The organism is Mesorhizobium sp. CNPSo 4684 (genome assembly GCF_057784315.1).
The window spans coordinates 1-55543 of the sequence record NZ_JBWLUX010000040.1; the positions used below are offsets into that span (position 1 = coordinate 1).

Annotated in this window: 57 protein-coding genes (1 of these 57 cut by a window edge); 29 read left to right on the plus strand and 28 right to left on the minus strand. The window is 63.4% G+C overall.

The features are described 5' to 3' along the window. Positions 1 to 319: 319 nt before the first annotated feature. Together AC04SG_RS28280 and AC04SG_RS28285 are read right to left on the minus strand one after the other, a co-directional pair. A complete protein-coding gene (locus tag AC04SG_RS28280; RefSeq protein ID WP_488553732.1) occupies positions 320 to 784 on the minus strand; it encodes a cupin domain-containing protein in 465 nt (154 codons plus the stop codon). Between the two features lie 363 nt (positions 785 to 1147). After that, entirely contained in the window at positions 1148 to 1885 is a 738-nt protein-coding gene (locus tag AC04SG_RS28285) for a DUF899 family protein (RefSeq protein ID WP_488553733.1), read from the minus strand. A 160-nt stretch (positions 1886 to 2045) separates the two neighbouring features. Between AC04SG_RS28285 and AC04SG_RS28290 the strand changes: the two genes are divergently transcribed. Continuing rightward, the gene (locus tag AC04SG_RS28290; RefSeq protein WP_488553734.1) at positions 2046 to 2390 is read left to right on the plus strand and encodes a hypothetical protein; all 345 of its coding nucleotides are present in this window, start codon (positions 2046 to 2048) and stop codon (positions 2388 to 2390) included. Between the two features lie 213 nt (positions 2391 to 2603). Here AC04SG_RS28290 and AC04SG_RS28295 read toward each other — a convergent pair whose 3' ends face one another. Both AC04SG_RS28295 and AC04SG_RS28300 read right to left on the minus strand, forming a co-directional pair. Beyond that, on the minus strand, positions 2604 to 3092 hold the full coding sequence (locus tag AC04SG_RS28295) for a GNAT family N-acetyltransferase (protein WP_352556480.1): 489 nt from the start codon (positions 3090 to 3092) through the stop codon (positions 2604 to 2606). A 5-nt stretch (positions 3093 to 3097) separates the two neighbouring features. Next, positions 3098 to 4027 (minus strand): transglycosylase SLT domain-containing protein, encoded by a 930-nt coding sequence (locus AC04SG_RS28300; protein ID WP_488553735.1) that lies wholly within the window; start codon positions 4025 to 4027, stop codon positions 3098 to 3100. Between the two features lie 178 nt (positions 4028 to 4205). On the opposite strand from AC04SG_RS28300, the gene AC04SG_RS28305 reads away from it, so the two are divergent. Then, on the plus strand, positions 4206 to 4775 hold the full coding sequence (locus tag AC04SG_RS28305) for a methylated-DNA--[protein]-cysteine S-methyltransferase (RefSeq protein ID WP_488553736.1): 570 nt from the start codon (positions 4206 to 4208) through the stop codon (positions 4773 to 4775). A 20-nt stretch (positions 4776 to 4795) separates the two neighbouring features. Here AC04SG_RS28305 and AC04SG_RS28310 read toward each other — a convergent pair whose 3' ends face one another. Next, the gene (locus AC04SG_RS28310) at positions 4796 to 5122 is read right to left on the minus strand and encodes a hypothetical protein (protein ID WP_488553776.1); all 327 of its coding nucleotides are present in this window, start codon (positions 5120 to 5122) and stop codon (positions 4796 to 4798) included. Positions 5123 to 5420: 298 nt separating this feature from the next. On the opposite strand from AC04SG_RS28310, the gene AC04SG_RS28315 reads away from it, so the two are divergent. From AC04SG_RS28315 to AC04SG_RS28325, 3 genes are all read left to right on the plus strand, one after another. Then, complete coding sequence (locus AC04SG_RS28315; RefSeq protein ID WP_015316174.1) at positions 5421 to 5633, plus strand: cold-shock protein; 213 nt, start codon at positions 5421 to 5423, stop codon at positions 5631 to 5633. Positions 5634 to 5905: 272 nt separating this feature from the next. Then, the gene (locus AC04SG_RS28320) at positions 5906 to 6106 is read left to right on the plus strand and encodes a hypothetical protein (protein WP_488553737.1); all 201 of its coding nucleotides are present in this window, start codon (positions 5906 to 5908) and stop codon (positions 6104 to 6106) included. Next, a complete protein-coding gene (locus AC04SG_RS28325) occupies positions 6103 to 6357 on the plus strand; it encodes a ParE family toxin-like protein (protein ID WP_488553738.1) in 255 nt (84 codons plus the stop codon). The genes AC04SG_RS28320 and AC04SG_RS28325 overlap by 4 nt, the downstream gene beginning before the upstream one ends. A 112-nt stretch (positions 6358 to 6469) precedes the next feature. Here the strand turns inward: AC04SG_RS28325 and AC04SG_RS28330 are convergent, their stop codons facing one another. After that, entirely contained in the window at positions 6470 to 7330 is an 861-nt protein-coding gene (locus tag AC04SG_RS28330; protein WP_488553739.1) for an EAL domain-containing protein, read from the minus strand. Beyond that, positions 7327 to 8220 carry an EAL domain-containing protein gene (locus AC04SG_RS28335; protein ID WP_488553740.1) on the minus strand — a complete coding sequence of 298 codons (894 nt, stop codon included), beginning with the start codon at positions 8218 to 8220 and terminating at the stop codon, positions 7327 to 7329. The genes AC04SG_RS28330 and AC04SG_RS28335 overlap by 4 nt, the downstream gene beginning before the upstream one ends. 275 nt (positions 8221 to 8495) lie before the next feature. On the opposite strand from AC04SG_RS28335, the gene AC04SG_RS28340 reads away from it, so the two are divergent. Further along, positions 8496 to 9698, plus strand: a complete 1203-nt coding sequence (locus AC04SG_RS28340) for a pyridoxal phosphate-dependent aminotransferase (protein WP_488553741.1) — start codon at positions 8496 to 8498, stop codon at positions 9696 to 9698. A 122-nt stretch (positions 9699 to 9820) separates the two neighbouring features. Here AC04SG_RS28340 and AC04SG_RS28345 read toward each other — a convergent pair whose 3' ends face one another. Further along, complete coding sequence (locus AC04SG_RS28345; RefSeq protein ID WP_488553742.1) at positions 9821 to 10216, minus strand: (R)-mandelonitrile lyase; 396 nt, start codon at positions 10214 to 10216, stop codon at positions 9821 to 9823. A 36-nt stretch (positions 10217 to 10252) separates the two neighbouring features. Next, a complete protein-coding gene (locus AC04SG_RS28350) occupies positions 10253 to 10804 on the minus strand; it encodes a methyltransferase family protein (protein WP_488553743.1) in 552 nt (183 codons plus the stop codon). A gap of 147 nt (positions 10805 to 10951) precedes the next feature. On the opposite strand from AC04SG_RS28350, the gene AC04SG_RS28355 reads away from it, so the two are divergent. The 3 genes from AC04SG_RS28355 (at position 10952) to AC04SG_RS28365 (ending at position 15339) form a co-directional block, all read left to right on the plus strand. Continuing rightward, positions 10952 to 11809 (plus strand): alpha/beta fold hydrolase, encoded by an 858-nt coding sequence (locus AC04SG_RS28355; RefSeq protein WP_488553744.1) that lies wholly within the window; start codon positions 10952 to 10954, stop codon positions 11807 to 11809. A 252-nt stretch (positions 11810 to 12061) separates the two neighbouring features. Then, positions 12062 to 14113: an elongation factor G gene (locus tag AC04SG_RS28360; RefSeq protein ID WP_488553745.1), complete on the plus strand. Its 2052-nt coding sequence runs from the start codon at positions 12062 to 12064 to the stop codon at positions 14111 to 14113. A gap of 728 nt (positions 14114 to 14841) precedes the next feature. Continuing rightward, positions 14842 to 15339, plus strand: coding sequence for a methyltransferase family protein (locus AC04SG_RS28365; RefSeq protein WP_488553746.1), 498 nt, complete (start codon positions 14842 to 14844; stop codon positions 15337 to 15339). Positions 15340 to 15546: 207 nt separating this feature from the next. Here AC04SG_RS28365 and AC04SG_RS28370 read toward each other — a convergent pair whose 3' ends face one another. Together AC04SG_RS28370 and trxB are read right to left on the minus strand one after the other, a co-directional pair. After that, positions 15547 to 16443 carry a LysR family transcriptional regulator gene (locus AC04SG_RS28370; protein ID WP_181058731.1) on the minus strand — a complete coding sequence of 299 codons (897 nt, stop codon included), beginning with the start codon at positions 16441 to 16443 and terminating at the stop codon, positions 15547 to 15549. Positions 16444 to 16523: 80 nt separating this feature from the next. Beyond that, entirely contained in the window at positions 16524 to 17498 is a 975-nt protein-coding gene (gene trxB, locus AC04SG_RS28375; RefSeq protein WP_192257874.1) for a thioredoxin-disulfide reductase, read from the minus strand. A gap of 256 nt (positions 17499 to 17754) precedes the next feature. Between trxB and AC04SG_RS28380 the strand changes: the two genes are divergently transcribed. Further along, complete coding sequence (locus tag AC04SG_RS28380) at positions 17755 to 18231, plus strand: Lrp/AsnC family transcriptional regulator (RefSeq protein ID WP_488553747.1); 477 nt, start codon at positions 17755 to 17757, stop codon at positions 18229 to 18231. A gap of 69 nt (positions 18232 to 18300) precedes the next feature. Here AC04SG_RS28380 and AC04SG_RS28385 read toward each other — a convergent pair whose 3' ends face one another. The 4 genes from AC04SG_RS28385 to AC04SG_RS28400 form a co-directional block, all read right to left on the minus strand. Then, positions 18301 to 18945, minus strand: coding sequence for a D-glycero-alpha-D-manno-heptose-1,7-bisphosphate 7-phosphatase (locus AC04SG_RS28385; RefSeq protein WP_488553748.1), 645 nt, complete (start codon positions 18943 to 18945; stop codon positions 18301 to 18303). Beyond that, on the minus strand, positions 18938 to 19510 hold the full coding sequence (locus AC04SG_RS28390; protein ID WP_488553749.1) for a D-sedoheptulose-7-phosphate isomerase: 573 nt from the start codon (positions 19508 to 19510) through the stop codon (positions 18938 to 18940). Before AC04SG_RS28390 ends, AC04SG_RS28385 begins: the two co-directional genes overlap by 8 nt. An 8-nt stretch (positions 19511 to 19518) precedes the next feature. Then, the gene (gene rfaE1, locus AC04SG_RS28395) at positions 19519 to 21012 is read right to left on the minus strand and encodes a D-glycero-beta-D-manno-heptose-7-phosphate kinase (protein WP_488553750.1); all 1494 of its coding nucleotides are present in this window, start codon (positions 21010 to 21012) and stop codon (positions 19519 to 19521) included. 126 nt (positions 21013 to 21138) lie between these two features. Beyond that, the gene (locus tag AC04SG_RS28400) at positions 21139 to 21771 is read right to left on the minus strand and encodes a LysE family translocator (RefSeq protein ID WP_488553751.1); all 633 of its coding nucleotides are present in this window, start codon (positions 21769 to 21771) and stop codon (positions 21139 to 21141) included. Positions 21772 to 21903: 132 nt separating this feature from the next. Between AC04SG_RS28400 and rfaD the strand changes: the two genes are divergently transcribed. Genes rfaD through waaC form a run of 3 tightly spaced genes read left to right on the plus strand, consistent with a single transcriptional unit; the run spans position 21904 to position 24805 of the window. Further along, entirely contained in the window at positions 21904 to 22854 is a 951-nt protein-coding gene (rfaD, locus tag AC04SG_RS28405; RefSeq protein WP_488553752.1) for an ADP-glyceromanno-heptose 6-epimerase, read from the plus strand. Next, a complete protein-coding gene (gene waaF / locus AC04SG_RS28410; protein ID WP_488553753.1) occupies positions 22827 to 23834 on the plus strand; it encodes a lipopolysaccharide heptosyltransferase II in 1008 nt (335 codons plus the stop codon). The genes rfaD and waaF overlap by 28 nt, the downstream gene beginning before the upstream one ends. Continuing rightward, a complete protein-coding gene (waaC, locus tag AC04SG_RS28415) occupies positions 23831 to 24805 on the plus strand; it encodes a lipopolysaccharide heptosyltransferase I (RefSeq protein ID WP_488553754.1) in 975 nt (324 codons plus the stop codon). The genes waaF and waaC overlap by 4 nt, the downstream gene beginning before the upstream one ends. Before the next feature lie 31 nt (positions 24806 to 24836). Here the strand turns inward: waaC and greA are convergent, their stop codons facing one another. Together greA and AC04SG_RS28425 are read right to left on the minus strand one after the other, a co-directional pair. Next, the gene (greA, locus tag AC04SG_RS28420; RefSeq protein ID WP_181058741.1) at positions 24837 to 25310 is read right to left on the minus strand and encodes a transcription elongation factor GreA; all 474 of its coding nucleotides are present in this window, start codon (positions 25308 to 25310) and stop codon (positions 24837 to 24839) included. A gap of 286 nt (positions 25311 to 25596) precedes the next feature. Then, positions 25597 to 26133: a tetratricopeptide repeat protein gene (locus AC04SG_RS28425; RefSeq protein ID WP_112561001.1), complete on the minus strand. Its 537-nt coding sequence runs from the start codon at positions 26131 to 26133 to the stop codon at positions 25597 to 25599. A 217-nt stretch (positions 26134 to 26350) separates the two neighbouring features. Between AC04SG_RS28425 and AC04SG_RS28430 the strand changes: the two genes are divergently transcribed. The 4 genes from AC04SG_RS28430 to AC04SG_RS28445 all read left to right on the plus strand — a co-directional run bounded on the left by AC04SG_RS28430 (position 26351) and on the right by AC04SG_RS28445 (position 29700). Further along, on the plus strand, positions 26351 to 26776 hold the full coding sequence (locus AC04SG_RS28430; protein WP_488553755.1) for a DUF3775 domain-containing protein: 426 nt from the start codon (positions 26351 to 26353) through the stop codon (positions 26774 to 26776). A 700-nt stretch (positions 26777 to 27476) separates the two neighbouring features. Next, positions 27477 to 28022, plus strand: coding sequence for an extensin-like domain-containing protein (locus AC04SG_RS28435; RefSeq protein WP_488553756.1), 546 nt, complete (start codon positions 27477 to 27479; stop codon positions 28020 to 28022). A gap of 105 nt (positions 28023 to 28127) precedes the next feature. Beyond that, positions 28128 to 28928, plus strand: a complete 801-nt coding sequence (locus AC04SG_RS28440; RefSeq protein ID WP_488553757.1) for an extensin-like domain-containing protein — start codon at positions 28128 to 28130, stop codon at positions 28926 to 28928. A gap of 64 nt (positions 28929 to 28992) precedes the next feature. After that, positions 28993 to 29700 carry an LssY C-terminal domain-containing protein gene (locus tag AC04SG_RS28445; RefSeq protein ID WP_488553758.1) on the plus strand — a complete coding sequence of 236 codons (708 nt, stop codon included), beginning with the start codon at positions 28993 to 28995 and terminating at the stop codon, positions 29698 to 29700. Positions 29701 to 29718: 18 nt separating this feature from the next. On the opposite strand, the gene AC04SG_RS28450 is transcribed toward AC04SG_RS28445, so the two are convergent. Then, entirely contained in the window at positions 29719 to 30741 is a 1023-nt protein-coding gene (locus tag AC04SG_RS28450; protein WP_488553759.1) for a zinc-dependent alcohol dehydrogenase family protein, read from the minus strand. 129 nt (positions 30742 to 30870) lie between these two features. Here AC04SG_RS28450 and AC04SG_RS28455 point away from each other — a divergent pair, with 129 nt between their 5' ends. Together AC04SG_RS28455 and AC04SG_RS28460 are read left to right on the plus strand one after the other, a co-directional pair. Continuing rightward, positions 30871 to 31785: a LysR family transcriptional regulator gene (locus AC04SG_RS28455; protein WP_488553760.1), complete on the plus strand. Its 915-nt coding sequence runs from the start codon at positions 30871 to 30873 to the stop codon at positions 31783 to 31785. 69 nt (positions 31786 to 31854) lie between these two features. Beyond that, positions 31855 to 33165, plus strand: coding sequence for a hemolysin family protein (locus AC04SG_RS28460; protein ID WP_488553761.1), 1311 nt, complete (start codon positions 31855 to 31857; stop codon positions 33163 to 33165). Positions 33166 to 33178: 13 nt separating this feature from the next. Here AC04SG_RS28460 and AC04SG_RS28465 read toward each other — a convergent pair whose 3' ends face one another. The 4 genes from AC04SG_RS28465 to AC04SG_RS28480 form a co-directional block, all read right to left on the minus strand. After that, the gene (locus AC04SG_RS28465) at positions 33179 to 34057 is read right to left on the minus strand and encodes a DMT family transporter (RefSeq protein ID WP_488553777.1); all 879 of its coding nucleotides are present in this window, start codon (positions 34055 to 34057) and stop codon (positions 33179 to 33181) included. 135 nt (positions 34058 to 34192) lie between these two features. Further along, a complete protein-coding gene (locus AC04SG_RS28470) occupies positions 34193 to 35749 on the minus strand; it encodes a DHA2 family efflux MFS transporter permease subunit (RefSeq protein ID WP_488553762.1) in 1557 nt (518 codons plus the stop codon). Between the two features lie 7 nt (positions 35750 to 35756). Then, positions 35757 to 36860 (minus strand): HlyD family secretion protein, encoded by a 1104-nt coding sequence (locus AC04SG_RS28475; RefSeq protein WP_488553763.1) that lies wholly within the window; start codon positions 36858 to 36860, stop codon positions 35757 to 35759. Next, complete coding sequence (locus AC04SG_RS28480; protein ID WP_488553778.1) at positions 36857 to 37411, minus strand: winged helix-turn-helix transcriptional regulator; 555 nt, start codon at positions 37409 to 37411, stop codon at positions 36857 to 36859. Before AC04SG_RS28480 ends, AC04SG_RS28475 begins: the two co-directional genes overlap by 4 nt. Positions 37412 to 37671: 260 nt before the next feature. Between AC04SG_RS28480 and AC04SG_RS28485 the strand changes: the two genes are divergently transcribed. After that, entirely contained in the window at positions 37672 to 38973 is a 1302-nt protein-coding gene (locus AC04SG_RS28485) for a glucoamylase family protein (protein ID WP_488553764.1), read from the plus strand. A gap of 93 nt (positions 38974 to 39066) precedes the next feature. Here the strand turns inward: AC04SG_RS28485 and AC04SG_RS28490 are convergent, their stop codons facing one another. Continuing rightward, entirely contained in the window at positions 39067 to 39672 is a 606-nt protein-coding gene (locus AC04SG_RS28490; protein ID WP_192257837.1) for an NADPH-dependent FMN reductase, read from the minus strand. A gap of 89 nt (positions 39673 to 39761) precedes the next feature. Between AC04SG_RS28490 and AC04SG_RS28495 the strand changes: the two genes are divergently transcribed. Next, a complete protein-coding gene (locus AC04SG_RS28495; protein ID WP_192257835.1) occupies positions 39762 to 40130 on the plus strand; it encodes a winged helix-turn-helix transcriptional regulator in 369 nt (122 codons plus the stop codon). A 479-nt stretch (positions 40131 to 40609) separates the two neighbouring features. Here AC04SG_RS28495 and AC04SG_RS28500 read toward each other — a convergent pair whose 3' ends face one another. Further along, complete coding sequence (locus AC04SG_RS28500; RefSeq protein ID WP_112561014.1) at positions 40610 to 41005, minus strand: acyl-CoA thioesterase; 396 nt, start codon at positions 41003 to 41005, stop codon at positions 40610 to 40612. A 224-nt stretch (positions 41006 to 41229) separates the two neighbouring features. Between AC04SG_RS28500 and AC04SG_RS28505 the strand changes: the two genes are divergently transcribed. Genes AC04SG_RS28505 through AC04SG_RS28515 form a run of 3 tightly spaced genes read left to right on the plus strand, consistent with a single transcriptional unit; the run spans position 41230 to position 44971 of the window. Further along, on the plus strand, positions 41230 to 42846 hold the full coding sequence (locus AC04SG_RS28505) for a GMC family oxidoreductase (RefSeq protein WP_488553765.1): 1617 nt from the start codon (positions 41230 to 41232) through the stop codon (positions 42844 to 42846). After that, a complete protein-coding gene (locus tag AC04SG_RS28510) occupies positions 42843 to 44057 on the plus strand; it encodes a mandelate racemase/muconate lactonizing enzyme family protein (RefSeq protein WP_352556450.1) in 1215 nt (404 codons plus the stop codon). Before AC04SG_RS28505 ends, AC04SG_RS28510 begins: the two co-directional genes overlap by 4 nt. Then, the gene (locus AC04SG_RS28515) at positions 44054 to 44971 is read left to right on the plus strand and encodes an NAD(P)-dependent oxidoreductase (RefSeq protein ID WP_488553766.1); all 918 of its coding nucleotides are present in this window, start codon (positions 44054 to 44056) and stop codon (positions 44969 to 44971) included. Before AC04SG_RS28510 ends, AC04SG_RS28515 begins: the two co-directional genes overlap by 4 nt. Positions 44972 to 45043: 72 nt before the next feature. Here AC04SG_RS28515 and AC04SG_RS28520 read toward each other — a convergent pair whose 3' ends face one another. Further along, a complete protein-coding gene (locus AC04SG_RS28520) occupies positions 45044 to 45982 on the minus strand; it encodes a diacylglycerol/lipid kinase family protein (RefSeq protein ID WP_488553767.1) in 939 nt (312 codons plus the stop codon). Between the two features lie 689 nt (positions 45983 to 46671). Between AC04SG_RS28520 and AC04SG_RS28525 the strand changes: the two genes are divergently transcribed. Further along, a complete protein-coding gene (locus tag AC04SG_RS28525; RefSeq protein WP_488553768.1) occupies positions 46672 to 46830 on the plus strand; it encodes a hypothetical protein in 159 nt (52 codons plus the stop codon). A 43-nt stretch (positions 46831 to 46873) separates the two neighbouring features. On the opposite strand, the gene AC04SG_RS28530 is transcribed toward AC04SG_RS28525, so the two are convergent. Further along, positions 46874 to 47491, minus strand: a complete 618-nt coding sequence (locus AC04SG_RS28530) for a hypothetical protein (protein WP_488553769.1) — start codon at positions 47489 to 47491, stop codon at positions 46874 to 46876. Between the two features lie 284 nt (positions 47492 to 47775). Here AC04SG_RS28530 and AC04SG_RS28535 point away from each other — a divergent pair, with 284 nt between their 5' ends. Both AC04SG_RS28535 and AC04SG_RS28540 read left to right on the plus strand, forming a co-directional pair. Further along, a complete protein-coding gene (locus tag AC04SG_RS28535) occupies positions 47776 to 48297 on the plus strand; it encodes a hypothetical protein (protein ID WP_488553770.1) in 522 nt (173 codons plus the stop codon). 102 nt (positions 48298 to 48399) lie between these two features. Continuing rightward, positions 48400 to 48891 (plus strand): YegJ family protein, encoded by a 492-nt coding sequence (locus AC04SG_RS28540; protein WP_488553771.1) that lies wholly within the window; start codon positions 48400 to 48402, stop codon positions 48889 to 48891. 6 nt (positions 48892 to 48897) lie between these two features. Here AC04SG_RS28540 and AC04SG_RS28545 read toward each other — a convergent pair whose 3' ends face one another. Further along, a complete protein-coding gene (locus AC04SG_RS28545) occupies positions 48898 to 49875 on the minus strand; it encodes a hypothetical protein (protein ID WP_488553772.1) in 978 nt (325 codons plus the stop codon). A gap of 54 nt (positions 49876 to 49929) precedes the next feature. After that, positions 49930 to 50976 carry a CapA family protein gene (locus AC04SG_RS28550; protein WP_488553773.1) on the minus strand — a complete coding sequence of 349 codons (1047 nt, stop codon included), beginning with the start codon at positions 50974 to 50976 and terminating at the stop codon, positions 49930 to 49932. A gap of 155 nt (positions 50977 to 51131) precedes the next feature. Between AC04SG_RS28550 and AC04SG_RS28555 the strand changes: the two genes are divergently transcribed. Beyond that, positions 51132 to 52388, plus strand: a complete 1257-nt coding sequence (locus AC04SG_RS28555) for a hypothetical protein (protein ID WP_488553774.1) — start codon at positions 51132 to 51134, stop codon at positions 52386 to 52388. A 122-nt stretch (positions 52389 to 52510) separates the two neighbouring features. Next, positions 52511 to 55543: the 5' portion of an excinuclease ABC subunit UvrB gene (gene uvrB / locus AC04SG_RS28560; protein ID WP_488553775.1), read on the plus strand. The gene runs 252 nt beyond the window's last position; the window shows 3033 of its 3285 coding nt (coding positions 1-3033); the start codon lies at positions 52511 to 52513; its stop codon lies beyond the right edge, outside the window.

Genomic DNA, 55543 nt, shown 5'->3' on the forward strand with positions numbered 1-55543 from the left:
GCCCCCTTGGTCACCAGCGACAGCGGCACGCCCAGCGCCCCCACCGCCGCCGACAGCACCGGCACTTCGATGATTTCTTTTTTCACGGTGGTGCTCCCTTTTGTTGGACAGGCTGGCGCCAAGCCCCCTCACCCAGCCTCCGCTTCGCTCGGCTGACCTCTCCCCGAGGGGAGAGGAGACTTTTGGCGCCGGCGCCACCCTCTTCTCCCCCGCGGGGAGAAGGTGGCCGCGAAGCGGCCGGATGAGGGGGCCTGCGCCGATTCTGCGATTGCTTGGAGACTACACTGTCACATCGCAAACGCTAACGGACGCAAGTCGCTCACCCCTGCCCCGGATACGGCGTGCCGTCCTTATGCAGGAACCGGCCATCCGAACTCGGGCTCATCATGTCGATGTCGGAGCAGGTGATGACATCCTGGGGATTGCGCGAGCCGACTTCGAGGTAGCGCGCCGTCGTCGATGAGCGGTTGATCATGTGGTGGCCGTTGCCGCTGTTCTTGGCAAAGGTCGCGCAGTCGCCCGCCTTCAGCAGCGTCTCGCCGCCATCCTCGACCAGCACCAGTTCGCCTTCCAGCACATAGACGAGCTCGTCCTCATGGCTGTGCCAGTGGCGCTGGCTCGACCAGCCGCCGGGCGGCAGGGTCATCAGGTTGACGCCGAAATCGGTGAGGCCGCCGGCATCGCCGAGGCGCTGCCGCGTGCGGTCGGCGCAAGGGGCGTCGAAGGGCGCAGGGTAGCCGGAGCCTTTGCGGACAGGCACGGTGGACAGGTCGATCCTGGGCATTCACTCCTCCTCGATTCCGCATCGAATCTACGTCACAATCGCCCGCGCACAGGACGGGCCAATCACGGATCTTGGCGCCGCCCCTCATTGCCCTGCCGGGCATTTCTCCCCGTATAGTGACGGGGAGAAAGATGCTTGCGCCCATGGTTCGCCAACTGCCGGCGTTGCAGGAAGGGTGCCGGCCTTGCGGCCAGCCCCCTTCTCCCCGTCACTATACGGGGAGTTGAGGAATGGTCCGCGAAGCGGACAAAAAGCCAACTGCTTGGCTTTTCGAATGACGAACGTCCGGCAGGCAGATGAGGGGCAGCGCCCGCGCCTGGTGAGATGAAACGACGCCGGGGGCACAAGCGCCCGACACCACCCTCAATGACAGCACCCATACTGCAGCTGCTCATGCCAATCCGGCCGCCCCTCCGGCGTAAAATCCATCAAATTCCACAGGATCTCGCAGGTGCCGAGGCCGCGCGGATCCTGGCCGGGCTCCGTCGGCGCGAAATCCAGTTCCGAACTCCAGAAATGGCGGATGCCGTCCGCGTCACGATGAAACACCGACAGCAGCGGGATTTGCGCGCCGTCGGCACCCTCGGCATTGTAGTCGCGCTTGAAGCTATTGCCGGCGGAAGACACCAATCGCATGTTGCGCCAGCCCCTGTCGCGGCCAAGCGTGAGCAGGTTTTCGAGCGCGGTCTTGCCCACCACCGCGAAATTGAAGCCGGCCGCCTGAAGATGCCCGACCGCACCGTCGAACTGGTCGAGCAGCGCCGTGCAGGACGGGCATGGCTGATCCTGCCGCGCAAGCTTGGCCGTGCCGCCGCTGGTGGCCACCTCGCGCTTCTCCTGCGGATGGCGCGGAAACATCATGTTGTAAAGGATGAGCGAGCCCTTGCCGGGCGCGAACAGCTCGGACAGTTTTATCTTCGCGGGCCTTCCTTCGGCATCCAGCCCGTCGAACTCATAGTCCTGGCGGATCAGCCCGCCCGGCGGCAGCGCGCGCCGTGCCTCGGCGACCTCCTCCATCACACGGCGTAGCTCGATTTCCTTGCGCAGCAGTTTTTCGCGGGCGGTGCGGTATTTCGCGGATTCATTGGGAAAGGTGATCATGACCGGCTCCTTCAGGTCGTCGCGCCGGCGTCCCGGTGCGGTTGCTCTACGACCCAAGGACGAGCCAACTCGACTGGTTCCGACATTCTTGATCCGGGAAACGAGCCCGCCTTGCCGTATTCTTCCCGTCAGCTAGATCTCTGGGATCAGGGGAGCATATATGCGCGAGCAAAGCACCGACGAGATCGACCTGCGCTGCCCGCAAGTGGTGGCCGACAACGCCGCCAAGGGGCTGCGGCTGCGCAAGCAATTCGGGCGCGGCGGCACCGAGATCGGCGTCGCGCGCGCCACCGAACTGAAGAACCGCGAAAAGCTGGCGCCATCCACCATCCGCCGCATGGTCAGCTATTTCGCCCGCCACGAGGTCGACAAGCGCGGCAAGAATTATGGCAACGAGGACAATCCGTCGGCCGGCACCATCGCCTGGCTGCTGTGGGGCGGCGACGAGGGCCGCGCCTGGGCGCTCGAGCTTAAAAAGAAGATCGGCAATGCGCCTGATATCTGAATGGGCGCCTGATGGGCTGCTGAAAACGACTGGCGGGCCCCAAACCCCCGCCTGGGACCCGCCAAGGAGTGGCTGAACACATGCCGGTGCAGCCCCTCCACATCTGCCAGTCGTCGATCCGCCATCGGCCGAAAGGCATGGATGGTGAGGTAGCATCCGGTTGCAGCGGCCTATGTGAAGCAGTTCACAATCCGGAGGTTTTCAACAGCCGCTTTAGCCTTCCCAAGGGACTTGAATCATTCCCAGCCGCTCGTAGAGCCTGAGCGCTGCGGCGTTCTCGACCGTGTTGGTCTTGAGGTCGACATGGGGCGCGCCTCGATCGCGAAAGGCGTTGAAAGCCTGCCACATCAGCGCTTCGCCAATGCCTTTGCCGCGCGCCTCGGGGTGAACGGCGAGGTCCTTGACGAAGGCCCTCGTCCAGCACAGCGCTGCCGCCGCCAGCCGTCCTTTGGCGTCGATGACCAGGAAACACAGCGCCGGGTCGAATTCGGCATCGCCTGAGATACGCGGCCACCATTCGTCGAAGGGTCCGTCGGTGCCGTCATCGAACACCTCGCTCAGCAGCGCATGCAGGGGTTGCGCATCGCCATGTTCGAAACAGCGCATGGCAAAGCCGTCCGGCCAGTGCGGTGCAACGAGTGTCTCGTCGAGGATCTTGCGCAGCCGGATGTCGTTTGGAGCCGGCGGCCGCGGTTCAGGCATGGCGCTCAGGCGTCGGGCTGCAGCCGGCGGCGCTTGCGGTCGACACCGAGGCCGGTGGCCTCGAGCAAGCCTTTGCGCTTGGCGTCGAAATAATAGCCGGTCTGGTAGAGCCAATCGGCCTTCTTGGCGTTGCCGTCGGCACACAGCCAGGCGCCGCGCAGATATTTGACCGCGTATTTCAGATTGGTCTCGGCGTCGAACAGGCCCTTGGCCGGCCCGTCATAGCCCATGCCGCGCGCCGTCGCGTGCTTGATCTGCATCAGGCCCCAATGGCCGTTATTGTAGGCCTTGGGATTGTAGGTGCTTTCGCGGTTGACGACATGGCGCACCAGATCGACCGGCACCTCGTAGAGTGCGGCGTATTTCTGGATCAGCTGGTCGATGTCGCCGCGCATGCCGGTGGCGTGCTCTTCTGCCGGCGCGGGGTTTAGCGGCGCGGCGGGGAACTGCACCAGGGCAGCCGGATTCTGCGGCCCGACATAGGCCACCTGCTGCACGCCGGGCAAGGTTTTCTGACCGCCCTTGGCGGTGGCCGGCATCACCAGCCCGGCGGTCGTGTATGTCTCAGCCGTGACTGGCTGCCCGGCTTTGGCAGGCGCCGGCGCCTGCCAGGCATTGGCGGTCATGACGGCGGGCATGGCTGCCACTGTCGGCGTCGCGCCGGCAAAGGCCGCAGTCGCGGCAGCCGGTTGCGCGGCGGCATCGATTGCCGGCGTGGCGGGTGTCGCTTCGGCCGCCTGGACGGGTGTAACCCCTGAGGATTGCGGCAGCACCGAAACCGTGTCGGGCAGCGGCACGGTGAAGCCGGCATCGCTGCCGGCGGCGGTGGCGGTTTCAGTCAGCGCGGGCGTAGCCTTGATCTGCGAGGTCGATTGGCAGCCGGCTGCGGCGCCGACGATCACGCAGATCGCAATAAGGTTGAATTTTGCTGGCAAGCCGCGCGGGTCCGGTTTGTCGGGTTGTTAAGAAGTCCTTACACCAGCGATTCCTGGTGAGCAATCGGAGCTATCCGCTGGTTTTCGGGTGGCAAGAGCTGGGCCCAGATGCCATATTGTTCTGCATATGTACCGGTCGGTATGCCGGTTTTCGCCACTTTGCGAAAAGGAGCGCATCATGGAAACGACATCTTCGATCACAGCCGGCCACGCAGTGTTAGAAACAGTGATCGGCTTCATGGGCATCGCCTGGAGCGAAAAGGGCCTGATCCGGCTCTGCCTGCCCGAAAAGAGCCGCGAAGCGGTGGAGCGCCGGCTGATGCGCCATGCCGGTGTTGCCGCCAATACCGAGCAGCCGCAATGGGTCGTCGAACTGATCGCCTCGATCAAGGCTTATGCCTCAGGCGAGGACGTCGATTTCTCCGGCGTACCGGTCGATCTCGAAGGCGTCGACGACTTCCGCCTCGCCATCTACGACGCGGCGCGAAAGCTTGGTTATGGCGAAACCACCACCTATGGCGAACTGGCCAAGCGCGCCGGCCAGCCCGGCCTGCCGCGTGAAACCGGAGCAGCGCTCGGCGCCAATCCCGTGCCGCTGGTCATCCCCTGCCACCGCATCCTGGCCGCGGGCGGCAAGATCGGCGGCTTCTCCGCGCCCGGCGGCTCGGCCACCAAGGAAAAGATGCTGGCCATGGAAGGCGTGCGCGTCGGCCCGCCACCGCCGGCGCAGGTGTCGTTCGGGTTCTGAGAATTCAGATCCCGAACGAACTAATGCCGGCGCAGGAACCGCCGGTGGAAATGGTCGTTCTCGATCCGCTTGCAGAGATAGACCGGGCAGGATTCGGTATCGGCGCTCGGCACATAGGCGCGTTTCCTGACCTCGCCGATGTTGCAGAATTGCTGGCTCTGCACATAGCGGTCGAAGAGCGGCAGCCCCGGCACGCGCCTGGACTGATAGCGCAGGACCACCGCGCCCTGGCGGGCGATCGTGCCCTGCACCCTGTCGCAGCTCATACGAGTGGGGTCGTAGCGCGAAATCGCCTGCGCTTCGGCGGCCGCCAGTGTCAGGCAGACAGCCAGCAGAATGGTTTTCACGACGGTTTTCATGGTTGTCTCCCAAAACCGGACTAACGCCGTGGGGCGCCCCGATCTTCCCGATTGCTCAACGCTTTCATGTGATTGGGGCGGCCTTTGGGCGCCGCCGCGGCGGCGCCATTTTTCGACCCATCTTGTTTTTGGTGCAAAACCCGCCTATATCAGGTCCATTGATATTTCGGCCGATCGATCCGGGCCTCGCGATCTTCGCGTTTGCTGACGTCTATCTCCAAAATCTCGATACACACCGGCTGAACCTCGGTTCGGTCAAACCAAAGCAAATGCGAGGACTATTCATATGGCAACTGGTACGGTCAAGTGGTTCAATGCCACCAAGGGCTTCGGCTTCATTCAGCCTGATTCGGGCGGCGCGGACGTTTTCGTCCACATCTCCGCTGTCGAGCGCGCTGGACTGTCGACCCTGGTCGAAGGCCAGAAGATCAACTTCGAGATCGAGCAGGACCGCCGCACTGGCAAGTCGTCCGCTGGTTCTCTGAGCAAGGCAGCCTGATTTTGCAAACAGCGCGCGCCGGACGAGAGTTCGGGGCGCGCGGCAAGTCACGGATGTACTGACAGTCGCGCGAGAAGCGCGCTGGAGTGGAAAGACCCGACCAGCTGGATCAGCAGATAGCTGCCAGCCCGGACTTAAAGCTCCCGATCAGGCTACCGAAAATGGGAAGGCGGGATTTATCCCGCCTTTTTGTTTGTCTGGGGTTCAGCTGGCATCGGCGCGCTATGGTCCCACCGGTGGTACTTTTGGCCCAATAGTGGTACCATTCGCCCATGACCAAACTTGAACAAATCGAAAAATCCGTCGCCGAACTGAGCCCTGACGAACTGAAGGCTTTTGCCGCGTGGTTCGAGGCGCTCCAGGCGGACATGTGGGACCGGCAGATCGAAACGGACGCAAAATCGGGCCGGTTGGACAAGCTTGCCGAACAAGCTTTGGCTGACCATCTCGCTGGCCGGACCCGGCCTCTGTGAACCACGTCGCCTCCCCATCGTTTTGGGAGGCTTACGAAAAACTGCCACTATCGATCAGATTAAAGGCCGACCGGCGTTTTGCCAGATTGCGTTCTGACCTTTTTGACCCGTCACTGCATTTCAAACAGGTCGGACGCTATTGGTCTGCCAGGGTGGATGACAATTATCGGGCTGTCGCCATTCGCAACAACGACTCTGTAATCTGGTTCTGGATCGGCACCCATGCCGACTACGATCATCTGCTGAAGTAGCCCCAAGCCATTCGAGCTACCGGCCGAAGGCCGCAAGCCCGACCGGCGTCGCGCCTGTTGGCGCGCCCCGTCCGGAGCGAGCCGCGCAGCGGCGGCAAGCGTGAGGACAAAATCAGCGCCGCAGATGCAACGGAACCACTTTGTTGTCAGCGCCCAGCAGCGCCTGGATCGACAGCGGCTGCTGGTTGAAAATCGTGCCGGCCAGCGCCGGGCGGCCAAGGTGATACCCCTGCAGCAGGTCGACACCGCCATCCAGTGCGACGCGCAGATGCACGGATTGCTCGATGCCTTCGACCAGCACCTTGGCGCCGCGATCGTGCAGCGACGAGACGAGCGGCCGGAAGAAGCGCTCGGCGGCAGCGTGGCGGCAGAATTCGGCGAACCAGCCGCCGTCGATCTTGACGATGTCAGGTTGAAGCAGGCTCATCCGCTCGGCGGTCGAATGGCCGGTACCGAAATCGTCGATGGCGACGCGAACGCCGTGGCCCCGTATCTCGCGCACCAGCGGGGCCAGCACATGATCGTCGGCGGCCTGCTCGGTGATTTCGCAGACCAGCATGCCGGCATGCAGGTCGAGATCGCCGAGATGCCGGGTCATCAGCCGGATCTCGGCCAGCGCCCGCCCGAGATGATCGTTGATCATCGGGTTGTAGTTGAAGAACAGGTCGAGCCCTTCGACGCCGATGTTGCGGAAGTTTTTCAGATGCAGCATCCGGCACATCGTCTCGACAAACAGGCGGTCGCCTGCCGCGATGCTGTCGAAGAACACGGCGGGCGCAACCGGCCTGGCGGCGCGCTGCGGTTCGATCAGCGCCTCGACGGCGACCGCGGCCAGCGCGCCGCCGCGTGGCGCGAAGATCGGCTGGTAGGCGCTTTTCAGCCGGAATTCGCCATAGATGCCGTATTCGATGCCGATCTCATCGGCTAAGATCGCTTCGCCGACATCGCGCCGCCGCTCGCGCTGCCCGGTCATGGCCCGGTCCTGCGCCCGAACACCCGGCCCGGCCGTGCTGAAGCGGTTCGGCCGGCAGGCGCCTTGACTGGCTCGGCCGCCGCGACAGGTGGCTGCGCATCCGTGCCGAAAACGCGAAAACTGGTCGGCGCCAGTTCCGGCTTCGCCAGCGCGAAACCCTGCACCATCGAGGCGCCCGATTTCTCGGCGAGTTCAAGTTGCCAGCCCTCCTCGATGCCCTCGAACACGGTGCGGATGCCTTGCTGTTCGAAGTTCGTCACCATGGTGGTCAACAGGGCAAAGCCGGCGCCGGACTCCATCAGCTGCGTGATCCAGTGCGCATCGAATTTGACGATGTCTGGCTTGAGTTCCTTGATGCGGTTGATGTCGGATTCATCGGCGCCATAGTCGTCGACAGCGATGCGGAAGCCATTGGCCCGCAGCGCCTCGACGAAGCTGTAAAGCGTTTCCTGCGACGCCGACCTTTGCTCGGTCACCTCGCACACGATGCGGCGCGGATCGATCCCCGCCTCGTGCAGCACCAGGCGCATGTCGCGCAGCGCGTTGTCGACGATGGAGCGATCGGTGAACACCGACGGGTCGAAATTGACGAAGATCGAGGCCTCCTGCGGCAGGCAGGCGCCTGCGTTGAGCAAATGCAGCGTTCGCGTCAGCGCCTCGACATGCAGGCGGTCGCCGGCCGGACAGGTCGAGAAGAAACTCATCGGCGATTGCGGCTCGCCGTCGCGAAACGGCCGGATCAGCCCCTCGAACGCCGCCACCGACAATTTGCCCTCCTTGAAGGCGAAGATCGGCTGGAAGGCGCTTTGCAGCGTATAGATACCCCAGACACCCGACGAGGTGCCGTCATCGTTACGGATGATGTGGGCAAGCCCGATGCTGCGCGACAAGGGTCCCTCGCTCCGCGAGACAGGCGAAATGGCTGGCGATCCTGCCGCCAAAGGTTTTAACGGCCGTTGATGAATTTATTCTTGCCAGGGATACGCTCCATGGATTGCTTCACACAAACCGGGTGTAAACCCGGCGCAGGCGCTGTCCCAAAGCCGATCTTCACACCTCCTTGACCCCTGGCTCATCCGACAATGCTTGCACTTGGCGGGTTGATGCGACATGAGAAGCGCCGCAGCTGTTCCCGCTGCGCCGACCCCTCTGGAGATATCTGGTCATGGCCTTTCTTGCCGACGCCCTTTCCCGCGTGAAGCCTTCCGCCACCATCGCGGTGACGCAGAAAGCCCGCGAGCTGAAAAATGCCGGCCGTGACATTATCGGCCTCGGCGCCGGCGAACCGGATTTCGACACGCCCGACAACATCAAGAATGCGGCGATCGAGGCGATCCGCCGTGGCGAGACCAAATACCCGCCGGTATCGGGCATCGTGCCGCTGCGCGAGGCGATCGCCAAAAAGTTCAAGCGCGAGAACAATCTCGACTACAAGCCCGAGCAGACCATTGTCGGCACCGGCGGCAAGCAAATCCTGTTCAACGCTTTCATGGCGACGCTGAACCCCGGCGACGAGGTCATCATCCCCCGCCCCTACTGGGTCAGCTATCCCGAAATGGTGGCGATCTGCGGCGGCACCTCGGTGTTTGCCGACACCTCGATCGACAATGGTTTCAAGCTGACGCCGGCCGTGCTGGAAAAGGCGATCACGCCGAAGACCAAATGGCTCTTGATGAACTCACCGTCGAACCCGTCCGGCGCCGCCTATACGGAGGCCGAGCTGCGCGCGCTGGCCGACGTGCTTTTGAAGCATCCGCATGTCTGGACGCTGACCGACGACATGTACGAGCACCTGACCTATGGCGATTTCGTCTTCAAGACCATCGCCGAGGTCGAGCCGAAGCTCTATGAGCGCACGCTGACCATGAACGGCGTCTCGAAAGCCTATGCCATGACCGGCTGGCGCATCGGCTATGCCGCGGGTCCGGTGCAGCTGATCAAGGCAATGGACATGATCCAGGGCCAGCAGACCTCCGGCGCCTGCACCATCGCGCAGTGGGCCTCGGTCGAGGCGCTCAACGGTCCGCAGGATTTCGTCGCCAGGAACAAAGCGATTTTTCAAGGCAGGCGCGACCTCGTCGTGTCGATGCTCAACCAGGCGCGCGGCATTAGCTGCCCGTCGCCCGAAGGCGCCTTCTACGTCTATCCGTCCTGCGCCCAGCTGATCGGCAAGAACACCAAGGCCGGCAAGGTGATCGACACCGACGAGGCCTTCTGCTCCGAACTGCTTGAAGCCGAGGGTGTCGCGGTGGTGTTCGGCTCGGCCTTCGGCCTCGGCCCCAACTTCCGCATCTCCTACGCCACGTCGGAGACGCTGCTGGAGGAAGCCTGCACGCGCATCCAGCGCTTTACGGCATCGCTGACCTGATCAGGCCAGCCTGAAACAGAAAACCCGGCGTCACGCCGGGCTTGTTGTTGGCGCCTCATGCCTCTTGCTCCGGCACAAGCGGTGGCGAAGCGTTCGTGCACGCCGTTTCGCCCACCATGCGCTCAGCCGCCATATTGTTCAGGGGTTACCGCTTCCATCCAGTCGGCATGGACGCCGTCAAGCGCCTCCTGCATGGCGACATGGCTCATCGTCGTCTTCGGACCTGCACCGTGCCAGTGTTTTTCGCCGGGCTCGAACGAGATGACGTCACCGGCCCTGATCTCCTGGATCGCCCCGCCCCATGTCTGCGCCAGGCCGGCGCCCGCAGTGACATAGAGTGTCTGGCCGAGCGGGTGCGTGTGCCAGTGGGTGCGCGCGCCGGGCTCGAAGCTGACCAGCGTGGCGCGCAGCCGCGCCGGCGCTTGCCTCTCGATGATTGGCGTCTGCAGCACGCGGCCGGTGAAATACTTGTCCGGGGCGATGATGGTCGGCACGCTGCCGCAGGCTATGATCTTCATCTGGCGATCCTCAATCCGGCAAACCCTACCCCTTGCCTACCACCCCAGCCGCGGCCAGAACAGGCCGGCACGCCCCCGATAGGCCTTGTACGAGTCGGCGAGCGGCGTGCGCGAAAATTTCTTCTCTTCGTCCAGCGCCGCAAACACATAGAGGATGGCGATCCCGGCGACCGGCACCACCGCCCAGATCGACCACGTCGCGATCCCCCATCCGATCCAGAAGATGATGTAGGACGTATAGAACGGGTGGCGGACATAGCCGTAGGGGCCGTCGGTCAGCAGGCTGTGTGGATCGTCGGGCGCGAAGGCGAAGCGCAGCCGCGCCTTGCGCGACGTGGCAATCGCCCACCAGAACAGGGCGGAACTCGCCAGTTCGACGACAAGCCCGGTGAGCTTTGCCGAAACCGGCTGCGATTGGATCCACAGTATGGCGAGAAAGAACAGCGCCGTGGCGATGACCGCCGCCGATATCGCCATGGCGCCCGGAGACATGGCCTGCGGTTGGAAATGCGCCCGCATCGACCAGACATACTGGCCAAGCGTCGCGATGCTGCAGATCGAGACAAGAAGATCGAGAACTGGTTCCATTGTCGGGATTCCGCGGTGGTTGCCATGGAGCGGTGGGCACGCCGATGGTCGATTTCTAGAAATCCTTTCTTAACCACATGTTTAAAGAACATATAGAGCCCGCGATGCGATGTTGGCCGTCAGGCAAATCTGAAGGTCTAATCCAGCATGAGCATCACTGACCGCACCATCCGCACGCCGCAGGCCGATTTGCGCCTTAGCCAGTCGTCGGGATCCGGCATGCCCATCGTCATGATGCATGGTTCAGGTTCCTCGCGCGCCGTGTTTGCCCGTCAGTTCGACAGTCCACTCGCCGATGCCCATCGGCTGATCGCCTTCGACCTTCCCGGCCATGGCGAGTCATCGGATGCCCGCGATCCGGCAACCGCCTACACGATTACCGGCCTCGCCCAGACCACAGCCCGCCTTCTCGATTCGCTGGGTATCGACCGCGCCATCATCTTCGGCTGGTCGCTCGGCGGTCATGTGGCGATCGAACTTGCCAGCTTTCACCACGCGGTCACCGGCCTGGTGCTGACCGGGGCGCCGCCGGTGTCGAGAGGACCGCTCGGCATGCTGCGCGGTTTTCACGCCAACTGGGATATGCTGCTCGCCTCCAAGAAGGTCTACTCCGAACGCGACATTGAGCGCTTTGAGGCGCTTTGCTTCGGCGACACCGCAAGTCCGTCCTTCCGCGAAGCCATAAAGCGCACCGACGGCAGGCTGCGCGCCGGGGTGGCGCGCAGCATGTTTGCCGGCAAGGGCGCCGACCAGAAACAGGTGGTCGAACACGCCCCGTTCCCGGTCGCGGTGATCAATGGAGAGCATGATCCGCTGGTGCGGCTGAGCTACTTCGAGACGGTGGCCTACGCCTCGCTGTGGGAACAGTGCCATGTCATCCCGGACGCCGGCCATGCACCTTTCTGGGAACGCCCAAACCTGTTCAACCCGCTGTTGTCGCGCTACGCCGAAACGGTGGTGAAGCAGAGTGCAGCCACGCCGGCGCGGCGAAGCCAGGGCCGCTGAAACTTCCCGACCAGTTTTCTAATCCGCTTCAGGCCCTCTCCGCCTGACGGCGGCGCACGCCGATTTCTATTTTCCTTGCCCTGCCGCCTAACCCGTGGGACGATGGGTTTGGGCAGGTGGCTAAATGAAAACAACCCCGCCCGCGACGGTCGAACAGGCCGGCCGCCGCTCAAAACAGGGTGCGATCGGCGCAAAACCGTTTCCACTTTTGCTGATCGTACTCCAAGGCCAACGCCTGAGTGGAGGTCAGCCATGGGTACTCGCGCCGGAGGACGACGCACGGGACCGAAATGCATTGCCATAGTCGGTCCCTTTGCAAGCGGTAAGACGACACTTCTCGAAGCCATCCTCGCCCGTACGGGCGCCATCCCCCGCCAAAATCCCGTTTCATCGGGAAGCACCGTTTCCGATCATTCGCCCGAGGCGCGGGCGCACGCCATGAGCGTCGAGGCGACCTTTGCCACAACCGAATTCATGGGCGAGCAGCTCACCTTCGTCGACTGTCCCGGCTCGATCGAATTCTCCTTCGAGGCCGAGCCGGTGCTGGCCGCCTGCGACCTCGCCGTGGTTGTCGCCGAGGCCGACGAGAAGAAGATCCCGGCCTTGCAGCTCATCATGCGCAAGCTCGATGATCTCGGCGTGCCGCGCATCCTGTTCCTCAACAAGGTCGACAAGGCGATCGCCGGCGTGCGCGACACGCTGAAGATGCTGCAGCCGACGAGCGCGGCGCCGCTGCTGCTGCGCCAGATTCCGTTGCGCAAGGACAATGTGGTGATCGGTTCGATCGACCTGGCGCTGGAGCGCGCCTACATCTACCGCGAATATGCCGAAAGCCAGGTCGCCGGGATTCCGGGCGACGAAAAGGCGCGCGAGCTGGAAGCCCGCTTCTCCATGCTGGAGACGCTCGCCGATCACGACGACCAGCTGATGGAACAGTTGCTGGAGGAGATCGAGCCTCCCAAGGACGCGGTGTTCGACGATCTGTCCGCCGACCTGCGCGCCGGCGTCATAACGCCGGTGCTGATCGGCACCGCAGAAAAGGGCAATGGCGTGCTACGTCTGTTGAAGGCGATCCGCCATGACGCGCCGGATGTCGAGGCGACCCGCAAGCGCCTCGGGGTGCCGGACGGCAATCAGACGGTGGTCCAGGTGATGAAGACCATCCACACCGCGCATGGCGGCAAGCTGTCTGTGTCACGCATCCTGTCGGGCCAGCTCGCCGACGCCACAGAGCTTTTCCTGTCGAACGGCGAGACGGCGAAAGTCTCCGGCATCTACAAGATGCTCGGCAAGGACCAGTCCAAGCTCACCGCCGCCAAGGCTGGCGACACGGTGGCGCTGGGCAAGCTGGACGAGGTCAAGACCGGCCAGACGTTGAGCTCCACCAAGGGCGGCATCAAGCCGCTGCTTACGCTGACGCCGCCGCAGCCGGTCTTTGCTTTTGCGCTACGGCCCAAGGAGCGCAAGGACGAGGTCAAGATGTCGGCGGCCATTCAGCGCTTGGCCGAGGAAGATCCCTCGCTCACCCTGCGCCACAATCAGGACTCGGCCGAAACCGTGCTGTCGGGCCATGGCGAGATGCATCTGCGGGTCGTGCGCGAGCGGCTGGAAGGCAAGAACCAGATCCCGGTCGAAGGCCACGCGCCTGCCGTGCCCTATCGCGAGACGATCCGCAAGACGGTGCAGCAGCGCGGCCGCCACAAGAAGCAGTCCGGCGGCCATGGCCAGTTCGGCGATGTGGTGATCGAGATCAAGCCGCTGCCGCGCGGTTCCGGCTTCCAGTTCTCGGACACCATCACCGGCGGCGTCGTGCCCAAGACCTACATCCAGTCGGTCGAAACCGGTGTGCGCGATTATCTGAAATCCGGCCCGCTCGGCTTCCCTGTGGTCGATGTCGCCGTCAACCTCTCCGACGGCTCCTACCATGCCGTCGATTCATCCGACATGGCCTTCCAGATGGCAGCCAAACTCGCGATGAAGGAAGGCATGGCTGCGTGCTCGCCGGTGCTGCTCGAGCCGGTAATGAAGGTCGAGATCGTCACCCCGTCCGAAGCCACCTCGAAGATCATCGCGCTGATCCCGCAGCGGCGCGGCCAGATCCTCGGCTACGACGCGCGGCCCGACTGGCCGGGATGGGATGTCGTCGAGGCGACCATGCCGCAGGCCGAGATCGGCGATCTGATCATCGAACTGCGCTCGGCGACCGCCGGCGTCGCCAGCTATCGCTGTGCCTTCGATCATATGGCTGAGCTTACGGGGCGGTTGGCCGACGAGGCGATGAACGCCAACGGCAAGGCTGCCTGACAGACGGTGGCTGATCCGCACAAAAAACGGCGCCCGGATGATCCGGACGCCGCTCCTATTGCGGACCGTCTTCTTGGGAGGAAAACGGCAGGTCCGCCGCATGTATCCGCCGCGCCATACGGCACAGGCAGACGAATAGGTTCGGACGCGGTAGCCGCCTGAGCCCGGATCTTCCGAGTGATGCCCCCATCTCCCGGACGAACCACACCGCGTCCTATGATCTGCTTAAACGATGAATCGCGCCTGCGACATGTTACCTGAGGTTACATGTCACTGTTACGCGGCAATTCCGGTCGGTTTTTCGCCGGTTGCGGCAGGCTGAAAACAAAAAAGCCGGATCAACGAAGATCCGGCTGAGTTTGATTGGAAGTGCCTGTTAAGGCTAACCTCCAGAGGGGAACACTCGAGGGCGCTAATGGGAGGAGAACGCGCCCAGGAGATGGTCTATATATGTGCTCATCATGCCCAAGAAACAAGCATCTATTTTGCAACACACGCATGCAAAAAGGCGCAGGCTGTGGTCTAACCCATTTTTGGGCACGGTAGGACCAGAAAAAGACTTCAAATGGCCTGCGCGACCGGCCCGTAGCTGTCACAGAACCGTAGCCTGACCCGATTTTTGCGCCAAAGCGCAAAAACGCCAAATGACATAGAATCAGGCAGAGCGCGTTTATTTTTGCGGCAGCGGCCAGAATCGGAAGGCCAGGCGCCGGCAAGGAAGGCCTGAAATGCGGACACCCCAGGCGATCGCCGGCAGCGCGCTCTTCTTCATCGCAGCGCCTTGCGTCGTCGCCGGTGTGGTGCCCTGGCTGCTGACGGACCACTACCATCTGCCGCTATCGACTGTGCCCGGTTTCGTTCCCCTCGGCTGGCTTCTGATCGTCGCGGCCATCGCCCTGCTCGTTCATTCCTTTGGCCGCTTTGCGCTCGAAGGCCTCGGCACACCGGCGCCGGTGGCGCCCACCGAGAGGCTGGTGATTGGCGGCATCTACCGCCATGTCCGCAACCCGATGTATGTCGCGGTGCCGTCGATCATCCTCGGCCAGGCGCTGCTGTTTTCGAGCGGGACCGTCGTCGCCTATGCCGTCATCGGCGCGATCGTCATGGGCTCCTTCGTGAAGCTCTACGAAGAGCCGACGCTGGCCCGCCGCTATGGCGCCGAATACGAGACCTACCGCCGCAACGTCCCCGGCTGGTTGCCGCGGCTGACGCCGTGGCAAGGGTAGTCTGGACCGCCAGCGTCGGCGCTGCCCCTCAACCCCCGCCGGGACCTTCTCCCCGTATAGTGACGGGGAGAAGGGGTTGACCGCGACCTCGGCGCTTCACTTGCAGCGTTGACGATTGGCGAAACCTGCGATGAGTGCGCCCCTCTCCCCGTCACGATACGGGGAGAGGATGCCGGCAGGCGGGTGAGGGGCGGCGCTGGCCTTGGGTTAGAAAGACCAGCTTCTGGCCTTCGCGATGATGAAATCGCGGAACACGTGCAGCTTGGCCTGGTTCTTCATCGCGTCGGGATAGGCGAAATAGGTGTCGAAGGACGGCACCTCGGTCTCTGGCAAAAGCTGCACCAGATCCGACTCCTTGGAGATCACATAGTCTGGCAGCATGGCGATGCCAGCGCCGCCCTGCACGGCGCGCTTGATCGACAATATGTCGTTGATCTGCAGCGTCGGCACCCTCTGCCCGCCTTCGAAATCGCCGATCGTCTCCAGCCAGTTCAGCTCCGACAGATGCGACGGCACCGGCACGCCGAAAGTGACGATGCGATGGTTCTTCAGATCGGCGACCGAGGTCGGCTTGCCGTGTTTGCCGACATAGGCTGGGGAAGCGTAGAGATGGAAATGCACCGTAAACAGGCGGCGTTGGATCAGGTCGGGCTGCTGCGGCTGGCGCAGCCGGATCGCGCAATCCGCCTGGCGCATGGTGAGGTCGAGTTCCTCATTGGCCAGGATCAGCTGCAGGCTGATTTCGGGATAAAGTTCGATGAATTCCTGCACCCGCTCGGTCAGCCAGCCGGCGCCCAAGCCCACCGTCGTCGTCACCCTGAGCACGCCGGACGGCCGGTCCTTGGCTTCGGTCAGCCGCGACTTGATGGTCTCCAGCTTCATCAGCACGTCGTGCGCCGTCCGAAACAGCATCTCGCCCTGTTCGGTCAACACCAGGCCGCGAGCATGGCGGTTGAACAGCGGCACCCCGACATCATGTTCGAGCGCGCTGACCTGGCGTGAAATCGCCGATTGCGACAGATGCAATGTCTCGGCGGCATGGGTGAACGACCCAGCCTCCGCCGCAGCGTGAAACACGCGAAGCTTGTCCCAGTCCAACGCCATTGAGTTCCCCTCGTTCTGTTTTTGGCGTCTGAATGAAAAATCAGGCTTTTGAACGGCTTGCCCTGCCGTCTTGATAGATTTTATTCCGCCGCTTCGCGGAGCACCTCGATGCCGGCCAGGTACTTTTCCGCCTCGAGCGCGGCCATGCAGCCGAGCCCGGCGGCGGTCACCGCCTGACGGTAGATGTCGTCGGTCACGTCGCCGGCGGCAAACACGCCGGGCACGTCGGTGCGGGTCGAATTGGGCGCCGTCCACAGATAGCCGTTCGGCTTCTGCTTCAGCTTGCCGACAAACAGCTCCACCGCCGGCGCATGGCCGATCGCCACGAACACACCGTCGACCTTGAGATGGCTGATCTCGCCCGTCACCGCATTCCTGAGCTTCAGCCCTTCGACCGAAGGTGGCAGCGGCGTCTTGCCGGGCCGGCCGGTGATCTCGTCGACGATCGTGTCCCAGATGACGCGGACATTGTCCTTCTTCAACAGCCGCTCACGCAGGATGCGCTCGGCGCGGAAATCGTTGCGGCGGTGAATGACGGTCACGCTCTTCGCCAGATTGGAGAGATAGAGCGCCTCCTCCACCGCCGAATTGCCGCCGCCGATCACCGCCACATCCTTGCCGCGGTAGAAAAAGCCGTCGCAGGTGGCGCAGGCCGACACGCCGAAGCCCATGAAGGTCTGCTCGGTCGGAATGCCCAGCCACTTCGCCTGCGCGCCGGTAGCGATGATCAGCGCGTCCGCCGTGTAGGTGGTGCCGGAATCGCCCTTGGCGCGGAACGGCCGCACGTTGAGATCGACCTCGGTGATGATGTCGTTGATGATGTCGGTGCCGACATGCTCGGCCTGCTTCAGCATCTGCTCCATCAGCCACGGACCCTGGATCGGATCGGCGAAGCCCGGATAGTTTTCGACATCGGTGGTGATCATCAACTGGCCGCCCTGCTGCAGGCCGGCGACGAGCATCGGCTTCAGCATGGCGCGCGCGGCATAGACCGCGGCGGTATAGCCGGCCGGGCCGGAACCGATGATAAGGACAGGCGCATGTTTGGTGGTCATCTAAAGCCTCTGCGGGGCAGACAATCGAGTGTGCCTTGGAAAAAGACGTGAAATGTCGCTGGTAATGTAAGGGTTGCCAACCACGCCAGCAAGACGAACGGGCCGTCGTCCCCGGAAAGCTTCGGCCCATAGGCATATTCGCGCAATCGCCGCTTTCGTTACCGCCCTAAAATCGCCTGACCAAGGGCTGGCATCGACACAAAAGTCGTTTAATGACGAGATCGCGAAAGATTCTTGCGCTTAAGCTGAGACAGCCATGCCCATGAAAGCCGACCTCGACGCCATCGACTGGAAGATTTTGCGTGAGCTTCAGGCCGATGGGCGCATGACCAATGTCGAACTGTCGAGCCGCGTCGGCATTTCCGCCCCGCCCTGCCTGCGCCGTGTTCGGCGGCTGGAGGAAACCGGCATCATCCGGGGCTATCGCGCCTTGCTCAACGCGCCGGCGCTCGGCATGGACGTCGTCGCCTTCTGCCTGATCGGCCTGCATCACCAGGCCGATGCGGAGCTCAAAACCTTCGCCGAGCGCACCCGCGGCTGGCCGATCGTGCGCGATGCCTGGATGGTATCGGGCGAATCCGACTTTTTGCTGCATTGCGTGGCGAGCGACCTCGGCACCTTCCAGACTTTCGTCATCGAGCAACTGGCCTCGGCGCCGAATGTCGACACGGTGCGCACCGCACTCACCATCCGCCGCGTCAAGGATGAAGGGCTGGTGGCGTTTTCGATCTAAGCCAAAAAACTTCCTTAAAATCGTTATAAAACAACTGGATAAGGCCGGAACCTGAATCGATTTGGCAGATCAAGCCGAGAGCGCTTCGATCGCCGCCAGCAGTCCGTCCCGATCATCGCAGTTGCGCAGCGGCAGAACCTCAAATCCCGGTTGCTTGCTTCCCACGCCATCGACCAGCCAGCCGCGCGGTAGGCCGGCTCGCCGGCCGGCTTCCATGTCCGCCGGCTTGTCGCCGACGATCAGCGAGAGCTCAAGATCGAGGTGAAGACGTTTCTGCGCCTCGAACAGCATGCCGGGATTGGGCTTGCGCATCGGGTGGTCGGCGACCGCCAGCGGCCCACTGCCCGCCTCGTGATAGGCGCAGGCCAGAACCATGTTGACGAAGGCATTGTCGTCGGCAAGCAGTTCGAGAACCCGGCCGTTGACGGCGGCAAATTCCTTCCAGCCGAAATAGCCGCGTGCGATGCCGGACTGGTTGCTGACGATCACGACCGGGATGTTGCCCCGGTTGGCTGCCGCGATGATCGGCACGATGCCGTCGCGCAGCGCCATTTTGGCAGGATCATCGGGATAGCCGGTATCGACATTGATGGTGCCGTCGCGGTCGAGGAACAGCGCCGGCGTGTTGGCCGGGAATACCCGTGAACCGACCCGCTCGACCCACAGACCGGGCTCAGCCAGCGGGTATGGACCGGAGGCGCCGGTGTCAGCCATCGCTGAGACGCGCTTCGACCACTTCGCAGAGATAGTGATAGAGGCAGAGATGCCCCTGCTGGATGATCGGCGTCGAGGTTGAGGGCACGTTGAGCAGGATGTCGGTGAGCGGCTTCAGCTTGCCGCCAGTGTCGCCGGTCAGGCTGATCACCGTCATGTCCATCATCCGTGCCTGCTCGGCAGCGGCAAGAATGCTCGGCGAATTGCCGCTGGTCGAAATGGCGAGCAGCACGCCGTCGGCCGCGCCATGCGCCTCGACCTGACGCGAAAACACCGTGTCGAAGCCGTAGTCATTGCCCCATGCAGTCAGCACGGCGGCATTGGCTGGCAGCGCGATGACATTGTAGGCCTTGCGCTCCCTAAGGAAGCGGCCGACCAGTTCGCCGGCAATGTGGATGGCGTCGCTGGCCGAACCGCCATTGCCAGCGATCAGCAAAGCCTTACCGGACGAAAGCGCGGTGACGATAGCCACTGCCGCCCGCTCCATCTCGCCGGTCAGGTCGCGCTCGACCATCGCGTTGATCGCCGCCGCCGAGCGGATAAGGTAATCGTTCAGTCCGGACATGAAATCCCTCAGTTGGTGGCGCCACCGGCGCGCAATTTGCCGATCGTGCCGGTGGTGCTCTTGCCGGCGACGAGATCGACCAGCACGACACGGCCGCCCGCCTTCTGCACCACATCGGCGCCGACCACGGTTTCGACGGTGTAATCGGCGCCCTTGACCAGAATGTCGGGCAGCAGCGCCTCGATCAGCACCAGCGGCGTGTCCTCCTCGAACACGACGACGGCGTCGACGGAAGCCAAAGCGGCGAGCACACAGGCGCGGTCGTGCTGATCGTTGACCGGGCGGCCCGGTCCCTTCAGCCTGCGCACCGAGGCATCGCTGTTGAGCCCGAGCACCAACCGATCGCACTGGCTGCGCGCCGCGTGTAGCAGGCTGACATGGCCGGCATGGAGGATGTCGAAACAGCCATTGGTGAAGCCGACGGTCAAACCCTCATCCTTCCACGTCGCCACCATGCGCGCGGCCGATGCTGCATCGAGGATGGCGTCCTTGTGCGCGGTCGGGCCATGCGAGCGAAACAGCGCGCCGGTCAGTTCCTCGACCGTCAACCGCGCCGTGCCGCGCTTGCCCACCACCACGCCGCCAGCGGCATTGGCGATGGAGGCGGCCATGACGCGATCGGCGCCCGCGGCCAGGGCCAGCGCGAAGCTGGCGATCACCGTGTCGCCGGCGCCCGAAACGTCGAACACTTCGCGCGCCTGGGTGGCGATGTGGCGCGCCTCTTCTGCGCCGACGACGCTCATGCCCTTTTCGCTGCGCGTGGCGACGACAAAGTCGAAGCCGTGCGCTGTAATCAATTCGCGAGCCGCAGCCACAATCTCGTCATCGGCGAAAACCGGATGACCGACCGCTTCGCCCAACTCCTTGCGGTTGGGGGTGATGGCGGTCGCGCCGGCATAGCGCGCATAGTCGCGCCCCTTGGGGTCGACCAGCACCGGCTTCCCGGCCTCGCGGCAGATGGCGATCAGTTCGGCCGCCACGCCGTCGAGCAGGATGCCCTTGCCATAATCGGACAGGATGACGATGTCGGCGCGAGACAGCGCTTCCCGGAAATGCCGGATCAGGCCTGCCCGCTCGGCCACGTCGAGCGGCTTGATCTCTTCCTCGTCGAAGCGCAACACCTGCTGGTTGAGCGCGCTGAAGCGGCTCTTCGACGACGTCATGCGGCCGCGCTCCTGCGCGAGGCCCGCCGTATCGGCGCCGAGTTCGCGCAGCATGCGCATGAGATTGTCGCCGGCCACATCGGTGCCGATCACCGAGACCGGTATAGCGGCTGCACCCAGCGAGACGATGTTGGCGACGACATTGCCGGCGCCGCCCATCGTCGAGGTCTCGCCGCGCCCGTGCAGCACCGGGATCGGCGCTTCCGGCGAGATCCGTTCGATGACGCCGTTGACGAAACGGTCGAGGATGAAGTCACCGACGACCAGGACGGCGACGTCGCCAAAGCGGGCAATGGCGCGGTGCAAAGGTTCGGGCGAAGGCGGATTGTGCTTGATCATGTCACTGGCAATGCGAGGGAAAGGCCGATCTCAATCACGCTGAAAATTGTCAATTTACGGGCCGGATCGTACATGGCGAAGCCGATATACCGCAAATCCACGCAGCGCAACGTCAGGCGGCAGCCGTCAGCTCTTCTGCAGCGCAACGTGGACGCCCAGTCCGACCAGCACCGCCCCGCCCGCCCGCCGCATAATGCGCTGGGCGCGGCTGGAGCGTTTGAGCCGGCCGATCACCATGCCGGCCAGGAACACGCAGACGATGTCGGCGGAAGAAAACATCAAATTGACGATAGTGCCGAGCACGACGAACTGCAGCCAGACTGGCAAAGTCGCCGAGGCATCGATGAACTGCGGCAGGAAGGCCATGAAGAAGATCGCCGTCTTCGGATTGAGCACCTCGACGGTGATGCTCTCGAAAAACGCCCGGCGCGCCGATTTCCGCTCGATGGCGGGCAACGCCGTCTCGCCGTCCGCGCGCTTGCGGAACAGCGAGACACCAAGCCAGATCAGGTAGAGCGCGCCGATCAGCTTGACCGCCATGTAGAGCGGCGGCACGGCGTGGAACAGCACTGACAGGCCGGCGGCCGCGGCAAAGACATGGAAATAGCCGCCAAGATGGATGCCGAGTGCCGCCGTCAGCCCCGACCAGCGCCCGCGCGCCATGGTCTGCGCGGCCGCATAAAGCATGGCTGGACCCGGGATGTAGGCGAAGATCGCCGTGGTGACGAAAAACGCAATGAGCAGTTCGGTCGACGGCATTTTTTGTTCCTCACTATGTGGGCTTCGACTGAGGCGGGAGCCTTGCAGCCCAGTGGCGCAGCCGCCTGCTTCATCGACAGCCCGGCTGGGCTCCCTTATAAGGACCGGAATCGCAAGCAACCAGAGGCCTTCATGATCATCGTCACGGGCGGCGCCGGCATGATCGGCTCCAACATCGTCGCCGCGCTCAATGCCGAAGGTCATGACGACATAATCGTCGTCGATGACCTCACCGACGGCCACAAGATCGTCAATCTGGCCGATCTCAAGATCGCCGACTATCTCGACAAGGACGAATTCCTGCCGCGCCTGGAAGCCGGCGACCTCGGCCGCATCGAGGCTGTGTTCCATCAGGGCGCCTGCTCGACCACCACCGAGTGGAACGGCAAGTACATGATGGAAGTGAACTACGCCTATTCCAAGCGGCTGCTGCATGCCTGCCTGTCGCTGCGGGTCCCCTTCCTCTACGCCTCCTCGGCCTCCGTCTATGGCGGCGGTTCGGAGTTTCGCGAGGACCCGGCGCTCGAGCGGCCGCTCAACGTCTATGCCTATTCGAAGAAACTGTTCGACGACTATGTCAGGCGAACCGTTTTTGACACCGACCATTCGCCGGTGGCGGGCCTGCGCTACTTCAATGTTTATGGCCCGCGCGAGGCGCACAAGGGCGCTATGGCCTCGGTCGCCTTCCATCTGTTCAACCAGGTCGGGCGTGGCGAGAACCCAAAGCTGTTCGGCGCCTATGACGGTTTTGGCCCTGGCGAACAGAGCCGCGACTTCATTCATGTCGGCGATGTCGCCGACGTCAATCTGTGGCTGTGGAAGCGGGGCTCAAGCGGCATCTTCAATTGCGGCACCGGCCGCGCCCAGCCGTTCCGCGCCATTGCCGAGACGGTCATCGACACGCTGGGCAAGGGCGAGATCGAGTTCATAGAATTCCCCGACCACCTCAAGGGCAGCTACCAGAGTTTTACCCAGGCTGATATGTCCCGCTTGCGCGCAGCCGGCTATAACGGGCAATTCCGCAGCGTGGAAACCGGCGTCAGAGACTATGTCGAATGGCTGAAAGCCCAACGATCCTCGTGATCGGCCCACGCTGGGTGGGCGACATGGTCATGGCGCAGTGCCTGTTTTCGGCGCTGAAGGAACTCCATCCCAACGCCGCCATCGACGTGCTGGCCCCGGCCTGGGCAGCACCTTTGGTCAAGCGCATGCCCGAACTGCGTCAGCAGATCGATTTCCCGCTGAAACCCGGCGCGCTCGAATTCACCATTCGCCGCCGCTTCGGCCGCCTGCTGCGCGGCCGCTATGACATGGCATATGTCCTGCCGGGAAGCTGGAAATCGGCACTGATCCCGTTCTTTGCCCGCATTCCACGCCGCTTCGGCAATTTGCGCGAAATGCGCTATGGCCTGCTGACCGACATCGTTCCGCTGCCCGCCAGCGTCAAGCGGCGAACCGCGCAGGCTTATTTCGGTCTTGCCCAAGGCGGACATTTCCGGCCGCCGCGGCTCACCGTAGATGCCGGCAATCAGAAAGAGCTTCTTATCCGCTTCGGTCTGCAGCCGGGAAAATTCGTGGCCATGATGCCCGGCGCCGAATTCGGTCCGGCCAAACGCTGGCCGAGCGAAAGCTATGCCGGCCTCGCCCGCGAGATGATGGCGAAGGGGTTCAAAGTGGCGCTGTTTGGCTCCAAGAACGATCGCGACGTCACCGCCGACATTTCGGCGCTCGCACCCGGTGTCGTCGATCTCGCTGGCAAAACGCGGCTGGAAGACGCCATCGACCTGATCGCGGCGGCCAGGCTGGCGGTGTCCAACGACAGCGGTCTGATGCATGTCGCGGCCGCTGTCGGCACGCCCGTCGTTGCCGTCTACGGCTCGACCTCGCCGGAAAACACGCCGCCGCTTGCCGAGCACCGCGAGCTGATCTGGCTGCATCTGTCCTGCTCGCCCTGTCACCAAAAAGTCTGCCCGCTCGGCCATCTCAACTGCCTGAAGACGCTGGATGTCGCCAAGGTTGCGGCGGCGGCGGACCGTTTGCTGGAACTCCCGGCCGTCGCATGAAGGTGCTGATCATCAAGACATCGTCAATGGGCGACGTCATCCACACCTTCCCCGCTGTCGAGGATGCGGGCCGCAGCCGTCCCGATATTTCCTTCGACTGGTGTGTCGAGGAGGCCTTCGCCGGCATCGTCGCGCTGCATCCGGCGATCGCAACCATCCACAAGGTGGCGATCCGGCGCTGGCGCAGGCAGCTTTTCGACAGCGGTACATGGCGCGAGATGGCCGGCCTGCGCCGGGAACTGCACGCGGCCCAGTACGATCTGGTCATCGATGCGCAAGGGTTGTTGAAGTCGGCCTTTGTCGCCATCCAGGCCGGCGCGCCGGTTGCCGGTTTCGATCGCGCCAGCGCGCGGGAGCCCTCTGCAACTTTGTTTTACAAGCACAAATACGCCGTGCCGCGCGACCTGCACGCCATTGAACGCACGCGGCGGCTGTTCGGGCTGGCGCTTGGCTACAAGCCCGATCTTTCGACGCTGGCATCAGGGATTGTGCCTCCTCCGGGCGGCCTGGCCGGCATCGATGGCAAAACGGCCTTCCTGCTCCACGGCACCAGCCGCGAGGACAAGAAATGGCCGGCCGAAGACTGGATCGGAGCCGCTCGCCTGCTGGTTGGGCGGGGGATGACGCCGGTCACCACCTGGTCGAACGAGCGCGAGAAGGCCGTGGCCGAGGCGATCGCGCAAGCGGTGCCGGCAACAATCGTGGTGCCGAAATCGCCGCTATCCGACATCGCCGCGATCCTCGGCCGTTCGACGCTGGTCATCGGCGCCGACACCGGCCTGACCCACCTCGCGAGCGCCTTCGGCCTGCCAACTGTCGCGGTATTCCTGGCGACGGAGCCGGGGTTAACCGGCCCGCGCGGGCAATATGCCTCAACGCTGCTGGCCTCAGTTGGAGAGCGTGTGACGCCGGCGCAGGCGGTAGCGGAAGCTGAAAAGCTATTAGCCCTTAAGCTCCAAGCTCCGGCATAGGACGTTTTCAGAATTCGCTCTTGTCAGAGTCCTAAATGAACTGCACCTGGACAATCTCGTAGCCCCGTGCGCCGCCAGGCGCATTGACCTCGATGGCGTCGCCGACTTCCTTGCCGATGAGCGCACGCGCGATCGGCGACGAGATCGAGATGCGGCCCGATTTCACGTCCGCTTCCTGGTCGCCAACGATCTGGTAGGTCTTCTTTTCCTCGGTGTCCTCGTCGACCAGCACCACCGTGGCGCCGAACTTGACCTTGTCGCCGCTGAGCTTGGTGACGTCGATCACTTCGGCCCGCGCGATATAGTCTTCGAGCTCGTTGACGCGGCCCTCATTGAGGCTCTGCGACTCCTTGGCGGCATGATATTCGGCATTTTCGGACAGGTCGCCATGCGAGCGCGCTTCGGAGATCGCCTCGATGATGCGCGGCCGCTCTTCCTGCTGGCGCCAACGCAGTTCTTCCTTCAATGACGCGAACCCCTCGCCTGTCATCGGGACCTTGTTCATGATGCCTAACCTTTCCTGCCGCCACCCCCGCGTTTCGGGGGAAAGCCTTGTCGATGGGTACAAAAAGAAAACGGGTCCGGCAGCCTCGGGCTAACGGAACCGTTTCACCGCAATTTCCCCCAATATAGCGATCTTCGCGCACTTTTCACGCTGAAAAAGCGGGCGTTTGAAAAATCATGAGCCGATTGTGCAGTTGCCGTGGCGGAATGCGCGTTGTGTTGCGGCTAAGACAACAAAAAGCCGGCTGCGATTGCTCGCAACCGGCCTAGAGAAGCCATTGGGTGGGTCAGCTTCTCATGAAATGGTAGATCTGTTCGGCCAGCATGCCGTATTCGCGCGAGCCTTTGCCGGTGCGCTTCTCGATCTCGGCCAGCTGCTCCTGGGCGCCGGCCAGGTCGCCGATCTGCAGATGCGCCTCGCCGAGATATTCGCGCACCAGCGTGTAATCGGGATTGATGCGCAGTGCTTCCTCATAATAGCCGAGCCCGACCGTGACGCGGCCGGAATGGCGGTGCGAATAGCCGAGATAGTTGAGGATGCGCGGATCCTGCTTGTTGGCGGCCAGGCTGAGCACGGCGATCGCCTCGTCATAGCGCCCGGCCATCGCGAGATCATGGCCGGCCTCATAGATATTGTCGTCGTCGAGCATGCCGTATTTCGGCGCAACGCACTTCTTGAGCTTCTTGTCCCAGACCTCGCCCTTCTTGCATTTCGTGCTCCCGCCGTCGCCGCCCCCGCCGCCCTCACCGGCGGTAAATGCTGGCGCCGCAAACAGCGGCAGGGCGACAACAGCTAGAACTTGAATCAGCAAACGTCTGCGCATTGAAGCCTCCTTGAGGGATAATGATGAAATGCTAACGCCAGGCGGACGCCATTTCATCCCGGAAAAGCCGCACCGCGAAAACTATTTGCCAAAACCACTTCAAAAGACAGGCGGGCAAGTCGGAAACCCGCCGGCGGTGAGCCAAGCCGGCCGAACGGACGTGACGCGCGCTGCAAATCCGCTATCATCGGGGAAATGACCAGCGGAGTGCGAGAGAGTGCAACAGCGCCGTGAACGGGAATGGGAGCTATCGATCGGCCCGGACACCGTGCGGCTGTTCATTCTCAAGGCAAAGGGTCTGAGCGCTGCCGTCAACGAAGACTATACCGACGGTGCCGAGCATGAGGTCGAGTTCGACGGCGACACGCACGACAATCACCACCATGACGGGCTTGCGGAGGAAAGCTCTGAAGACCTCACCGAGGAAGAGCTGCGCGAACTGATCAACGACCTCAATGTCGACGAGGCGGCCGAATTGATCGCGCTGGCCTGGGTCGGCCGCGGCGACTATGACGCGGCGGAATGGTCCGATGCGGTTGCCGCCGCGCGCGAGCGCGCAAACAAGCGCACGGCAAAATATCTGCTCGGCATGCCGCTTCTGGCCGACTGGCTGGAAGAAGGGCTGGAGGCGATCGGCGCGTAACGCCGGGGTAACCGATCGTGATCGGGCGCATGCGCTTTTCGCGGCAACCTCCGCAAGCCCACGCCGTTTAGGATCGATGGCGGCGCTTGTCTTTTCCAGAATGTGCGGGTTGGCGCTGGCCATGGTGGCGGCCGGATTGCTTATTGCGCCCGCCGACGCGAAGCACAGGCGGTCTCACAAGCCGTCCTGGGTTGAGCAACTGCTGACACAACGGGCCGACCAGCCGTCGAAGCCGCGCAGCAAGCATCGCCCGAAATCACGTGGCAAGCGGCATATCGTGCCGAACCAGGCGGAACCGAAAGCGCCGGATCCGCAGCCCTCAGCTGACGACATTCCGGTGCCCAAGGCGCGTCCCGCGGAAGCGCAGAAGACCGACGCCGCAAAGACCGAAGAGCAAAAGACTAGTGGTGCACCCAACCGGTCCGATGACGATCGGTTCAATGAAGAAAAATCCCGATATAAAAAACAGGCGCGGCCCGAACCGTCAGCCCCAGAGCCGCCAGGCTCGGAGCCGTCAACCAATGCCGAGAGTAGGTCTGAGCCGCCGGCAGTGGTGCCCGTTCCGATACAAAGGCCCGACGTCACAAAGCCGGAGGTAGAGCCGCCGGTCGTCGCCCCGCAACCGTCTGAAAAACCCGCGGATGCCGACGACAAGAAGATGCTCCCCGACCCTCGCTCGGGCGATTTGCCGGATGCAAAAATGCCGGCGGAGGAAGTTGCCTGTCGCGAGCGGCTGACGGCGCTTGGCGTCGAGTTCGAAGAGCACAAGGCGGAAAGCAATCCCGATATCGGCTGCTCGATCCCCTATCCCATCGTGCTGAAGACGCTCGGAAAATCCATCGCCATCGGCCCCGCCACCGAGCTCAACTGCGCGATGGCCGAAGTGGCCGCCCGCTTTGCCGCCAATGTCATCCAGCCGACGGCAAAGGCTGAATTCGGCGCCGACCTGAAATCGATCAACCCGGCATCGGCCTTCGTCTGCCGGCCACGCCATGGTACGCGCAAACTGTCGGAACACGCATTCGGCAACGCCCTCGATATCGCCAGCTTCACCTTGGCTGACGGCCGGAAGATCGAAGTCGGTCCAACGCCACCCGAAAAGGACGGCAAATTCCTTAACTCGGTGCGCAAGGCTGCCTGCGGACCGTTCAAGACCGTGCTCGGACCGGGCGCGGACTCCGATCACGCCCTGCATTTCCATCTCGATCTCGAACCGCGTCGGCACGGCGGCACCTTCTGCCAATGATCGTCCGCCTGCCGCATTTCAGCCGCAGGCGTGAATGCGGCCGCTGAGTTTTCCTTTACCCTTGATCGTTAAAATGCCGGACATCTAGGGACAGGGATTCCGCCCATGGCCGGAATATTTCGCGCCGCCGCGATGGTCGCGCGCCAATCGAAACGCGCAGCGATGGTGACCGCCGGCCTTGCGCTGGCCGCCGTTTCTGCCTGCAACACCGGCAGCGTGCTGTCTCTGCAGCCGGCCGTCGATGTCGGCGCCCAGACTGCTGCCGTGCCGCAGTATGAAGGCATGCAGAAGCTCGTCCCGTCCAATCCCTACATGACCGCCGCCTATCCGCGCATGGACGAGCCGATGTCGGAGCCCGAGCAGATGCCGGCCAGCGAAACCGACTGCCGTGGAGAATTGCGGCGCCTCGGCGTCGTCTACACCGATGTCCAGCCGATCCATGAGGGACAGTGCGGCATCGACTATCCGGTCAAGGTTTCGGCCATTGGCGGCATCCAGATGAAACCGGCGGCGACATTGACCTGTGACATGGCCGCCAGCTTCGCCGCCTGGACGAAGAACGAACTGGTTCCCTCCGCCCGCTGGCGCTATTTCTCCGGCGTCAAGACCATCCACCAGGGCTCGAGCTATTCCTGCCGCAACATCGCTGGCGAGGGCGTCCTGTCCGAGCACGGCAAGGGCAACGCGCTCGACGTCATGAGCATCGAGCTCAACAATGGCGACGACATCGACGTGCGCAAGCCCGGCCTGTTCGCCTTCCGCACCCGTGGCTTCCTCAACAATGTGCGCGCCGACGGCTGCCAGTATTTCACCACCGTGCTCGGTCCCGGCTACAATTACGACCACCGCAACCATTTCCATTTCGACATCAAGAACCGCAAGAGCGGCTACCGCGCCTGCCGCTAGCCGGCTCTTTGCCAAAGCCCCGTCACGCCGCATAAGGTGACGCCTCGCAGGCAGGCGGCGACAGTTGGGACAGAAAAGCCTAAGACGACGTGCAACGATCTGGCTTGCGGCTTTCGTGGCCGCCTGGCTGGCGCTCGCCTATGTCGCCGCACCTGAATTCTGGACATTCAGGGATCGCGGCTTTCGCAAGCAGACCTTCGAGATGGTGACGCACACGCCGCAAGGCATTCCTGGCGACCCGATCAATGTCGGCCTTGTCGGCAGCGAAAAGGAGCTTGTGCATGCCTTCGCCGTGGCCGGCTGGGACACGGCAGACGGTGTGACGCTGAAGACCGCGATCGAAATCGGGGAAAGCGTGCTGTTCGACCATCCCTATCCCGACGCACCGGTCAGCCGGCTGCTGTTCGAAGGCCGCGCCCAGGACCTCGCCTTTGAAAAACCGGTCGGCGACAGCGCCGACCGGCGTCATCATGTCCGCTTCTGGCGCACCGACGCGACCGGCGACGATGGCCGCCCGCTCTGGCTGGGCTCGGCCAGCTTCGATCGTGGCGTTGGGCTGAGCCACGACACCGGCGCCATTACCCACCATATCGGCCCCGACATCGACGCCGAGCGCGATCTCGTGATCCACGACCTGAGTGCGGCCGGCATGGTGATCTCGGTAAGCGATATCCCCGGCATCGGCGCCACCAAAGCCGGACGCAATGGCGGCGGCGATCCCTATTTCACCGACGGCAAGGCCATCGTCGGCATCTTGAAGCGGTTGCCATAGCAAAACGATTGCAAAGGGTCAGGTCATGGTGATCACGATCTTGCCGAACGGCCCTTTCTCCAGATGCTTCAATGCCTGCGGCACGTCATCGAAGCCAAAAACCTTGTCGATCACCGGCTTGAGCGCCAGCGCTTCGATTGCCTGGTTCATCCGCTCGAAAGCACGGCGGTGGCCGACCGACAGGCCTTGCACGGTGATGCGGTTGCGCATGAACGGCAGGATCGGAAAGCTGAGTTCAGTGCCGCCGAGGATGCCGATGATCGACAGCCGGCCATCCGCGGCCAGCGCATGGAGCGAACGCCGCGCATTGTCGCCGCCGACCATTTCCAGCACATGGTTGACGCCAATGCCCTCTGTCAGGTCGCGCGCGGCTTTGTCCCATGCAGGCTGGGTTCGGTAGTTGATCACCTGCCAGGCACCGAGTTGCCTCGCCCGCTCGAGCTTCTCGTCGCTGCTCGACGTAACGATGGGGCGCAGACCGAAGGCGTTGGCAAACTGCAACGCAAACAGCGACACACCACCGGTGCCCTGGATGAGAAGAGTCTGGCCCGGCACCGGCTTGGTCGCCTCGACCAGCGCGAACCACGCTGTCAGCGCGGCGATCGGCAGCGTCGCCGCCTCGACATCGCTGAGCGATGGTGGCGCCAACACTGCGGCATCCTCGCCAAGGACGACGTGATCGGAAAGCATGCCCGAGAGCGACGACCCCAGCGTGTGCTTGTGCAGCACCGGTGGAGCGTCGCCATCCGGCCAGTCGGCGATCACCTGGCCGAGCACGCGTTGCCCGACGCGAAAACGGCTGACCTCCTTGCCGACGGCCACCACCTCGCCCAGTGCGTCGGATGTCGGCACAAAGGGAAAGACAAGGTCCGGGATCAGCGTGCCGTCGATGATCATCTTGTCCTTGTAGTTCAGGGATACGGCTTTGGTTCGCACCAGAAGCTCGCGCGGGGCTGGCTCGGGAACCTTGTCTTCAACCCTCTCCAGCCTGGACAGGCCAAAGCCGGTCATCTGCCAGGATCTGTTGACTTGGGTGCTCATCTTGTTTCGCGCTCCGTGATTGACGTCACGGGAGAGACATCTATGCCATTTCGCTATGGAAATTAGCGCTTCGATGTGGCATATTCGGCAACGGATTGAATACCTGAACTCTACAATCGGAAACGACCAATGGAATCGGCTGACCTGCAAGGCATCGTCGCCTTCGTCCAGGTGGTGGAGGCCGGCAGCTTCACCGGTGCCGGCGAGCGTATGCATGTGACCAAATCGGCGGTCGGCAAGACGATTGCGCAGTTGGAGCAGCGCCTCGGCGTTCGCCTGCTAAACCGCACCACTCGCAGCCTCAGCCCAACCAGCGAAGGCGTCAGCTACTATGAAGCCTGTGTCAGGGCGCTGGCTGAGATCGAGGCCGCCCACTCGTTGATTGCCTTGCGTCGCCAGGTGCCTTCCGGCCGGCTTCGTGTCGACGTGCCTCTGGCCTTCGGCCGCCGCTGTGTCGCCCCTGTTCTGTTCGATCTTTCCAGGCAGTTCCCGGATCTGACCGTAGAAATCTCCTTCAATGACCGGCGCGTCGACTTGATAGAGGAAGGCATCGATCTCGCCATCCGCATGGGCGATCTCGACGATAGCCTGTCGCTCGCCGCGCGTCGCATCTATGCCCAGCGCTCGGCAATCTGCGCCGCCCCTGCCTATCTCGAAAACCACGGCAGGCCGCGATCGATCGAGGATCTTGCCGCCCACAGCGTCATCGGTTACGGCCGCGACGGCGTCGTCCGGCCCTGGACCGTAAGGCATAGCGACGGACATCTCGGAAAATTCGTGCCCAAAGCGCGGCTCGTCCTCGGTCATGGCGAACCGATGCTGGATGCAGCGCTTGCGGGCTGCGGTATTGCCTTTCTGCCAACCTGGCTGGCGGCCGACTGCCTCAAAAGCGGCGAACTCGAGATGGTTCTGTCGGATTGTCTGGTCGAAAACGTCGCGGTGCATGCCATCTGGCCGGCGACACGCAACCTGGCGCCGAAGATTCGCGTCGTCGTCGATGCCCTGGTCGAGTGTTTTTCGTCGCCGCCTTGGGATGCCGCTTGAAAGACCCGCGTCTTGAAAAATCGCGGCCATCTATTTTCGAAAACCGCGCGGCAATGCTATTGACCCCTGATGCTATACGTCGAAATCGCTACCGTGGTCGTCCTCATCTGTGTGAACGGCCTTCTGTCGATGTCCGAGCTCGCCATCGTTTCGTCGCGCCCGGCACGGCTCAAAGCGATGATCGACCGCGGCGTCAATGGCGCCGGGCGCGCGCTGGCGCTCGGCTCCAACCCCGGCAAATTCCTGTCGTCGGTGCAGATCGGCATCACCTTGGTCGGCGTGCTGTCGGGCGCCTTCTCCGGTGCCACGCTGGGCGACAGGCTGTCCGTCTTCCTGGCCTCGACCGGCATCCGCGAAAGCGTCGCCGATCCGCTCGGCGTGGGCATCGTCGTCGCCATCATCACCTATTTCTCGCTGATTGTCGGCGAACTGGTGCCCAAGCAGATCGCATTGCGCGATCCGGAACGCGTCGCCGCCCGCGCCGCCCCGGCGATGACCATCCTCGCCACCGTCTCGGCGCCGCTCGTCTTCCTGCTCGACATTTCCGGCCGCGCCATATTGTGGCTGCTCGGCCAGCGCGGCGAAAGCGACGAGAAGGTCACCGACGAGGAGATCAAGATGCTGGTCGCCGAGGCCGAGCATCACGGCACCATCGAATCCGACGAGCGCCGCATGATTGCCGGCGTCATGCGGCTTGGCGACCGCGCCGTGCGTGCGGTGATGACGCCGCGCACCGAAGTCGACTGGATCAATCTGCAGGCCGATGAGAGCGCCATCCGCAAGCTGTTGATGGACACCCAGCATTCGCGCCTGCCGGCGGGCGATGGCGGCGTCGATGTCATGGTCGGCGTCGTCCAGACCCGCGACGTGCTGGCGGCGATCCTTGCCGGCCGCGCGCTCGACCCACGCAAGCATGTGCGCGCCGCCCCCATTGTCTATGACCAGGCCGACGCGTTGGACGTGCTGCAGAAGCTGAAGGATTCCGACGTGCCGATGGCGCTGGTGCATGACGAATACGGTCATTTCGAAGGCATCGTCACCCCCGCCGATATTCTCGAAGCCATCACCGGCGTCTTCCGCGCCGACCTCGACGCCGGCGAGGAGGAAAACGCCGTCAAGCGCGAGGACGGCTCATGGCTGCTCGCCGGCTACATGCAGGCCGACGAGATGGCGGAAGTTCTCGGCATCGACCTGCCGGAAAACCGCGACTACGAGACCGTCGCCGGCTATGTGCTGTCGCACATGCACCATCTGCCGGCTACCGGCGAATGCGTCGACGCGCAAGGCTGGCGCTTCGAGGTCGTCGACCTCGACGGCCGCCGCATCGACAAGCTGATCGCCACCCGCCTGCCGAGCGGCCATCGCGAAGTGGTGCGCTGACAACAGCGCCGCTTCAGACCGCAGCTTCGATCGGTTCGGCAAGTCTGGGATTGGAACGCGAGGCGATCAGGCAACTGGCAACGATCAGGGCTGCTCCCGCCAGCGTGGTCCAGGTCGCCGCCTCGTCGAAGAACAGCCAGCCAAACACGATCGCCCAGATGAAGGCCGAGTACTCCGTCGGGATCAGATATTGCGCTTCGGCGCGCGCATAGGACCAGCTCATCAGGTATTGGCCGGAGAGCGACAGTGCCGTCACGCCGGCCAAGGGAAGCCAGAGATTGCCCGGCAGGTAAACCGCCAGCCAGGGCGCGGCGGGGAGAAGGACAGCGGCAACGCACAGGTTCTGGAACAGCATGATCTCGACTGGTTTGGCCACCAGCGCCTGCCGCCGCGAGAGGATCAGATTGTAGGCGTAGAACACCGTCGATGCGAGCACAGCCACCGTGCCAAGCAGAACGTCCCCGGTATAGTTCCCTTGCCCGAACTGTCCGGCCATGATGATGACGACACCGGCGATGCCCGCCAGCGACGCCCAGATCGCCTGCCGCTGTATGCGTTCGCCCAAGAGCAGCGCGGCCAGCAGAAGAGCAAACAGCGGTGCGACGAAACTAAGCCCGATCCCATCCGCCAGCGGCAGCCTGGCAAGCCCCCAGAAGAACGACAGCAGGACGATACCGACGACGATGGCACGCAGCGCATGCAGCTTGAGCACGGAAGGCTTGGGAAGCGCGCGCGGCCCCGCCGCCCAGGCCGTGCCCGCGACCACGGTCGCAAGCATGCTTCGCCACAGCACCGTGTTGTAGACGCCGACGGCGATGACCAGCACCTTCATCGCCGCATCCATGGCCGACAGAAGGAAGATCGCAAGCGCGCAGACCAGCACCGGGATCATGGGGGAAACGACGCCTGTCAGGCTGGGTGATTTCACGGGGACCGCTCATGTGATGGATCGCGGCCGATATATCAGGGTAAAACGGCAGGGCCAGATGGCAGCCCTGTCCATAAGCCGGTCCAAGACAAGTTCGCCTCAGTGCGCGTCCGGCGGCGGCGCCTTCGGTGCGACGTTGCGCAGGAACGGGACCAGCGCCGTGGCGATGACGAAGGCAACCATGATGACCAGGAACGCATCGGCATAGGCCATGGTGGAAGCCTCGCGATAGGCAAGCTGCCAGAGCTGCTTCAGCGCCGCGGCATGACCATCGTCGACAGCACCCGGCAACTGCCCATAGCGCTGGCCGACATTGTCGAGGAGCCGCATCGCCGCCTCGTTTTGCGGAGTCAGATGCGAGGCGATGGTCAGGAAATGGAAGTTGGTGCGGTCGTTCAGGATCGCGCCACAAATGGCGATGCCCACCGCGCCGCCCAGATTGCGCATCGTGTTGAACAGGCCACTGGCATATTTCAGCCGCTCCGGCGGCAGGCTGCCGAGGCCGAGATTGACGCTTGGCGCCACGGCGAAGACCTGCGGAAAACCACGAAAGATCTGCGGCAGAAGCAGTTGCGCGGCGCCCCACTGGCTGGTGATGGCGCTGAAGCTCCACATCGAGGCGCCGAAGGATGCCAGCCCGAACATCATCAGCCAGCGCGTGTCGAAGCGCTTGGCGAGGAAGATGTAGACGGGCACGCCGACCATCGAGGCGACGCCGGTGGAAAACACCGCCAACCCGGTCTGGAAGGCGTCGTAGCCGCGGACATAGCCGAGGAACAGCGGCGTCAGATAGATCGTGGCAAAGATGCCGATGCCGGTGACGAAGGAGAGGAAGCAGCCGATGGCAAAGTTGCGGTTGCCGAAGGCGCGAAAGTCGACCACCGGCTGCGCATAGGTCAGGCTGCGGATGACGAACAGAACCAGGGTAACGCTGGCAATGATGGCGCCGTTGCGGATCGTTGCGTCGTCGAACCAGTTCCAGCGTGTGCCCTCCTCCAGCACATATTCGGCCGTGCCGAGGCTGACCGCCATCAGCACCATTCCGATATAGTCAGCACCCTTCAGCAGCGACGGATCGGCCTTGTCGATCTTGACCAGCAGCGCGACGAGGATGGTGATGATGGTGCCGGGAATGACGTTGACATAAAACAGCCAATGCCAGTTCAGCGTATCGGTGATCCACCCGCCGATCACCGGGCCGAGCGTCGGCGCGATCGACGCGATGCTGCCGACCACCGCCGCCGCATAGACCCGCCTCGGCCCCTGGAAATAGTGGAACGACGAGGTGAACACAGTCGGGATCATCGACGCGCCGAGCAACCCCTGCAGTGCGCGGAACACGATCATGCTTTCGATGCTCCAGGCGAAGCCGCACAGCATGCTGGCCAGCGTGAAGCCGGCTGCCGAGAAGGTGAAAAGCCAGCGTGTCGAGAACACGCGGGTGAGCCAGCCCGACAGCGGGATGACGATGATTTCCGCCACGAGGTAAGAAGTCTGCACCCAGCCGATCTGGTCCTGCGCCGCCGACAGGCCGCCACCAATATCCTGCAGCGAGGACGCCACGATCTGGATGTCGAGCAGCGCGATGAACATCCCGACGCACATCACCATGAACGGCAGGATGCTGGTGATGAAGGATTCCTGGCGCTCCGGCATGGCGTCCTCAGCGTGATGCGGTATCGACGGTGACCGTTGTCGACAGACCCGGCCGCAGCGCGACTTTCTGCGCCTGGTCCTGGTCGATCGTGATCCGGACCGGGACACGCTGGACGATCTTGGTGAAATTGCCGGTCGCATTCTGCGGCGGGATCACGCTGAAGATCGCCCCCGTCGCCGGCCCCAGGCTGGTGACGTGACCTTTGAGCGGCGCATCGGGTGCAATGTCGGTGTAGACCGTCGCAGCCTGGCCGTCGGTCATGTCGCGCAGCTGGTCTTCCTTGAAATTGGCGTCGACCCACAGGCCGGAGGCCGGAACGATGGTCAGGAGATAGCTGCCCGGCGAGACATAGCTGCCGACTTGCGCCAGCCTATTGCCGACGACGCCGTCGATGGGTGCGCGTATCTCAGTGAAGCCGAGATCGAGCTCAGCCGTATCGACATCCGCCTTGGCGGCCGCCACCGCAGCGGTCGCTTCCGCGATCTGGGTGTTGAGCACGTCAAGCTGCTGCTTGGCGGCTGCCAGCCCGGCGCGCGAGGCGGCAACGGTAGCCTTGGCCTGACTGTCGGCGGCGAGGCTTCTCTGCGCATCCTGCTGCGTTCCGGCCCGGGTGCTGGCCAGCACTTCATAGCGCTTGGCATCCTGGGCGGTGAAAGTCGCGGCAGCGCTCTTGGCTTCGAGATCGGCCTCGGCCTGCTCGATCACCGAATTCTGCAACGATATCTGGGCGCGCAGATTGTCGAGGGCCGATTGCTGCTGCTGGACGGAAGCCTGCGCATGCTCCAGCGCCGCCCTGAACGGCCGGTCGTCGATGCGGATGATGAGCTGTCCCGCGGCGACGTGCTGGTTGTCCTCGACAAGGATCTGATCGATGTGGCCGGCGACCCGCGGCGCCAGCGGCGTGACGTTGCCGCCAACATAGGCATCGTCGGTCGAGACGAGGAAGCGGCCGCCCTGCCACCACTCGACGCCATACCATCCGGCGGCGCCGACGACGATCACGGCTGCCAGCGTTAGCCACGGCTTGCGGCGCTTTTTGGCGGGTGCGGGGATTTGCACGACCGGGGGCTGCGCCGGCTGCAGCTCGGCGGCCGAAAGAACCTTGTTCATTGGCGGCGCGCCTCATCCGACCTGTGCTCAATCACCGTATTCTCTATAAGCGGAAGGCCTGAGCCCGCGCTGCTGAAGCGATATCGCTGCCGCATACGGTTGGTGGCAGTCGGCCCAGTCGCCAGGGTGAAGCCCTCGCTGTCGAGTTCACTGCCGGTTTGGCGGTCGACCAGAACCGGCTCGGCCCAGCGTCCATCCGCCCTGTCCACCATCACCAGGCTCGGGCCTTCGGGGGCCAGATGCTTGTTGCCCCAGGCGAGCAGCGAGAGGAGAACCGGGCGAAAATCGCGCGCCTTGGCGGTCAGCACATATTCATGGCGAAGCGGCCGTTCGCAGTAGACGCGCTTTTCGAACAGGCCGCGCTCGACAAGGCTGTTCAGCCGCCGCGTCAGAATGTTGGGCGCAATGTCCAGGCTCTTTTGAAACTGGTCGAAGCGCGTCAGGCCCTGGAACGCGTCCCTTAGCAGCAGGATGCTCCACCACTCACCGACAGCATCGAGGCTGCGCGCAATCGGACATGGGCGATTTTCGAAGCTTGTCTTTGCAACCATGACAACGGTCTCTTTCATAATGAAAGTTACAGATAGCGGTGTGAGTTGCATTATGCAATTCACTCGGACGTGATCGAGCAAGGGACACGAGCGCGTGGCGGCTCAAGGTCGGCAAGCAATGCCCGCGACGTGGCGTCAGAAGGGCTTTGTCAGATGCTCGCCTGCATGGCGAAGTACGGACTCCGAAAGCAGCCTGCCTCACCCATGATTGATCCACTGAGAGATTGGGAAACGCAGCCAAAGCCTCTATATCGGTAGCCATGGATGCATCGAACGAACACGCGCTAAACGACGAGCTTCTCCAAGATATCCAGCGTCTGTCCTTCGAGTATTTTCTCAACGAGGCCAATCCTGCCAACGGCCTGGTCGCCGACCGCAACACGCAGGCGTCGCCTGCCAGCATAGCCGCCGTCGGCCTCGCTTTGTCGTCCTATCCCGTCGGTGTCGAACGCGGTTTCATGACGCGCGCGGCCGCAATCGAGCGCACGCTCGCCACGCTCCGTTTCTTCTGGAACGCTCCGCATGGGCCAGAGCCCGATGCCACCGGCTACAAGGGTTTCTACTATCATTTCCTCGACATGCAGACCGGCCGCCGCGTCTGGAAGTGCGAGCTGTCCACGGTCGATACCGCGCTCCTGCTTGCGGGCGTTCTGGCCGCCGGCGCCTATTTTGACCAGGACGATGGATCCGAACTGGAAATCCGCCGGCTCGCCGATGCGCTCTACCGCCGCGTCGACTGGCGTTGGGCACAAAATGGCGGCCCCACCGTCACCCATGGCTGGCGGCCTGAAAAAGGCTTCCTGCGCTATCGCTGGGAAGGATTTGACGAAGCGCTGATCCTGTACGTGCTGGGTTTGGGCTCGCCAACCCATCCGCTGCCGCCCGAGAGCTACGCGGCCTGGCTGTCCAGCTACAAGTGGAAGACAATCTACGGCCGCGAACTGGTCTATGCCGGCCCGCTCTTCATCCACCAGTTCTCGCATATCTGGATCGATTTTCGCGGCATCCGCGATGCCTTCATGCGCGATCACGACAGCGACTATTTCCAGAACAGCCGCCAGGCGACCTATCTGCAGCGCGACTACGCCATCCGCAATCCAAAGGGGCTAAGCGGCTATGGCGAGAATTGCTGGGGTCTCACCGCCAGCGACGGCCCAGGCCCGCCAAAGCGTGAAATGAGGCTCGATGGCCGCCGCTTCTTCGGCTATCTCGCGCGCGGCGCGCCTTTCGGCCCCGATGACGGCACGCTGTCGCCATGGGCGGCGATTACCTCCCTGCCCTTTGCGCCGGAAATCGTGCTGCCGGCGTTACGCCATTTTCACGAGATGGACCTGCACGTCGGCAATCCTTACGGCTTCGTCGCAAGCTTCAATCCGACGATCGCCGCAGCCGACGGCCGCGCCTGTGGCTGGGTATCGTCGGACCACGTCGGCATCAATCAGGGGCCGATCGCCCTGATGATCGAGAATTACCGGTCGGACTTCCTGTGGCAGCTGATGCGCGGCGTGCCGGCCGTCGCCACCGGACTGCGCCGAGCCGGATTTTCCGGCGGTTGGCTATGACGGGCGGCGATCCATCACGCATGGTCGTCAACGAAAAGGGCGGCGCAAGCGCCGCCCCTTGGGAAGATGATTTGATCCTTGGGAGGATAAGGCTCAGGCCGCCTGGGCTTCGCCGGCAATCGCGTCGGCCTGACGCGCAGCCTTGAGCACCCGGGCCCACCAGGCGACATCGTTGACCAGCGCGGCAGCAGCCTGGTTCAGATGCTCGATCTCCTCGAGCTTCTTTTCGCCCTGGCGTACCGCCAGGAAATCGCCCCAGGCGATGTGAACGGCGGACTTGACCGGCGCCATCTGCAGCTCAACGGCGGCAAGGCGCAGGTGCTCGACAGCACGCGAGCCGCCGACGCTGCCATAGCCGACGAAGCCGGCCGGCTTCTTGTTCCATTCATTGGCGGCATAGTCGATGGCGTTCTTCAGCACAGCGGTCGGGCCGTGATTGTATTCGGCGGCGGTGAAGATGAAGCCGTCGAACTCGGCGACCTTCTTCTGCCAACGCTGCGCAACTTCGTTCTGCGACGGTGCCCAGGCGGACGAGGCAACTTCATCGAAGAAGGGCAGCGGCCAGTCGCGCAGGTCAACGATCTCGACATCGATGTCGGCATGCGATTTTGCGATCTTGGCGATCCACTGGGCGGGCACATCGGCGAAACGCGCGGCGCGTGTCGAACCGACGACAATGGCGATTTTGGGCTTGGACATGGGGCTCTCCATATATGTAAAAGCTGGTATCGTTTGGATACCGGCGCTATATGAGATACTGTCAAACCACTGCGCAAGGAGGCACCGTTTTGTTACTGAGGCACCCGCACAACACCGAAGACTGCCGCGCCGTCTCGGAAATCCTGCAGCGCGTCGGCGACAAATGGACCGTTCTGGTCGTCGGCAAGCTCGGCGGCGGACCGCTGCGTTTCAATGAATTGCGCGCCGCAGTCGGCGGCATTTCGCAGAAGATGCTGACCACCACTTTGCGTGGCCTGGAGCGCGACGGTTTCGTCACCCGGACCGTGTTCCCGACCATACCGCCACGCGTCGATTACGAGCTGACCGAGCTAGGCCATGAGCTGCTGGTCCCGGTCGGTGCGCTGGGCGAATGGGCTCGTAAAAACACCGTACGCGTCCAGGCAGCGCGCGAAAAATTCGACGGCGTGCACGCCTGAAACCCTTGCAGCGCAAGGACTTCGTTCTCGAAGACACGCAGTTCAGATTTGGCTGGGTCCGCCTGGCATCCTCGGCCACGCCGTCGCGATCCAGCTGCCGCATCTCGTTCGCCGGCGCACCATCATTTTGAGGCGAATAAGCGTCCTCGCTGAGAGGCCTTCAGGCCTTTGACGCAGGGTTGCTGCAACACATCGTGCTGCACGTATCGGCCCTTGCAGTCCGCTGGTTGTCGACTGTCCGGTCGTGCTTGCAGGCGACGCTCGGAAGTTCTTTCCTGATCTCGGTATAGGCGGTGGTGCCAAGCAGACAGATCACCGCGACAAGGGCCGCCACTAGCCAGCCGTTCAGCATGTGTTGACGCATTGTCTTCCCTCCGCCATCCGCAAAATCGGATGGGAAGGCAACCATTGGATGTCGCGCAGCGCATCGCCCGCGTGGGGGATGTTACATAAGCGCAAGCCTGGAAGAATCGACTGCGTCAGCTTTCCGCTGGAATCGGCTTCGGCTTGCCGTCGCTATCCAGCGCCACCATGACAAAATCGGCATGGGTGACCTTCTCCATCAGATCGGAGAGGTAGCGTTGTGCCCAGGCTTCGACCTTGAGCGTCATCGACGTGCGGCCGACGCGCTCGACATGGGTGTAGATGCACAGCGTGTCGCCGATCTTCATCGCCTTGGCGAAGGACATCTCCTTGACCGCCGCCGTCACCACGCGGCCCTTGGCGCGCTCCGCGGCGCGGATGCCGCAGGCAAGGTCCATTTGCGCCATCACCCAGCCGCCAAAGATATCGCCGGCCGCATTGGCATCGGCCGGCATGGCCAGCGTGCGCAAGGTCAGATCGCCGATCGGCTGTCCGTCCGCGTAATGCACCATGCGCCAAATCCCCTGAAACGATTGCCCTCGATCCCGTAGCGTCACGGCGCCGGGAGGTCAACGCGATGTGCGAGGCTGGTGGCGCAATGTCGTTTCCCTGCTGGCATTTCCGAACCAGGCGTGTCGCGGTCGCATTTTTCACAACGCATGCCGGAAGGCGCGGCGACGCGTCGAGCCTGCCGCGTCTAGGCTGCGGCCAGTTTTCCGGAGCCGTCCAAATTCACATGCAGACCTATGATTTCATCATCGTCGGCTCCGGCTCGGCTGGCTCGGTTCTAGCCGACAAACTGTCGGCTTCCGGCCGCTACTCCGTGCTGGTGCTGGAAGCTGGCGGCACCGACCGCCGTTTTTACGTCCAGATGCCGCTCGGTTATGGCAAGACCTTCTTCGACCCGGCGGTCAACTGGAACTACAAGACCGAACCGGACCCCGGTCTCGGCGGCAATGTCGACCATTGGCCGCGCGGCAAGCTGCTTGGCGGCTCAAGCTCGATCAATGCCATGGTCTGGATCAGGGGTGCGCGCGAAGACTTTGACGACTGGCGCGATGCCGGCAATCCCGGCTGGGGCTATGACGATCTGCTGCCGGGCTTCAAGGCGCTCGAGGACAATGAGGCCGGCGCCGATGCATGGCGCGGCACCGGCGGCCCGCTGCACATCACCGACACGACGAACGCCGTGCATCCGCTGACCAAACGCTACCTTGCTGCCGGCCAGCAGGCGGGCCTGCCGCTCAATCCCGACTTCAACGGCGCCGCCCAGGAAGGCGTCGGCGTCTACCAGATCTCAACCAAAAATGGCCGCCGCATGTCGGCCGCGCGCGCCTTCCTGCGCCCGGCGATGAAACGCGCGAATGTGCGCGTCGAAACCAATGCGGTGGCAAGCAAAATTCTGTTCGAAGGCAAGCGCGCCGTCGGTATCGAGTACCAGCAGAACGGCGAGACCAAGACCGCCCGCGCCGGTCGCGAGGTCATCCTCTCCGCCGGCTCGATCAACTCGCCACAGCTGCTGCAGCTGTCCGGCGTCGGCCCCTCGGCGCTGCTCAAGGGCCTCGGCATTCCTGTCGTCCACGCCAACGAAAATGTCGGCGCGCATCTGCAGGACCATGTCGGCATCAACTACACTTTCAAGGGCAAGGTGCCGACGCTGAACCAGATCCTGCGGCCCTGGTGGGGCAAACTGCTGGTCGGCATGCAATACATCCTGACGCGCTCGGGTCCGCTGTCGCTGTCGATGAACCATGGCGGCGGCTTCTTCCGCACCGACCCGGCGTTCTCGCGCCCCAACATGCAGCTTTATTTCCAGGCCTTCTCGACCGTTATTCCAAAGAGCGGCGAGCGGCCTATCCTGACGCCGGACCCATGGCCGGGCTTTTCCATCGGCCTGTCCAACTGTCGCCCGTCGAGCCGCGGCGAGATCATGATCCGCTCCAGCAATCCGCTGGACTATCCCAAGATCGTCGCCAACGCCTACGCCACCAATGCCGATGTCGACGAGATGCTGGCGGCGGTGAAATTCGTGCGCAAGATCGCCTCGATGCCGGCCATGGCCGAGATCATCGCGGAGGAGGTTTTGCCGGGGCCATCGATCCAGTCGGACGCCGACCTGATCACGGATTTCAGGAAGCGCTCGGGCACCGTCTATCACCCGGTCTCGACCTGCCGCATGGGCCCCGATGCCGGGCAGGCGGTCGTCGATCCGCGCCTGAAGGTGCACGGGCTCGACGGCCTGCGCGTCATCGACGCCTCGATCTTTCCCGCCAACATCACCGGCAACACCAACGCCGCCGCCATCATGACCGGATGGAAGGGCGCCGAACTGGTTCTGGAGGACCAAAAATGAAGATCACCGACGTCAAGACCTGGGTTGTCGGCAATCCGCCGCCAGGCATCGGCGGCAAGTATTTCATCTTCGTCAAGCTGACCACCGATGGCGGTGTCGTCGGCTATGGCGAGGCCTACAACGCCACCTTCTCGGCCCACACGACCGCGAAAATGGTCGAGGACATGGCCGAGCGCTATCTCGTCGGGCGCGACCCGCACGACATCGAGAACTTTTTCCGCCGCGCCTATTCCTCCGGCTTCACCCAGCGCCCGGATGTTTCCGGCATGGGCTGTTTTTCCGCACTCGAAATGGCCTGTTGGGACATCATCGGCAAGGAAGCCAACAAGCCGGTCTACAAATTGCTCGGCGGCCAGGTGCACGAGACGCTGCGCTCCTACACCTATCTCTATCCGCACACCGGCAGTGTCCATTCCGAGGACGCGCCGGACGGCAGGAATGTCTACAACGATCCCGAATTGGCGGCAGCCTGCGCGCTCGAATATGTCGAGCAGGGTTTTAACGCCGTCAAGCTCGACCCGGCGGGGCCTTACACCGCTTTCGACGGCCACCAGCCGCGCCTCATCGACATCGATGTCTCCACCCGCATGATCAAGGCGATCCGCGAGGCGGTCGGCACCCGCGCCGATATTCTGTTCGGCACGCATGGCCAGTTCACGGCATCGGGCGCGCTGCGCATGGCGCGCGCCATCGAACCTTACGATCCGCTGTGGTTCGAAGAGCCGGTGCCGCCCGATATGCCCGAAGTGATGGCGCAGGTTGCCCGCGGCACGTCGATCCCGATCGCCACCGGCGAAAGGCTGACGACGAAATTCGAATTCGCCCGCGTCATCGAGAACCGCGCCGCGACCATCCTGCAGCCGGACCTCGGCCGTTCCGGCGGCATTCTCGAAACCAAGAAGATCGCCGCCATGGCCGAGGCCTACCACATCCAGGTCGCGCCGCACTGCTATTGCGGGCCGATCGTCGGCGCCGCCAACATCCAGCTGGCGGTGACGCTGCCCAACTTTCTCATCCTGGAATCGCTGAAGCAGTGGGACGGTTTCCACGCCACGCTCCTGAAGAAGAAGATCGAGTGGCAGGACGGCAATGTCATCCCCTCGAAAGAGCCCGGCCTCGGCGTCGAGCTCAACGAAGCCGTCTGCGATGCGCACCCTTACACCGGCAAGGATTTGCATTTGCAGATGATGCAGACGCCGCTGATGCCGTGAGCGAGCGCTACGCCTTCATCGGCCTTGGCCATCTCGGCGGCAACCTTGCCGCCAGCCTTCTGCGCAACGGTTTTGCCGTCATCGTCTTCGACCGCGACCCCGCTGCGGTCGAGCGCCTCGTCGCGCTCGGCGCGGGGGCAGCAGCGAGCCCTGCCGAAGCGGCGGCGCAGGCCGGCAACGCCATCACTTGTCTGCCCTCGCCCAAGGTCAGCGAAGCTGTGCTGACTGGTGCCGACGGCCTGCTCGAAGGCCTACCCAAGGGTGGCACCTGGATCGAGATGTCGACCAATGGTCGCGATGAGATTCTGCGCCTCGCCACGCTCGCCTCGGCCAAAGGCATCGAGACCTTGGAGTGCCCGGTCACCGGCGGCGTGCACCTCGCAGCGGTCGGCAAGATCACCGCGCTGGTCGGCGGCGATGCTGCCCTCTACGAGCGACATCGGCCGGCCATCGAAGCAATGTGCGCAAAATCGTTCCTGATGGGACCGATCGGGTCGGCGGCGGTGATCAAGGTCATCACCAACATGCTGGCCTTCATCCATCTCGTCGCCGCCGGCGAAGCGCTGATGCTGGCCAAACAGGGCGGGCTGGATCTCGCCCAGTCCTACCACGCCATCGTCGCGTCCTCGGGCAACAGCTTCGTCCATGAGACCGAAAGTCAGCTCATCCTCAACGGCTCCTACGACATCGGCTTCACCATGGACCTGGCGTTGAAGGACCTCGGCTTCGCGCTTCGTATGGCCGAACAATCGGGCGTACCGCTCGACCTTGCCACGCGCGTCAACGCGATTTTCGAGCAGGGCAAAGCGGCCTATGGCGGCAGCGCCTGGTCGACCCAGATCGTCAAACTGCTAGAGGATGCGGTCGGAACCGACCTGCGCGCGCCCGGCTTCCCGTCCAAACTTGAGACCTAGCCGACAAAGCATTTAGCCAATGTCTTCAGTGGCTTGGTCGGGCCTTCAGAATCAGCGCCTAAGGCACTTGATTCAATATCTCAGCGTCAGCGCTCCGGGCAAAATCTCGAACGTCGCGGGAATACGCCCCGGCGACTCGCCATCTATGTCGACAAGCGCGCCATTTTTCTCGACATCGCCGAGCGGTTCGACCACCACTTTCCGGCCTCGCAGGATCGTGATGGCCGGATGGTTGCGGTGCCGTCCGCCATAGAGCAGGCGGATGTCCCAGATCAGCTTCAGCTTGCCCGCCGCGCGCAGGATGACGATGTCGAACTGACCATCGGCCAGCTCAGCGTCCGGCGCAATCATCATGCCGCCGCCGAAGAATTTGCCGTTGGCCACCGCCACCAGCGCCATGCGCGCTTCGACCGGCATGCCGTCGTCGACGGTGATCCGGACGTCCTGGAAACGGTAGCGGATGAACTCGACCACGGTGCGCCAGAAAAACAGCGCCTTGGCCGACATCTTGCCCTTGCGCTTGTCGGCATTGACCGCGCGGTCGGTGGCGCCGGACAGGCCGAGGCTGGCGATGTTGATGAAGTGGCGGCTGGCCAGCGCGCCATGATCATCGATGTAGCAGATGCGCCCGGCATCGACCTTGCGGGCCTTGGCTTCGGCGATCCGCTTCAGCACTGCGTCCACCTCTTTCGGCATGCCAAGCCCGCGAGCGAAGTCGATCCCTGTGCCGCAAGGCAGCAGGCCGAGTTCGGTTGTCCGGCCGTTCTCATCGAATGCCTGCAGCAACCCATCCGCCACCTCACTGGCGGTGCCGTCGCCGCCGGCTGCGATCACCAGATCGAAACCGCTGGCCGCGAGGTCGAGCGCCAATCTTTCGGCATCGCCCTCGGCCTGCGTCTCGCGCAGCTCGAAGTCGCCGAAATGGGTTTTCAGAGACGCGGCGACCTCCGGCCAATGCCGTTTCAGCCGGCCGCCACCGGCAATCGGATTGAGCACAACCCCGACTTTCAAAGCGCACCCTCCCCGCACCGAGCCGATAGGCGCGATGCTTTGCCGGCATTGAAACCCGCGCCTGCGTGCGGAGCAAGGGGTACAACCGGCTGGGCGTCAAAAAGCGGGCAGGCTGTCTAAGGCAGCCGACGCCGAGATTCCGAGGTTTGTGGCAAACCGTCCCCGATAATCCCGTTATCCACAGGTTCGCCCCCATTCCCCAAAACCCTTACCCGGCGTAAGTTTAACCTATCTCAGGCGGCTACCGATCGCCACGTCGAAAGGCAAAGCGAAAAGGCGGATTTCCTGAGGCCCGTACGGCCCGAAGCGAGAGCAGGCTTGCCTGTTCGAGGGACGGATGCCGAGACCTACGGGGCCGCGGAAAGCGTGCGAACGCCAACGGCGGACCGATGCTGCCATGAAGGACGGCAAAAACCTTCGATGGCACGCTGAGCAAAGCTCGCAAGAGCGGAGAACGGCGTGGCCTGGAACGGGCATCGCCCTCGGGTGGTGACTGGCAGGGCCGTCAAAATCAAGGCCGGCATGGCGCGACATCTCTAGGGAAGTTGCTGCCCGACCGTGTCCTGATCTGACAGGGAGGCGCTGGGAGAAATCCCGGCGCCGACTGTCTTTCGGGCCTTCACATACCTTTCCAGCTGGGGCTGCAACCCTCGGTAAAATCGGCCAACATCCTGTCGACGGCCGAGCTTGTGGCGCCCGAAGGCGCCCGCGCGCTGTTCAGCCAGCCGATACCGGTCGATCCGGCCACCCATCGCACCGGGCTGATCGTCGTCGTGCGCAAGCTGCACCTTGTGCTGCCGGCTCTGATCAAGGCCAGCGCCAGGCTGGAACACGTCCACGATTACTGAAACCGCGACTGCCGTCCTGCGACGAGGCCGGCCTCCATGCGGCCTACTTCTTTGGCCCGATGCCCGGGATCAAATTGAGGCCGGCGTTGATATATTCCGGCCGTATGGCGCCGCTGATGATCGTGAAGGTGGCCAGCATGATGCTGGCCAGCGCCCCGTCATGCCATGGCCTGAAGGCGAGAGCATCGACAGCGTAAGCCCAGAACGGGAAGGCGAGCATCGACATGACGATGTTGGCGCCGGGAGCCTCCGCATTGTCGGCGGCATCGCTCACCGATTTAAGATAGATTGGCGTCATTGCCAGCGCGATGATCAACACGATCCATGAAATGTTCCAGATGCTGAAGCCGGCCATTTTGACCGTGTGTATAGCGGCCCGCACAGCGCCGGGAACATCGGTGGATTTCTCATCCAGCGCCTTTGCCAAAGCCTTGGCTACCGGCTCCTCGGCCGCGTTGTCGAGAATGGAATTAACGAAAATGAAGAATGCCACGACTTCGGCGGGCACATATTTCGCCACCCGGTCAAGATAACCATCGCCGCCTTTCGAGTCCGTTTCGCCCTGACCGTTCTGCCCGCCTTCGTCGTCTTCAGCGCCTGCAACGGCCTCAAGCCCCGGTCTGCCTTTCGACACCACCGCGGACCGGACAATTCTTCCCATGGTAACCCCTCCGATATTTATTGTATCGCCCCATCAGTATCGTAATAGAAAACCGCTCCAGGAAACAGTTGTCGTTGCGATAGAAGGCAATATTTATTTTGCCCTTCTTTCGCAAACGCACCATGGTCGCCGCCCTATCTGCTCCCGGGCATCTCGAAATCCACCTATAGTGAGCCTTTCCCGAAACCGCATCGCCTGGCTCATTGCGCGACCGTGGCCAAAATACCGCCTTGTTCGCGCGCGATGGAAAGTGAACTGCCGGGGGGCAATCCGAGGACAAGACCGTGATCAAGACCGCCCTTGTCGCCATGACCATCGTCGGTTGCGACTGCGACGCCAAGCTTTGCGAATATATCGGCGAGACGCCGGCGAAGTGGGCAACCATCGCCGACTGCGAAGCGGCGATGAAAAGCCAGATGCTGCACCAGAAGAACTTCGACTATCCGCTGGTCTCCGGCATCTGCCGCACCAAGGGGTCGGCATCCTCTTCCCAACTGGCGGCGACCGCATCCGGCCCGGAACTGAAGCCGGCCAGCCGGAGTGTTCAATCCGAAAGCCCGTTGCCGCCGGAACTGAGCCGTCGGCCGAGCGTGCCCGTCGGCTCACCGACGACGGCCATGGAAGCAGCAGCGGCCCGGCCCGTCGCCTACGAGCAAATGGTCGATGGCGGAACCGGCGTGCTCTACCGCACCAGGAACGGCTATGCCGTGGTCAAGACCGATCTCGGCCGTGCCGCATCGGCAACGGTCAGCATCGCCAAGCGATCCGCGAACTGGCTGGCAGGGCTGGTGCCGAGCGGGTTGTGAGCGGCTGGCCGTTCGGGCCAACACCTCAGCGTCGCACTGCCGTTGAAAACTCCAGATAGATGCATGATGGTGTCAGGCATCAGAACGAAGGAGTGCCCTTTCATGAAGCGCGCTGTTCGGACCATGCTGTCCCTGATGCTGGCGTTACCTCCGATCCCTGCCGGAGCGCAAAGTCAGGGCGACGACAAGGTTGTCAACGTCGCAAGGGACGATCCGGACATGGCGGCGGCCATCGCGCAGGCGCACGCCAGCCTCGATCAATTCCTGGCCTTGTCGGACGCACCGCCGGCCGGAACCACCGACTACAAATTGAAGGTCGCGGTCAAGGACGGCGACACTTCGGAACACTTCTTCTGGATCATCCCCTTCCACAAGACCGCGACCGGCTTCGCCGGAACGTTGTCGAATGAACCGCAGGCCGTGCACAACGTGGTCGCCGGCCAGGAACTCGAATTCACCCGGGACGATGTTTCCGACGGGGGATACACCAGGAACGGCCGTCAGGTCGGCAGCTTCACCGTCTGCGTGCTGTTCAAGACGATATCGAAGGAAGAAGCGGACTATTATCGCGAGAATTACGGCTTCGACTGCTAACGCGAGTCAGCTGGGCTGAACCTCCCCATCCGTCGCGCCGATCTTGCGCACCAGCGCCGCCGTCGCCAGGATCGACCCCATATCGGCGATCATCGGCGCTATGTGGCTGGTGTAGTCGAGCGGCACGGAAATGGCGGGCAGCTCGAAAAAGTTCTTCGGCTGCGGCAAAAGCAGGAAACCGTCGCTGCCGTTGAGCGCCACCCGCGCCGGATCGTCGCGCCATGTCTCATGCAGCCATTTCAGCGCCTGCGCCAGCCGGCCGGTGACCAGCGGCTGGGCGGCGGCGACATTGTCGGTGCGGAATTCATAGTCACTATCGAGCAGCGGGTCACCGCTCGACAGCTCCTGCATCTTGCCGGCGAAGATGCCACGGAAGAAGCCGACGACCGCATTGCTGCGCCGCGTCGCCACCAATGTGCCGGGAAATGGCGCGATCGTCTCGAAGGCGACGATGACGCCCTTGAAGACCGTCGACGAGCCTTTGCCGGTGCCTTGGCGCAACTCCGCCTCATAAAGCTCGAACGGAAACTCCTCGTAGCGGCCTGACACGATGTCGTCGAAGCTCTGCCGGTTGAAGGTGCCGACCACGGCGCGCGGCAGCCGGTCGAAGGAATTCGGCGTCACGCTATGCTGATAGCGCACATCCCTGATGAAGCCGAAAATGATCGGCAGCAGCGTGTCGCGGAACGATTGCTGCAGCCGCGTCGCCGGTCTCATCGCCAGGAAATAGAGCAGCAGCGCCGCGAAGAAACCAACGACATAGAGGAACACATGCGGTGTCGAGAACCACTGCTCGTTCAAGTCGGCGACCTTGTTGAACAGCCAGGCCACCAGCGCGACGAAGCCCAGCAGCAGCCCGAGAAACACCGGCACCCGCCAGCGCACCTGGCGATAGGCCGAGGCGCGTCCGGCCTCATAGGCTTCGATGTTTTTCCTGATGCCGGCGACCACCGCTTCATCAGGCATGAACTCAGCTGCTTCCATCGCCCCCTCGCAAGCTTGACGGTGTTTATGATAGCCGCTTTTGCGGCAAAGTCGTCAATCGCCGAAAATCGCCTTCAGCCGGGCCTCCACCTTGCCCTTCATCCCGCCCGTCAGCGCCTCGACCGAAACCAGCCGCTCATGTCCGCCGGCGCGCAGCCGCATGAAGGGATGCATCCGGTAGCCGGCGATTGCGCCGCGCTTGCCGAGATCCGCGCTGACGTCGACGACGAAAATGCCGCCGATGCGGCCTGGCCATGGCTGGCGCGCCAGCGCCGTGCCGAGAAAGTCGCCGAGCCCATAGGCGACGAGTGTCTTGCCGACCCACTGCACCGGCTGCACGACATGGGCGTGGTGCCCGGCAATCAGCCCGACGCCATGCGAGGCAAGCTGCCTGGCCAGCGCCAGCGTCTGCGGGTGCGGAAAATGCCGAAACTCCCAGTCCCAGTGCGGAATGGCGCAGCGCAGATCGATGCTCTTGTCCGCCGCACCTCGCTGCCATGCCGCCGGATCGCTCTGCATCGACACACGCTCGCTGAACCGCGCGGCGTCGGCATTGCGCCACAGCGTGAAGGCGGCAAAGCCGATCGTCAGCGGCCCGGCCTTGACCTGCTCGACTGGTCCCTGCTTTGCGGTGCCGATGGTGCGGATGCCGAGCCGCTTCAGCGCCGCAACCGTCTCGTCGAAACCGGCGATACCCTGGTCGAGCACGTGGTTGTTGGCCAGCGACAGCACCAGTTTTTCGCGCGCGATACCGACGGCGGTAAGTGCCTCGGCGACAAACCGCTCGCTCATCGCATGGTGCGTACCGAGCCGCGTACCAAGCGCCACGCTTGGCCGCTCGACCACCGGACTTTCGCAATTGCCGATCACCAGATCGGCCGAAGCCAGCAGCTTTGCGATAGCCGGATCGCATTCGGGCGCGCTGCGATTGGCCACCGCCGAAATGTCGCCGACAAACGCCAGCCGCACCTTCCGCGCCGGCGGCGGATCGATGATGGTTGTCGCCGCGATCGGCGCAAAGTCCCTGACATCGCCGCCGAGCGACGGTTTCAGGAAGCGCGGCAGCCATGACAGTTTGTAGGAAAGCGGATAGTTCGACACGCGACGCCCAATCGTTTGCCCAATCGGTTGGCTTGTGTAGACGGTCTGCCCGGGAAGTGTCGACCGTCAGCCTCGAAACACTGCCGCTCGTGATGGGCAGACGCGGCGCACTGAATACGTGTATGGTCCGCGCAATGGCATAGTGGAGGAATGAGATGACACGTGTAGCAAGCTTGTTGGCGTCCGCCTTCCTTCTTATGCTGCCCTTGTCGTCGGCGTCCGCCGCGGCGCCCGAAGCGGCAACCGCTTTGTTCGAGGCGAAAACCGTGGCCGACCGCAATGCCGCGCTGACCACGCTCGAGGCTGCGGCGTCAGGCGATCCCGCATCGGCCTATGCCGCCGGCGCAGGCGAATTCTTCACCGCGCTGGAAATCCTCGCCGGCGGCCTGCACCGCCACGGCTTCGACAGCCCGCAATCCTTCATGCTGCCGCTGATGCGGCTTCCGGTTCCCGACAATCCCAACCCCGAACCGCTGACCTATGAACAGTTCCGCGCCATTCTGGTCGCCTTCCGCGACCGCCTGGAGAAATCCGCCGCCACGCTGGGCTCTGTGCCGGCAGACGCCGATATCGGCATGGTCATCGACCTCACCCATGTCGGCATCGACCTCAACGAGGACGGCACCATCGCGCCGGACGAAAGCATGGCCGCCATCATGGCCTCGCTGTCGCGCGGCGGCATCACGTCGGACGCCGCCGCTCCCTCACTCGCCTTCCGCTTCGACCGCGCCGACGGCTACTGGCTGCAAGGCTATGCCGAGTTCCTGATGGCGCAAGCCGATTTCTGGCTGGCGCATGATTTCAGGAACATGTTCGACGGCTCGTTCCACATGCTGTTCCCGCACGCCAAACTGCCGCTGCAGGACATTCTCGTGCCGCTGGATGGCGGCACCAGCGGCGGCATGCTGGCCTCCGAATGGCGCATTGCCGACTTCATCTCGCTGGTGCACCTCGTCAACTGGCCGGTGGTCGAGCCCGAGCGCCGACAGGCGGCGCGCCGCCATCTCCTGGAAATGATCCGGCTGTCGCGCGAAGACTGGAAGGCGATCCGCACTGAGACCGACAATGACCGCGAATGGCTGCCCGGCCCGCAGCAGAAGGGCGCCAACCCGCTGACCGGCCTCGAAGTCGGCGAGGAGCAGGTGCAGGCATGGCTTGCCACTTTGACAATGGCCGAGGATCTGCTCGAAGGCCGCACGCTGCTGCCGCATTTCCGCATCGCCGACAAGGGCATCAACATGAAGCGCTTCTTCGAGGAGCCGAAAAATTTCGACCTGGTGCTGTCGATCACCGGCCCGGCCATCGCGCCCTATCTCGAGAGCGGCAAGATCCTGACCAACGACGAGTTCGACCAGATCCAGCGCCAGTTCGGCGGCGCCGGGTTTTTGACCTTCGCGCTGTGGTTCAACTGAAGGCAATCGCCAGGCACTCGCGCCACAGCTCCTGACACCCTTGTGTCAGCAGCCTCGGTTCTGCCAATGCCCCGCGCCACTGCACCCTTTCCATTTTGGCGGACTCTGCCCATATTCGGGGCATGGCCAAACTCCCCGACAAAAAGACGCCCTCGACGGCGGGTGACAACAGCGCTTCGCCGCCCAAGCGGCGCAGCCCGCTGACCGATTTCCTCGATGCCTCGGAGCCGCTGCACAAGGGCGGCTTCGCCGAAGCGCCGCAGGCCGACTTCACCGGCACGCCGCTGACCGGCTCGATTGCGGACTGGGCCGAGCAGATCGAGCAGGAGGCCGAGAAGGAAGGCCTGAGAATCTCCCCCCTTGAGGGGGAGATGTCGCCGAAGGCGACAGAGGGGGTCGTCGCAGAAGGCACCGCCGGAGCGCCGAGACCGGTCCAACCGACCCCACCCGGCGGCTCCGCCGCCACCCTCCCCTCGAGGGGGAGGGAAGCCGCAAAGTCGAAAAAGATCCCCGAGCGTTCCGCCGCGCCCGGCCGAAGTTCGCGCGGCACCTCAATGGGCGGCGCGGCCACGGCCCGCGAACGCACGGCAGCCGGCCTCAACCCGGTCGCCGGCCTCGACATCTCGCTGGAAGACGCCGAGACGATGGCCTCGGGCAGCGTCACCGCCACGGTCGCGGCGCTGTCGGCGCTGATCGAATCCGGCAATCCGCTGCACAAGGACGGCGTGCTGTGGACGCCGCACCGCCCTGCCCGCCCGGAAAAATCCGAAGGCGGCATCGCCATCAAGATGGTGTCGGATTTCGAGCCAGCCGGCGACCAGCCGACCGCCATCAAGGACCTCGTCGAAGGCGTCGACAACAACGACCGCACCCAGGTGCTGCTCGGCGTCACCGGTTCCGGCAAGACTTTCACCATGGCCAAGGTGATCGAGGAGACGCAGCGCCCTGCTTTGATCCTGGCGCCCAACAAGACGCTGGCCGCGCAGCTCTATTCCGAGTTCAAAAAATTCTTCCCCGACAACGCGGTCGAGTATTTCGTCTCCTACTACGACTACTACCAGCCGGAGGCCTACGTCCCGCGCACCGACACCTTCATCGAGAAGGAATCCTCGATCAACGAGCAGATCGACCGCATGCGCCATTCGGCGACGCGCTCGCTGCTCGAGCGCGACGACGTCATCATCGTTGCCTCGGTGTCCTGCATCTACGGTATCGGTTCGGTCGAGACCTATACGGCGATGACCTTTCAGATGCAGATCGGCGACCGGCTCGACCAGCGCGCTCTGCTCGCCGACCTCGTCGCCCAGCAATACAAGCGCCAGGACATCAATTTCGTCCGCGGCTCGTTTCGCGTCCGCGGCGACACGATCGAGATCTTCCCGGCCCACCTTGAGGACCGCGCCTGGCGCATCTCGATGTTCGGCGACGAGATCGAGGCGATCACCGAATTCGACCCGCTCACCGGCCAGAAGACCGGCGAGCTGAAAAGCGTCAAGATTTACGCCAATTCGCACTATGTGACACCGCGCCCGACCTTGAATCAAGCCATCAAGTCGATCAAGGAAGAGCTCAAGCAGCGTCTGCAAGAGCTTGAAAAGGCTGGGCGTCTGCTGGAGGCGCAAAGGCTGGAGCAGCGTACCCGCTTCGATCTCGAAATGCTGGAAGCCACCGGCTCCTGCGCCGGCATCGAGAACTATTCGCGCTACCTCACCGGCCGCCAGCCGGGCGATCCACCGCCGACCTTGTTCGAATACATTCCCGACAACGCGCTGGTCTTCGTCGACGAAAGCCACGTCACCGTGCCGCAGATCGGCGGCATGTATCGCGGCGACTTTCGTCGCAAGGCGACGCTGGCCGAGTATGGGTTCCGCTTGCCGTCCTGCATGGACAACCGGCCGCTGCGTTTCGAGGAATGGGACGCGATGCGTCCGCTCTCGGTCGCGGTGTCGGCGACGCCCGGCGGCTGGGAAATGGAACAGTCCGGCGGCGTCTTTGCCGAGCAGGTCATCCGCCCGACCGGCCTCATCGATCCGCCGGTCGAGGTACGCCCGGCCAAGAGCCAGGTCGATGACGTCGTCGGCGAGATCCGCGACACCACGGCCGCCGGCTACCGCACGCTGGTGACGGTGCTGACCAAGCGCATGGCCGAAGACCTGACCGAATATTTGCATGAGCAAGGCATCCGCGTGCGCTACATGCACTCCGACATCGACACGCTGGAGCGCATCGAGATCCTGCGCGACCTGCGGCTCGGCGCCTTCGACGTCCTGGTCGGCATCAACCTGTTGCGCGAAGGTCTCGACATTCCCGAATGCGGCTTCGTCGCCATCCTCGATGCCGACAAGGAAGGCTTCCTGCGTTCCGAAACGTCGCTGATCCAGACCATCGGCCGCGCCGCTCGCAACGTTGACGGCAAGGTCATCCTCTATGCCGACCAGATCACCGGCTCGATGGAGCGGGCGATGGCCGAGACCAACCGCCGCCGCGAAAAGCAGATGGAGTGGAACGCGGCCAACGGCATCACCCCGGAATCGGTCAAGTCGCGCATCTCCGACATTCTGGATTCGGTCTACGAGAAGGACCATGTCCGCGCCGACATCTCGCAGTTCACCGACGGCGCCGGCGCGATGATGGGCAACAATCTCAAGGCCCATCTCGACGCCATGGAAAAACAGATGCGCGACGCCGCAGCCAATCTCGACTTCGAAAAGGCCGCCCGCATCCGCGACGAGATCAAGCGGCTGCGCGAGATGGAACTGTCGATCTCGGAAGACCCGCTGGCCAAATATGCCGACATGGAAAGCCCGGTCTCCGGCCGCGAGAAGGGCAAGCACAACAAGGGCGTGGCCAAACACCGTACGGCTGAGGAGCAGGAGCGTTTCCGCAAGTTCGACGAGGCACGTGCCGCCGAAGAGGCGGCCAGGGCTGCCCGGTCCAACCTCTTCCGCAAGCCGGCGCTCGACGAAATGGGCGCCGACGGCGCCGTGCCGGTGAAGAAGCCGCTGTTTGCAAAACCGTCGCTGGACGATATGGGGCCTGGCACCGACATGCCGACGCCGTCAGGCGCGGTCTCGCGTTCGCTGTTCAAGAAACAGTCGGCGCAAGAAGCGCATGGCTCCGACTTCGGCATTCCGGGCGAGGCCACCAAGCCGCTG

Coding starts and splice junctions, on each gene's coding strand:
- AC04SG_RS28305 (WP_488553736.1), top strand. CDS start 4,206: ATGGAAACGACATCTTCGATCACAGCCGGCCACGCAGTGTTAGAAACA.
- AC04SG_RS28435 (WP_488553756.1), top strand. CDS start 27,477: ATGCCGGCGGAGGAAGTTGCCTGTCGCGAGCGGCTGACGGCGCTTGGC.
- waaF (WP_488553753.1), top strand. CDS start 22,827: ATGGCTGAAAGCCCAACGATCCTCGTGATCGGCCCACGCTGGGTGGGC.
- AC04SG_RS28440 (WP_488553757.1), top strand. CDS start 28,128: ATGGCCGGAATATTTCGCGCCGCCGCGATGGTCGCGCGCCAATCGAAA.
- AC04SG_RS28505 (WP_488553765.1), top strand. CDS start 41,230: ATGCAGACCTATGATTTCATCATCGTCGGCTCCGGCTCGGCTGGCTCG.
- AC04SG_RS28425 (WP_112561001.1), bottom strand. CDS start 26,133: ATGCGCAGACGTTTGCTGATTCAAGTTCTAGCTGTTGTCGCCCTGCCG.
- AC04SG_RS28400 (WP_488553751.1), bottom strand. CDS start 21,771: ATGCCGTCGACCGAACTGCTCATTGCGTTTTTCGTCACCACGGCGATC.
- trxB (WP_192257874.1), bottom strand. CDS start 17,498: ATGACCACCAAACATGCGCCTGTCCTTATCATCGGTTCCGGCCCGGCC.
- AC04SG_RS28280 (WP_488553732.1), bottom strand. CDS start 784: ATGCCCAGGATCGACCTGTCCACCGTGCCTGTCCGCAAAGGCTCCGGC.
- AC04SG_RS28340 (WP_488553741.1), top strand. CDS start 8,496: ATGGCCTTTCTTGCCGACGCCCTTTCCCGCGTGAAGCCTTCCGCCACC.
- AC04SG_RS28360 (WP_488553745.1), top strand. CDS start 12,062: ATGGGTACTCGCGCCGGAGGACGACGCACGGGACCGAAATGCATTGCC.
- AC04SG_RS28480 (WP_488553778.1), bottom strand. CDS start 37,411: ATGGTTGCAAAGACAAGCTTCGAAAATCGCCCATGTCCGATTGCGCGC.
- waaC (WP_488553754.1), top strand. CDS start 23,831: ATGAAGGTGCTGATCATCAAGACATCGTCAATGGGCGACGTCATCCAC.
- AC04SG_RS28285 (WP_488553733.1), bottom strand. CDS start 1,885: ATGATCACCTTTCCCAATGAATCCGCGAAATACCGCACCGCCCGCGAA.
- AC04SG_RS28350 (WP_488553743.1), bottom strand. CDS start 10,804: ATGGAACCAGTTCTCGATCTTCTTGTCTCGATCTGCAGCATCGCGACG.
- AC04SG_RS28465 (WP_488553777.1), bottom strand. CDS start 34,057: ATGATCCCGGTGCTGGTCTGCGCGCTTGCGATCTTCCTTCTGTCGGCC.
- AC04SG_RS28365 (WP_488553746.1), top strand. CDS start 14,842: ATGCGGACACCCCAGGCGATCGCCGGCAGCGCGCTCTTCTTCATCGCA.
- AC04SG_RS28345 (WP_488553742.1), bottom strand. CDS start 10,216: ATGAAGATCATAGCCTGCGGCAGCGTGCCGACCATCATCGCCCCGGAC.
- AC04SG_RS28295 (WP_352556480.1), bottom strand. CDS start 3,092: ATGCCTGAACCGCGGCCGCCGGCTCCAAACGACATCCGGCTGCGCAAG.
- AC04SG_RS28330 (WP_488553739.1), bottom strand. CDS start 7,330: ATGACCGGGCAGCGCGAGCGGCGGCGCGATGTCGGCGAAGCGATCTTA.
- AC04SG_RS28555 (WP_488553774.1), top strand. CDS start 51,132: ATGACACGTGTAGCAAGCTTGTTGGCGTCCGCCTTCCTTCTTATGCTG.
- rfaD (WP_488553752.1), top strand. CDS start 21,904: ATGATCATCGTCACGGGCGGCGCCGGCATGATCGGCTCCAACATCGTC.
- AC04SG_RS28490 (WP_192257837.1), bottom strand. CDS start 39,672: ATGTCCAAGCCCAAAATCGCCATTGTCGTCGGTTCGACACGCGCCGCG.
- AC04SG_RS28460 (WP_488553761.1), top strand. CDS start 31,855: ATGCTATACGTCGAAATCGCTACCGTGGTCGTCCTCATCTGTGTGAAC.
- AC04SG_RS28475 (WP_488553763.1), bottom strand. CDS start 36,860: ATGAACAAGGTTCTTTCGGCCGCCGAGCTGCAGCCGGCGCAGCCCCCG.
- rfaE1 (WP_488553750.1), bottom strand. CDS start 21,012: ATGATCAAGCACAATCCGCCTTCGCCCGAACCTTTGCACCGCGCCATT.
- AC04SG_RS28530 (WP_488553769.1), bottom strand. CDS start 47,491: ATGGGAAGAATTGTCCGGTCCGCGGTGGTGTCGAAAGGCAGACCGGGG.
- AC04SG_RS28510 (WP_352556450.1), top strand. CDS start 42,843: ATGAAGATCACCGACGTCAAGACCTGGGTTGTCGGCAATCCGCCGCCA.
- AC04SG_RS28450 (WP_488553759.1), bottom strand. CDS start 30,741: ATGAGCACCCAAGTCAACAGATCCTGGCAGATGACCGGCTTTGGCCTG.
- AC04SG_RS28545 (WP_488553772.1), bottom strand. CDS start 49,875: ATGGAAGCAGCTGAGTTCATGCCTGATGAAGCGGTGGTCGCCGGCATC.
- AC04SG_RS28470 (WP_488553762.1), bottom strand. CDS start 35,749: ATGCCGGAGCGCCAGGAATCCTTCATCACCAGCATCCTGCCGTTCATG.
- AC04SG_RS28355 (WP_488553744.1), top strand. CDS start 10,952: ATGAGCATCACTGACCGCACCATCCGCACGCCGCAGGCCGATTTGCGC.
- AC04SG_RS28380 (WP_488553747.1), top strand. CDS start 17,755: ATGCCCATGAAAGCCGACCTCGACGCCATCGACTGGAAGATTTTGCGT.
- AC04SG_RS28320 (WP_488553737.1), top strand. CDS start 5,906: ATGACCAAACTTGAACAAATCGAAAAATCCGTCGCCGAACTGAGCCCT.
- AC04SG_RS28315 (WP_015316174.1), top strand. CDS start 5,421: ATGGCAACTGGTACGGTCAAGTGGTTCAATGCCACCAAGGGCTTCGGC.
- AC04SG_RS28455 (WP_488553760.1), top strand. CDS start 30,871: ATGGAATCGGCTGACCTGCAAGGCATCGTCGCCTTCGTCCAGGTGGTG.
- AC04SG_RS28485 (WP_488553764.1), top strand. CDS start 37,672: ATGGATGCATCGAACGAACACGCGCTAAACGACGAGCTTCTCCAAGAT.
- AC04SG_RS28390 (WP_488553749.1), bottom strand. CDS start 19,510: ATGTCCGGACTGAACGATTACCTTATCCGCTCGGCGGCGGCGATCAAC.
- AC04SG_RS28370 (WP_181058731.1), bottom strand. CDS start 16,443: ATGGCGTTGGACTGGGACAAGCTTCGCGTGTTTCACGCTGCGGCGGAG.
- greA (WP_181058741.1), bottom strand. CDS start 25,310: ATGAACAAGGTCCCGATGACAGGCGAGGGGTTCGCGTCATTGAAGGAA.
- AC04SG_RS28500 (WP_112561014.1), bottom strand. CDS start 41,005: ATGGTGCATTACGCGGACGGACAGCCGATCGGCGATCTGACCTTGCGC.
- AC04SG_RS28290 (WP_488553734.1), top strand. CDS start 2,046: ATGCGCGAGCAAAGCACCGACGAGATCGACCTGCGCTGCCCGCAAGTG.
- AC04SG_RS28385 (WP_488553748.1), bottom strand. CDS start 18,945: ATGGCTGACACCGGCGCCTCCGGTCCATACCCGCTGGCTGAGCCCGGT.
- AC04SG_RS28540 (WP_488553771.1), top strand. CDS start 48,400: ATGAAGCGCGCTGTTCGGACCATGCTGTCCCTGATGCTGGCGTTACCT.